The organism is Bradyrhizobium sp. 147 (assembly GCF_023073935.1).
GTDB lineage: Bacteria > Pseudomonadota > Alphaproteobacteria > Rhizobiales > Xanthobacteraceae > Bradyrhizobium.
Genome location: NZ_JADPKL010000011.1, coordinates 1 through 57457, shown reverse-complemented (window position 1 = coordinate 57457; position 57457 = coordinate 1). Strand labels below are relative to the sequence as shown.

The 57457-nt window shown below is 64.2% G+C and carries 46 protein-coding genes and 1 pseudogene (1 of these 47 cut by a window edge); 29 read left to right on the top strand and 18 right to left on the bottom strand.

The window, feature by feature from the left end; translation table 11 throughout:
- The 3 genes from IVA87_RS02850 to IVA87_RS02840 all read left to right on the top strand — a co-directional run.
- On the top strand, positions 1-580 hold the 3' portion of the coding sequence (locus IVA87_RS02850) for a helix-turn-helix domain-containing protein (protein WP_247304456.1). 395 nt of this gene lie to the left of the window's left edge; 580 of the gene's 975 nt are visible here — the last part of the coding sequence; the start codon falls outside the window, past its left edge; its stop codon occupies positions 578-580.
- On the top strand, positions 510-2069 hold the full coding sequence (locus IVA87_RS02845; protein ID WP_247304454.1) for a carboxyl transferase domain-containing protein: 1560 nt from the start codon (positions 510-512) through the stop codon (positions 2067-2069). The genes IVA87_RS02850 and IVA87_RS02845 overlap by 71 nt, the downstream gene beginning before the upstream one ends.
- 482 nt (positions 2070-2551) lie before the next feature.
- The gene (locus IVA87_RS02840; protein WP_247332670.1) at positions 2552-3142 is read left to right on the top strand and encodes a hypothetical protein; all 591 of its coding nucleotides are present in this window, start codon (positions 2552-2554) and stop codon (positions 3140-3142) included.
- Positions 3143-3239: 97 nt separating this feature from the next.
- On the opposite strand, the pseudogene IVA87_RS02835 reads toward IVA87_RS02840, so the two are convergent.
- From IVA87_RS02835 to IVA87_RS02820, 4 genes and pseudogenes are all read right to left on the bottom strand, one after another.
- Positions 3240-4715: pseudogene (locus tag IVA87_RS02835) on the bottom strand (FAD-binding oxidoreductase).
- Between the two features lie 214 nt (positions 4716-4929).
- Complete coding sequence (locus IVA87_RS02830) at positions 4930-6225, bottom strand: MFS transporter (protein ID WP_247304447.1); 1296 nt, start codon at positions 6223-6225, stop codon at positions 4930-4932.
- A gap of 110 nt (positions 6226-6335) precedes the next feature.
- Positions 6336-7532, bottom strand: coding sequence for an acetyl-CoA C-acyltransferase (locus IVA87_RS02825; RefSeq protein ID WP_247332668.1), 1197 nt, complete (start codon positions 7530-7532; stop codon positions 6336-6338).
- 295 nt (positions 7533-7827) lie between these two features.
- Positions 7828-8598 carry an enoyl-CoA hydratase gene (locus tag IVA87_RS02820; RefSeq protein ID WP_247332667.1) on the bottom strand — a complete coding sequence of 257 codons (771 nt, stop codon included), beginning with the start codon at positions 8596-8598 and terminating at the stop codon, positions 7828-7830.
- Between the two features lie 153 nt (positions 8599-8751).
- Here IVA87_RS02820 and IVA87_RS02815 point away from each other — a divergent pair, with 153 nt between their 5' ends.
- Positions 8752-9279 (top strand): PaaI family thioesterase, encoded by a 528-nt coding sequence (locus tag IVA87_RS02815; RefSeq protein ID WP_247332666.1) that lies wholly within the window; start codon positions 8752-8754, stop codon positions 9277-9279.
- A gap of 70 nt (positions 9280-9349) precedes the next feature.
- Positions 9350-9976 (top strand): TetR/AcrR family transcriptional regulator, encoded by a 627-nt coding sequence (locus IVA87_RS02810; RefSeq protein ID WP_247304440.1) that lies wholly within the window; start codon positions 9350-9352, stop codon positions 9974-9976.
- 163 nt (positions 9977-10139) lie between these two features.
- Here IVA87_RS02810 and IVA87_RS02805 read toward each other — a convergent pair whose 3' ends face one another.
- A complete protein-coding gene (locus tag IVA87_RS02805) occupies positions 10140-11048 on the bottom strand; it encodes a LysR family transcriptional regulator (protein ID WP_247304439.1) in 909 nt (302 codons plus the stop codon).
- Between the two features lie 103 nt (positions 11049-11151).
- Between IVA87_RS02805 and IVA87_RS02800 the strand changes: the two genes are divergently transcribed.
- The 8 genes from IVA87_RS02800 to IVA87_RS02765 all read left to right on the top strand — a co-directional run bounded on the left by IVA87_RS02800 (position 11152) and on the right by IVA87_RS02765 (position 20456).
- A complete protein-coding gene (locus IVA87_RS02800; protein ID WP_247332665.1) occupies positions 11152-12648 on the top strand; it encodes a CoA-acylating methylmalonate-semialdehyde dehydrogenase in 1497 nt (498 codons plus the stop codon).
- 118 nt (positions 12649-12766) lie between these two features.
- On the top strand, positions 12767-13912 hold the full coding sequence (locus tag IVA87_RS02795) for an isobutyryl-CoA dehydrogenase (RefSeq protein ID WP_247332664.1): 1146 nt from the start codon (positions 12767-12769) through the stop codon (positions 13910-13912).
- A complete protein-coding gene (locus IVA87_RS02790) occupies positions 13909-14976 on the top strand; it encodes an enoyl-CoA hydratase/isomerase family protein (protein ID WP_247304433.1) in 1068 nt (355 codons plus the stop codon). Before IVA87_RS02795 ends, IVA87_RS02790 begins: the two co-directional genes overlap by 4 nt.
- A gap of 24 nt (positions 14977-15000) precedes the next feature.
- Positions 15001-15891: a 3-hydroxyisobutyrate dehydrogenase gene (gene mmsB / locus IVA87_RS02785; RefSeq protein WP_247304431.1), complete on the top strand. Its 891-nt coding sequence runs from the start codon at positions 15001-15003 to the stop codon at positions 15889-15891.
- Complete coding sequence (locus tag IVA87_RS02780) at positions 15891-17609, top strand: AMP-binding protein (RefSeq protein WP_247304428.1); 1719 nt, start codon at positions 15891-15893, stop codon at positions 17607-17609. The genes mmsB and IVA87_RS02780 overlap by 1 nt, the downstream gene beginning before the upstream one ends.
- A complete protein-coding gene (locus IVA87_RS02775) occupies positions 17610-18089 on the top strand; it encodes a MaoC family dehydratase (RefSeq protein ID WP_247304426.1) in 480 nt (159 codons plus the stop codon).
- A 226-nt stretch (positions 18090-18315) separates the two neighbouring features.
- Positions 18316-19233 (top strand): SDR family NAD(P)-dependent oxidoreductase, encoded by a 918-nt coding sequence (locus IVA87_RS02770; RefSeq protein WP_247304423.1) that lies wholly within the window; start codon positions 18316-18318, stop codon positions 19231-19233.
- Positions 19230-20456, top strand: a complete 1227-nt coding sequence (locus tag IVA87_RS02765; protein ID WP_256466441.1) for a TIGR03862 family flavoprotein — start codon at positions 19230-19232, stop codon at positions 20454-20456. Before IVA87_RS02770 ends, IVA87_RS02765 begins: the two co-directional genes overlap by 4 nt.
- Before the next feature lie 9 nt (positions 20457-20465).
- On the opposite strand, the gene IVA87_RS02760 is transcribed toward IVA87_RS02765, so the two are convergent.
- A complete protein-coding gene (locus IVA87_RS02760; protein WP_247304419.1) occupies positions 20466-21683 on the bottom strand; it encodes an MFS transporter in 1218 nt (405 codons plus the stop codon).
- 91 nt (positions 21684-21774) lie between these two features.
- Between IVA87_RS02760 and IVA87_RS02755 the strand changes: the two genes are divergently transcribed.
- Positions 21775-22677 carry a LysR family transcriptional regulator gene (locus IVA87_RS02755; RefSeq protein WP_247304417.1) on the top strand — a complete coding sequence of 301 codons (903 nt, stop codon included), beginning with the start codon at positions 21775-21777 and terminating at the stop codon, positions 22675-22677.
- Here IVA87_RS02755 and IVA87_RS02750 read toward each other — a convergent pair.
- The 3 genes from IVA87_RS02750 to IVA87_RS02740 all read right to left on the bottom strand — a co-directional run bounded on the left by IVA87_RS02750 (position 22674) and on the right by IVA87_RS02740 (position 26122).
- Positions 22674-23753, bottom strand: coding sequence for a D-TA family PLP-dependent enzyme (locus tag IVA87_RS02750; protein ID WP_247304414.1), 1080 nt, complete (start codon positions 23751-23753; stop codon positions 22674-22676). The two genes, IVA87_RS02755 and IVA87_RS02750, sit on opposite strands and share 4 nt — an antisense overlap.
- A gap of 63 nt (positions 23754-23816) precedes the next feature.
- Positions 23817-25628, bottom strand: coding sequence for an ATP-binding cassette domain-containing protein (locus IVA87_RS02745; protein ID WP_247332663.1), 1812 nt, complete (start codon positions 25626-25628; stop codon positions 23817-23819).
- A 2-nt stretch (positions 25629-25630) separates the two neighbouring features.
- Positions 25631-26122 carry a YaiI/YqxD family protein gene (locus IVA87_RS02740; protein ID WP_247304411.1) on the bottom strand — a complete coding sequence of 164 codons (492 nt, stop codon included), beginning with the start codon at positions 26120-26122 and terminating at the stop codon, positions 25631-25633.
- A 103-nt stretch (positions 26123-26225) separates the two neighbouring features.
- On the opposite strand from IVA87_RS02740, the gene IVA87_RS02735 reads away from it, so the two are divergent.
- Positions 26226-27026, top strand: coding sequence for a hypothetical protein (locus tag IVA87_RS02735; RefSeq protein WP_247304410.1), 801 nt, complete (start codon positions 26226-26228; stop codon positions 27024-27026).
- A gap of 246 nt (positions 27027-27272) precedes the next feature.
- On the opposite strand, the gene IVA87_RS02730 is transcribed toward IVA87_RS02735, so the two are convergent.
- Positions 27273-29645, bottom strand: a complete 2373-nt coding sequence (locus tag IVA87_RS02730; protein WP_247304409.1) for a xanthine dehydrogenase family protein molybdopterin-binding subunit — start codon at positions 29643-29645, stop codon at positions 27273-27275.
- Positions 29646-29851: 206 nt separating this feature from the next.
- On the opposite strand from IVA87_RS02730, the gene IVA87_RS02725 reads away from it, so the two are divergent.
- Complete coding sequence (locus IVA87_RS02725) at positions 29852-30925, top strand: Ppx/GppA phosphatase family protein (RefSeq protein WP_247304408.1); 1074 nt, start codon at positions 29852-29854, stop codon at positions 30923-30925.
- Between the two features lies 1 nt (position 30926).
- On the top strand, positions 30927-31625 hold the full coding sequence (locus IVA87_RS02720) for an RlmE family RNA methyltransferase (RefSeq protein WP_247304407.1): 699 nt from the start codon (positions 30927-30929) through the stop codon (positions 31623-31625).
- A gap of 133 nt (positions 31626-31758) precedes the next feature.
- Here the strand turns inward: IVA87_RS02720 and IVA87_RS02715 are convergent, their stop codons facing one another.
- The gene (locus tag IVA87_RS02715) at positions 31759-33249 is read right to left on the bottom strand and encodes an MFS transporter (protein ID WP_247304406.1); all 1491 of its coding nucleotides are present in this window, start codon (positions 33247-33249) and stop codon (positions 31759-31761) included.
- Positions 33250-33666: 417 nt separating this feature from the next.
- Here IVA87_RS02715 and guaB point away from each other — a divergent pair, with 417 nt between their 5' ends.
- From guaB to IVA87_RS02700, 3 genes are all read left to right on the top strand, one after another.
- The gene (guaB, locus tag IVA87_RS02710; RefSeq protein WP_247304405.1) at positions 33667-35160 is read left to right on the top strand and encodes an IMP dehydrogenase; all 1494 of its coding nucleotides are present in this window, start codon (positions 33667-33669) and stop codon (positions 35158-35160) included.
- Positions 35161-35424: 264 nt separating this feature from the next.
- Positions 35425-36447 carry an NADP-dependent oxidoreductase gene (locus IVA87_RS02705; RefSeq protein WP_247332662.1) on the top strand — a complete coding sequence of 341 codons (1023 nt, stop codon included), beginning with the start codon at positions 35425-35427 and terminating at the stop codon, positions 36445-36447.
- 145 nt (positions 36448-36592) lie between these two features.
- Entirely contained in the window at positions 36593-36925 is a 333-nt protein-coding gene (locus tag IVA87_RS02700; protein WP_247304402.1) for a hypothetical protein, read from the top strand.
- Here IVA87_RS02700 and IVA87_RS02695 read toward each other — a convergent pair.
- The gene (locus tag IVA87_RS02695; protein ID WP_247332660.1) at positions 36905-37747 is read right to left on the bottom strand and encodes a metallophosphoesterase; all 843 of its coding nucleotides are present in this window, start codon (positions 37745-37747) and stop codon (positions 36905-36907) included. The two genes, IVA87_RS02700 and IVA87_RS02695, sit on opposite strands and share 21 nt — an antisense overlap.
- A 304-nt stretch (positions 37748-38051) precedes the next feature.
- On the opposite strand from IVA87_RS02695, the gene IVA87_RS02690 reads away from it, so the two are divergent.
- The gene (locus tag IVA87_RS02690; RefSeq protein WP_128262063.1) at positions 38052-38474 is read left to right on the top strand and encodes an MAPEG family protein; all 423 of its coding nucleotides are present in this window, start codon (positions 38052-38054) and stop codon (positions 38472-38474) included.
- Positions 38475-38509: 35 nt separating this feature from the next.
- Positions 38510-39811: an RsmB/NOP family class I SAM-dependent RNA methyltransferase gene (locus IVA87_RS02685; RefSeq protein ID WP_247304399.1), complete on the top strand. Its 1302-nt coding sequence runs from the start codon at positions 38510-38512 to the stop codon at positions 39809-39811.
- 114 nt (positions 39812-39925) lie between these two features.
- On the opposite strand, the gene IVA87_RS02680 is transcribed toward IVA87_RS02685, so the two are convergent.
- The 3 genes from IVA87_RS02680 to IVA87_RS02670 form a co-directional block, all read right to left on the bottom strand.
- Complete coding sequence (locus IVA87_RS02680; RefSeq protein WP_008141931.1) at positions 39926-40135, bottom strand: cold-shock protein; 210 nt, start codon at positions 40133-40135, stop codon at positions 39926-39928.
- A gap of 267 nt (positions 40136-40402) precedes the next feature.
- Positions 40403-40735, bottom strand: a complete 333-nt coding sequence (locus IVA87_RS02675) for a DHCW motif cupin fold protein (RefSeq protein ID WP_247304397.1) — start codon at positions 40733-40735, stop codon at positions 40403-40405.
- 209 nt (positions 40736-40944) lie between these two features.
- Entirely contained in the window at positions 40945-41316 is a 372-nt protein-coding gene (locus IVA87_RS02670; RefSeq protein ID WP_247304395.1) for a nuclear transport factor 2 family protein, read from the bottom strand.
- Between the two features lie 149 nt (positions 41317-41465).
- Between IVA87_RS02670 and guaA the strand changes: the two genes are divergently transcribed.
- From guaA to IVA87_RS02650, 4 genes are all read left to right on the top strand, one after another.
- Positions 41466-43064, top strand: a complete 1599-nt coding sequence (guaA, locus tag IVA87_RS02665) for a glutamine-hydrolyzing GMP synthase (protein ID WP_247304393.1) — start codon at positions 41466-41468, stop codon at positions 43062-43064.
- Between the two features lie 157 nt (positions 43065-43221).
- The gene (locus IVA87_RS02660; RefSeq protein WP_247332658.1) at positions 43222-45018 is read left to right on the top strand and encodes an AAA family ATPase; all 1797 of its coding nucleotides are present in this window, start codon (positions 43222-43224) and stop codon (positions 45016-45018) included.
- A gap of 11 nt (positions 45019-45029) precedes the next feature.
- The gene (locus IVA87_RS02655; RefSeq protein ID WP_247304390.1) at positions 45030-46853 is read left to right on the top strand and encodes an ATP-dependent helicase; all 1824 of its coding nucleotides are present in this window, start codon (positions 45030-45032) and stop codon (positions 46851-46853) included.
- Between the two features lie 261 nt (positions 46854-47114).
- Positions 47115-48368: a serine hydrolase gene (locus tag IVA87_RS02650; RefSeq protein ID WP_247304388.1), complete on the top strand. Its 1254-nt coding sequence runs from the start codon at positions 47115-47117 to the stop codon at positions 48366-48368.
- 85 nt (positions 48369-48453) lie between these two features.
- Here the strand turns inward: IVA87_RS02650 and IVA87_RS02645 are convergent, their stop codons facing one another.
- Positions 48454-48954: a peptide deformylase gene (locus IVA87_RS02645; RefSeq protein ID WP_247304386.1), complete on the bottom strand. Its 501-nt coding sequence runs from the start codon at positions 48952-48954 to the stop codon at positions 48454-48456.
- A 224-nt stretch (positions 48955-49178) separates the two neighbouring features.
- On the opposite strand from IVA87_RS02645, the gene IVA87_RS02640 reads away from it, so the two are divergent.
- Both IVA87_RS02640 and IVA87_RS02635 read left to right on the top strand, forming a co-directional pair.
- Entirely contained in the window at positions 49179-52421 is a 3243-nt protein-coding gene (locus tag IVA87_RS02640) for a DEAD/DEAH box helicase (RefSeq protein ID WP_247332698.1), read from the top strand.
- Positions 52422-52691: 270 nt separating this feature from the next.
- Positions 52692-53909 (top strand): MFS transporter, encoded by a 1218-nt coding sequence (locus IVA87_RS02635; protein ID WP_247304380.1) that lies wholly within the window; start codon positions 52692-52694, stop codon positions 53907-53909.
- A gap of 20 nt (positions 53910-53929) precedes the next feature.
- Here IVA87_RS02635 and IVA87_RS02630 read toward each other — a convergent pair whose 3' ends face one another.
- Together IVA87_RS02630 and IVA87_RS02625 are read right to left on the bottom strand one after the other, a co-directional pair.
- Positions 53930-54316: an ester cyclase gene (locus tag IVA87_RS02630; protein WP_247304378.1), complete on the bottom strand. Its 387-nt coding sequence runs from the start codon at positions 54314-54316 to the stop codon at positions 53930-53932.
- Positions 54317-54373: 57 nt separating this feature from the next.
- Positions 54374-55246: a bifunctional helix-turn-helix transcriptional regulator/GNAT family N-acetyltransferase gene (locus IVA87_RS02625; protein WP_247332655.1), complete on the bottom strand. Its 873-nt coding sequence runs from the start codon at positions 55244-55246 to the stop codon at positions 54374-54376.
- A gap of 380 nt (positions 55247-55626) precedes the next feature.
- Here IVA87_RS02625 and IVA87_RS02620 point away from each other — a divergent pair, with 380 nt between their 5' ends.
- Positions 55627-57291 carry an acetolactate synthase large subunit gene (locus tag IVA87_RS02620; RefSeq protein WP_247304374.1) on the top strand — a complete coding sequence of 555 codons (1665 nt, stop codon included), beginning with the start codon at positions 55627-55629 and terminating at the stop codon, positions 57289-57291.
- The last annotated feature ends 166 nt before the right edge of the window (positions 57292-57457 follow it).

Here is a 57457-nt window from a genome sequence, read left to right as displayed (position 1 = left end):
TCTTCAGTTCGCGCGCTCAGCGACCGCACTCGGCCTGCACGAGGGCACCGGCAGCCGCATCTCGATGGCTTCGACCGCCGCGGGCGCGGCCTACACCGCGGCGCTGGCGCCCGAGATGGGCGACGCCTTCATTGCGGACATGGAGCGGGAAGCGCCCGAGGCTGCGAAGATTCTCAAACCCCGCATCGAGGCCAACCGGCAATCGCTGCGCGAGCGCGGCTATGTCGTGGCCTGCGGCCTCTGGAGCCCGCACATCAACGGACTCGCTGTGCCGATCTGGTCGCCGCAGTATCAGACCTTCGTGGTCGTCACGATCGGTCTTTTGGCCGCAATGTATGACGAGCAGCGGCTTCATGACGAAGTCGCCCCGTTGATGCTCGCGCTCGGCCGCTCGCTCGGCAGCCTGATGGAGGGCGCGGAGGGCGACGCCTTTAACAACCGTATCTCGCGTAGACCGGTCGCCATGGCCGTGCATAACAACAACAAGCCGATCAACTCGGAGGGAGTGAATGAACTGGAAGCCGGAACTCGACGAGCTAGCCCGGCGCGAAGCCTTCGCGCGGGAGATGGGCGGCGTTGACAAGGTCAAGCGACAGCATGACCAGGGCCGGCTGACTGTTCGGGAGCGAATCGGCGGACTGATCGACAAAGGCAGCTTTCACGAAATCGGTGCGGTCTCCGGCATCGGTGAGTACGATTCCAGCGGCGAGTTGCAGAAGCTGACGCCGGCGAACTGCGTGTTCGGTCGCGCACGCGTCGACGGCCGCACCGTGGTCGTGGTCGGCGACGATTTCACGGTGCGCGGCGGCTCGGCGGACGCGTCGATCTCGGCCAAGCCGCTGATGGCGGAGGAAATGGCGCACGACTTCCGGCTGCCCATCATCCGCATCATCGAAGGCTCCGGCGGCGGCGGCTCGGTCAAGACCATCGAGACCAAGGGCGCGGCCAATCTGCCGGGCGGCATCGGTGGCACGCGGTGGTATCGCTTCACGACGGAGAATTTGTCGCGCGTACCGGTCGTCGCGCTCGGCCTCGGGTCGGTCGCGGGGCTCGGTGCTGCGCGTCTTGCCGCCAGCCACTATTCCATCATGACCCGAAAGTCCGCGATGTTCGTTGCGGGCCCACCGGTGGTGAAGGCGCTGGGGCAGGACCTCTCGAAGGAAGAACTTGGCGGCGCCGACATCCAGACCCGCGCCGGTGCGGTCGATCATGCGGTCGAGACCGAGGAGGAGGCGTTTGCCTGCGCGCGGCGTTTCCTGTCCTATCTGCCGTCCTCGGTGTACGAACTGCCGCCGACCTTGCCGTGCACCGACGATCCGGAACGCGCCGAGGAAGCGCTGCTGAGCGCGGTGCCGCGCAACCGCAAGCAGGTCTATAAGATGCGCCCGATCATCGACGCCGTGGTCGACAAGGGCTCGTTCTTCGAGGTCGCAAAGAATTTCGGTAAGCCTGTTATCGTCGGTCTTGCCCGGCTCGAGGGCAGGGCGGTGCTGCTGCTCGCCAGCGACAGTTTTCACTATGGCGGCTCCTGGACGGCGGATGCCTGCCAGAAGGTGGCGCGCTGGGTCGACTTCGCCGAGACCTTCCACCTGCCGATCGTCTATCTCATGGACTGCCCGGGCTTCATGATCGGCCTCGACGCCGAGAAGGCGGCCACCATCCGCCACGGCGTCCGCGCCATGGCCGCAGTCAACCAGACCACCGTGCCCTGGTGCACAATGATCCTGCGCAACGCCTTCGGCGTGGCCGGCGTCGTGCATCAGCCCGCCGATCGTTTCTCGATCCGCTACGCCTGGCCGTCCGCCTATTGGGGTTCGCTCCCGCTCGAGGGCGGCATCGAAGCCGCCTACCGCGCCGATATCGACGCGGCCGAGGACCAGGCCGGGAAGCTGAAGGAGATCGAGGCGCGCCTCAACAAACTGCGTTCGCCGTTCCGCTCTGCCGAAAAATTCTGGGTCGAGGAGATCATCGATCCCAGAAAGACGCGGTCGCTGCTGTGCGAGTTCGCGCGCCTCGCCGAGCCGCTGCGCAAGCCAGGGCCGCCGGAGAACTTTTCGATCAGGCCGTGATGTTCAGCCATCATCGCGAGTGCGCGACAACCTTGTCGCGGCAGCCATGGCGTGACCTCAAAACAAGACGCGCTACGCTTCCGGGCAAGAACGAGAGGACGCGCCAATCGTGTATGACTTCATTATGGGGCGCGGCGGCTCGGCGGGGTCCGTGCTGGCCCACCGGCTCTCTGCCGCGTCAAGGGTGTGCAGGGCAGCTATGATGCAGTGAGCGGCAGGGTGCGCACCGGATGTTGGCCAATCAAGTGCCTCCGCAACGCTCCAGTTCCGGACTGCACTTGGTTGCATGCCGTAAGCTTGACCTGCTGAGCGGGCATTCGTGCGCTGCGAGTTAATTATCTCAGTCGCTACGTTTAGGCGACGACGATTGCAGGTTGTGTCGCGCAATGCGGCCGTTTTTAGCCGCTCTTTTGGCCCATTTCAGCCAAACTGTTATTGGTTTCTCGTTGTCCGGGGCAGGGTCTCTCATTTGGAGTCCTGCAATGTTCAAGCGAGTATTTTCTGCGTGCGTCTTCCTTGTTCTAGGTTCTGTCGCTTCGGAAGCCCGGCCTTATCGCATTCATCAAGCCGCTGAATGCAATGTCACCATGCCCTGCGACTTCTCGTATTCGAGAACGCGAAACGAGCGGACTTCCAGGTCCTCACTGACTTCCAGATCTTCACTCATTTCCAGGTCTTCTCTACAAGCCTACCGCTCGACGCAACTGACAGTGACTGATGCAGAGGGTGCCGCCACGGCGACCGTCTCCGGTGTATCCGGCGCGCACATTATCGGTGGCCGTCCGGTCGGTTGCCCTTCGTCCTTCTGCGGCTGCGGCGCGGCTCTGCGCGTGTTCGGCCGTATCGTGCCGGAATTGAATCTTGCGGCCAATTGGCTGCGCTTTCCGCGGACATCGCCCGCACCAGGAATGGTTGCTGCACGACGAGGACACGTTTTCGTTCTGGAGCAGCACCTCGGGGGCGACGTCTGGATGGCCTATGACGCCAACTCGGGCGGGCACGCGACGCGGATCCATGCGCGTTCATTGCGAGGGTACACGATCGTCAACCCGCGCGGCGGTTCGATGGCTTGAGGACGCGCACACTACACTCACAAGATCGTGGACGGGGCGCGCCACCTTTGCGACCCGCCCATGCTGGACCAATGATTGGCGCCGGGCGCAGCGTCGATCACAGCCGCAACACCTTGCCGGGATTCATGATGTTCTGCGGATCGAGCGCGCGCTTGATAGTGCGCATGATGTCGAGCTCGGTCTTCGAGCGATAGTGACTGAGCTCGTCGAGCTTGTCGACGCCGATGCCGTGCTCCGCCGAGATCGAACCGCCCATGGAGGTGATGAGATCGTTCACGGCCCGCGTGATGGCGCCCTTGTATTGGGTCAGCGTCTGCTGATCCATGCCGAGCGGACCCATAAATGAAAAATGTAGATTGCCATCGCCGATGTGTCCGAGCGGATAGGGGCGGATGGTCGGGAGAATGCCGAGCACGGCCTTGAGCCCCAGATCGATGAACTCGGGAATTCTGGAGATCGCAACGGACACGTCCTAACTCAGTCCCGGTCCCTCGGCCCGGGAGGCCTCGGCGACACCCTCGCGGATGCGCCACATGTTGCGCGATTGGCTGATCGTGTGCGCGATCGCTGCATCGCGCACGCGACCGACCTCGAGCTGATCGGCGAGAAACTGCTCCATCTTCTCGGACATGCCCTCGGTCCCGTCCCGGCGTGGGCGCGCGGATGACCATTCGATCAGGAGGTACCATGACGTATCTGCCTTGAGCGGATCCTGAGTGCCGGGGATATGGCGCAGCACCATGTCTATGGCGGCGCGGCTCATCAACTCGCAGGAGCCGACATTGTCCTCGGACGCCGCGTGCGCTTCGGATAGGATTTCCAGGGCCGCGCGCGGATCGCGGATCGCCAGCCACGCGGTGCAGACGTCCTTCGGGGCGGGCCATAGCTTGAGCACGGCCTTGGTGATGATCCCCAGCGTGCCTTCGGCGCCCATGAACAGATGCTTGAGGTCGTAACCCGTGTTGTCCTTCTTGAGCGCACGCAGTCCGTCCCAGACCTCGCCATTGGCCAGCACGACTTCGAGCCCCAGCACGAGATTGCGGGCGTTGCCATAGCGCAGCACCTGCACGCCGCCGGCATTGGTCGACAGATTGCCGCCGATCATGCACGAGCCCTGGGCACCGAGGCTGAGCGGCAGGAACCTGTCGTGTGCGCTTGCTGTCTCCTGAAGCGTCTGCAGCACGCAGCCGGCCTCGACAGTCATCGAATAGCCGACGGAATCGACCTCCAGAATGCGGTTCATGCGGCCGAGCGACAACACGATGCCGGTGTGCATCGGCCAGGGCGTGGCCCCGCCCATTAGGCCGGAGTTGCCGCCTTGCGGCACGATCGCGACGCCGTGCTCGTGGCAAAGCCGGACCACCCTGGAGACTTCCTCGGTGCTGCCGGGACGAACGATGGCACCGGCACCGCCGACCAGCAATCCCCGCCAATCCGTCACGAACGGCTGCATGCCGTGCTCGTCCTCGATCAGGCCCTTCTCGCCGACGATCACGCGCAACGCATCGCGCATCTCGGTGGTCAAAGGAGTGGCTGGAATCACGGGTGGGGACGACGGGAAGGCAGCCGGCATGTGTTCCTCTGGTGCATCTTTGGTGTGCACTGTGCACGTGACGTGCTGGGGTATTGTCCACGTTTGTGCCCGGGAGTCTAATGGGAATATGGCTCAAAGTCCGCGGGAGGCTTGGCGTCACTGCCAGCGCAGCGAAGCCGCGAGATCGCCTGTTACCGCGCGGCGTGTCGCCTCGGCACTGCCGCGGTGTTCGGCGTCACCACCCGATCAGGTACTAGGCCATCGCCGCTTGCGGCCTCGGCTTGGGCTGCCGCGACAGCGCCAACACCATCAGGGCAGCGAACACGCAGAGCGCGCCGGCGATGAAGAACGCAGGCAAATAGCTCTGGTACACCGTCCGCGAGAAACCGGCGCCGAAGGCAGCGGTGCCGGCGCCGAGTTGATGGCCGGCAAAGATCCAGCCGAACACGAGGTTGGCGCGCTCGGGCCCGAACTTCTGCGCGGTGAGCCGTACGGTCGGCGGAACCGTGGCGATCCAGTCGAGCCCGTAGAACATCGCGAAAATCGACAAGCCGTAGAACGAGAAATCGCTAAAGGGCAGGAAGATCAGCGACAGCCCGCGCAGGCCGTAATACCAGAACAAGAGCCAGCGATTGTCGTAGCGGTCCGACAGCCAGCCCGACATGATGGTGCCGAAGAAATCGAAGATGCCCATTGCCGCAAGCAGGCTTGCCGCCTGCACCTGCGGGATGCCGAAATCGAGGCACATCGGGATCAGGTGCACCTGGACGAGGCCATTGGTTGAGGCGCCGCAGACGAAGAAGGTCGCAAACAGGATCCAGAACGCAGTCGACTTCGAGGCGTCGCGCAGCGTGCCGAGCGCAACGCCGGTGATCGAGCCGTGACTGGCCGGCGGAGCGGGCAGCGGCGCGGTCTCTTCGTCGCCGAACGGGCGCAGGCCGACATCGCTCGGCCGGTCACGCATCGCGAGCAGGACTGCCAGCGCCGAGACGCCGAGCATGATGCAGACGAAGCCGAGTGCGAGACGCCAGCCGAACCGTTCGGTGAGGCTTGCGAGCAGCGGCAGGAATACGAGCTGACCCGTGGCGACGCTCGCCGTCATGATGCCGACGACGAGGCCGCGTCTTGCTGCGAACCAGCGCGTGGCGATGGTGGCGCCTAACACCAAGGCGGTCATGCCGGTGCCGATGCCGATCACCACGCCCCAGAGGGCGACGAGCTGCCAGACCTCGGTCATGCCGAGCGAGAGCACGAGCGCCGAAACGACGATCAGCTGCGCGGCGAGCGTGACGTTGCGCAGGCCGTAGCGGTTGAGCAGGGCAGCGGCGAATGGTGCCATCAGCCCGAACAGGATGAAACGGATCGACAGCGCGGAGGAGATCTCGGCCGTGCTCCAGCCGAACTCCTTTTGCAGGGGAACGATGAAAACGCCGGGTGCACCGACCGTGCCGGCGCTGATCAGCGCGGCGAGGAAGGTCACGCCGACCATCACCCAGCCGTAGTGAATGTTGCGGCGGGAAAGTGCTGCCGCGAGCCAGTTCGAGATCATTGGGCCTCAACGTTGACGGGCGGTCGCAAGAGACCGGCGTCAGTTCGAGGATGGCACGGACGGCTTCTGTCGCAAATGACAGAGTTCCCTCGTTTTCAGACTTTCTTGCGTCAGTGCGCCAGCCGCTCTACCGCAATCGCCGTGGCCTCGCCGCCGCCGATGCAGAGCGCCGCGACGCCACGCTTGAGGTTCTGCGCCTCCAGCGCATGAAGCAGCGTCACGATCAGCCGCGCGCCGGTCGCGCCGATGGGATGGCCAAGCGCGCAGGCGCCGCCATTGATGTTGAGCTTGTCGCGTGGAATGCCGAGATCGCGCTGCGCTGCCATCGCCACCACGGCGAAGGCCTCATTGATCTCGAACAGATCGACATCGCTTGCGCTCCAACCGACCTTGTCGAGCAACTTGCGGATCGCCGGGATCGGCGCCGTGGTGAACCATTGCGGCTCCTGGCTGTGGGTGGCATGGCCCTTGATCTCGGCCAGAACCGGCAGGCCGCTCCGATCGGCGAGCGAGCGCTTGGTCAGCACGAGCGCGGCAGCGCCGTCGGCGTTCGCGGAGGAGGCCGCCGGCGTGATGGTGCCGTTGGCGCGGAACGCCGGCTTCAAGCCGGGGATTTTGGCGGGATCGACCTTCAGCGGATGCTCGTCGTTGGCGATGACGCGGGGACCCGCTTTCTCGGTGAGCGTGACCGGCGCGATCTCGGCCTTGAACGCGCCGCCTTCGACCGCCTTGCGCGCGCGACTTAGTGTCTCCATCGCATAGGCGTCCTGGTCCTTGCGCGTGAACTGATAGGCTTCCGCGGTCGCCTCGCCGAAATCGCCCATGGAGCGGCCGGTCTCGTAGGCGTCCTCCAGCCCGTCCATCATCATGTGGTCGATGATGCGGTCATGGCCGGCGCGGTAGCCGCCGCGCGCCTTGGCCAAAAGATACGGCGCGTTGCTCATGCTCTCCATGCCGCCGGAGACCACGATCTCGGCCGAGCCGGCGCGGATGATGTCGTGCGCCAGCATGGTCGCCTTCATGCCGGAGCCGCAGACCTTGTTGATAGTGGTCGCACCCGTGGCGTCGGGGAGACCTGCTGCACGCGCGGCCTGGCGCGCCGGAGCCTGGCCCTGACCGGCTGGCAGCACGCAGCCCATGAACACCTCGTCGACTTTCTCCGGCGCGAGTTTTGCGCGCTCCAACGCCGCGCCGATTACGTGCGATCCGAGCTTGTGCGCGGGGAGCGGCGACAATTCGCCCATGAAGCGGCCGAGCGGGGTGCGGGCGGCGGAGACGATGACGACGGGATCGGCAGCTTCGGCCATGACAAACTCCCTGTGGGGATAAGTAAGATTATGCTCATCATATGATGCGGCGCAAAAAAAGCAACCGCGCCAGGGATGAGAAAATGTCGTCGTTCGGATGAGATTTAGTCGTTCGATTCGAGGAGGTGCTTCTTCGAGGCACATTGTCATCACCCGCGAAGGCGGGTGATCCAGTATTCCAGAGGCCGTCGTGGGATACGGAGAGGCCTCGGCGTCCTGGATGCCCCTCAAGCCGAGGCATGACATGTTCAGCGTGGCGGCGACTTACTAATCAGAGACGAGTGCGGCGACAGCCCTATCGCTTCCAGTTCACGAACGCCTGCATCAGCCGCCTCGGCTCGTCGGTCAGGAACGACTCGCCGAACACCTCGACACTGAGATTGACCGACTCCGTCAGCGGCAATTCCTCCCATTGCCGCAGCAGCGCCTTCTGCGATCGCAGCGCCTCGGGGCCGCATTCGAGCAACGCCTGCACGACGCGCTCGACCTCGGCATCCAACCCGCCTTGCGGCGCGACCTTGTCGACCAATCCCCACGCGAGCGCCGTCGGAGCGTCGATGTTCTCCGCCGTCATCACCAGCCAGCGCGCGCGGGCCCAGCCGACCAGGCGCGGCAGCAGCGCGGCATGGATCACCGAGGGGATACCGACGCGCACCTCCGGCATGCCGAAATGCGCATCATGGGCGGCGATGCGGAAGTCGCAGGCGGCGGCAACCTCGAGGCCGCCGCCGAGGCACCAGCCGGGCATGCGCGCGATCACGGGAGCCGGGAAGGCGCGCACCGCTTCGCAGAGATCGCGCAGGCGGCTGATGAAGGCTTCGGCCGATCTTTGATCGAGTTTCGCCATCTCCTTGATGTCGGCGCCGCCGATCATGCTCTTTTGGCTCTGGCCGCGCAGCACCACGACGCGGATCGCGTGGTCGGTGGCAAGCCGCTGCAAGCCTTCGCGCACGGCGTCGGTCACGGGCGAGCCGAGGATGTTGAGCGGGCCGGCGTTGCAGATCGCGACATGAACGACGCCGCGCGCATCACGCGTCACGCCGCAATGGTGGTTGAGCATTTCCATGTGGCATCTCGAAGATTTGGTGGACAGGCGCAGGGCGCACCGGGTCGAGGTCACTTCCGGGCCGAAACGCCCGGCTTGTCAAGCGGGTGGTGGGCGGAGTTGCCAGCGCGAAGTCCGCCACATAGTATGATGTAAATCATACAAGAGTTGGTCATGACCCAATCCGATCATCTTGACCTGTTTTCGCCCGACCAGCGGCGCGAGCGCGTGGTGGATTGGCAGATGCCTGCACAGGTTGCGAAGGTGACGATGGGTCTGTCGGGCATGGACGCCATGCTGGGCATTCGCGACGGCCGCCTGCCGCCGCCGCCCTTCGCAAAACTCATCGGCTTCACCATAGCGGTGGTCGAGCCGGGCCGGATCGTCATGGAATTGGAGCCGCGTGAAGATCTCGAAAATACTGTCGGCCTCTTGCACGGCGCAACCGCCGCGGCGCTGCTGGATACAGCCATGGGGAGCGCGATCTCGACCCGGTTGGAGGCCGGGCAGGGCTCCGTGACCCTCGATCTGAAGCTGACCTTCTTGCGTCCGCTCTCGGTCCGTTCAGGCCTGATCTCGGCCGAAGGCAAGGTGATCAAGCTGGGGCGCCAGACCAGCTACGCTGAAGGTTTCGTTCGTGACGGCAAGGGCGCGCTGGCGGTGCATGCAACCGCAACCTTTTCCATGATCGGCAACAACTAACTGCGATTTAATGCGCCGTTCGCGACGTTTGCGTGTTATGAGATGATTTCCGACATTCAATGAGATCCGCATGCGTTATTCCCGGGAACACAAGCAGGAAACCCACGACCGCATCGTGAAGAAGGCCTCGGTGCGGCTGCGCGAAAAAGGTGCCCACGGCATCGGCGTCGCCGATCTCATGAAGGAGGCAGGCCTGACCCACGGCGGCTTCTACGCGCATTTCGACTCCCGCGAGGCGCTGGTGATCGAGGCCTTCGCCTACGCCATGGATCGCTCGATCGAGCATTGGCGCAAGCTCACGAGCGAGGCTGCGCCGGAGAAGCGTTTGGCACTGATCGCGGATAGCTATCTCTGCGCGCTGCATCGCGACAATCCAGGCCATGGCTGCTCGATCCCCTCACTCGGCGCCGAGATCGCCCGCGAGAGCCCGAAGACGCGGAAGGCCTTTGCCGGCAAGCTCGACGAGATGATCGAGATGATGACCGATTATATCCCGAACATGCCGCGCAAGGCCGCACGAAAACAGGCGATTGCGACGCTCGCCACAATGGCCGGCACCATGCTGCTGGCGCGCATCGCCGGCTCTAGCGAATTGTCCGACGAGGTGCTGAAGGCGGGCCGGGACAGCGCGCTCGAGGGCGCGCGGCGTGAGCCGAAGGCCGCGGCCGCGAAGAAGGCGCGCGAGAAGCAGAACTAGTGCCAGCTACGCCCCCTCGGGACCTCATCCTGAGGAGACCGCCAAGCGGTCGTCTCGAAGCATGGCCGCGGGTGAGATACGGGCCTGCATGGTTCGAGACGGCGCTTCGCGCCTCCTCACCATGAGGAACTGGCAGTTGTGCTTCGGGCCCTACTAATCGACGTTATCGCCCAGCAAACAGCGCTCGCTCGCGCTCCACGATCTCGCTGATGTAATCTGCGACGGCCCTGATCCGCGCGAGGTCCTTGCTGTCGGCGTGCATCAACATCCAGAACGTCCGCGTGATCGAGATTTCTTCGGGCAGTACGGCTTCGAGCTGCGGGTAGTCGCTTGCCATGAAGTGCGGCAGCACCGCGATTCCGAAGCCTGAGAGCGTTGCATTGAGCTGCGCGATCAGATTGGCGCTGCGGAAACGTGCGGAGATCTTCGGCGACACCTGCGGCAGATAGTCGAGTTCCGGCGTGAACAGCAACTCTTCGATGTACCCGACGAAACGGTGCTGCGGCAGGTCCTGGCGCGACGTGATCTCTGGGAAACGTTCGAGATAGCCGGGCGCGGCATAGAGCCCGAGGCGGTAGTCGAGGAGCTTGCGGCCGACGATGCGGCCTTCCTTCGGCATGGTCAGGCTGATGGCGATGTCGGCCTCGCGTTTGGAGAGGCTGAACAGCCGAGCGGTGGCCACAAGTTGCAGGTCCAGATCGGGGTAACGGTCCGCAAAGGGCGCCAGCCGCGGTGCCAGAAAGGCAGTGCCAAAACCATCGGGCGCGCCGATCCGCACGGTGCCGGTCAGCCGTGCGACCGAGCCGCCGACCTGCTCCTGATTGGCGACGATGGTCGATTCCATCGCTTCCGCACTGTCGGCGACGCGCTGGCCGGCCTCGGTGAGGAGATAGCCGGTCTTGCGCCGGTCAAACAGTTTTGCCGAGAGATGCCTCTCCAGCCGGTCGACGCGGCGAATCACCGTGGCATGATCGACCCCGAGCTGTTTTGCCGCAGCCGACACCGAGCCGCCCCGCACGATGGCCAGCACGAAGCGAAAGTCGTCCCAATCGATAGCGCCTTGATCCAGCATTTTCGCACATCTATGGTGCAATATCTCAGACTTGAATCCTATAAAATGCAGGTCAATAGGATTTGTCAAAGCGATCAGGCTCGACTTCCAAGGAGATCATTCCATGCGTTCAATCGGACATTTCATCGGCGGCAAGGAGGTCAAGGGCACCTCGGGCCGCACCGCCGACGTTTTCGAGCCGATGACCGGTGACGTCCAGGCCAAGGTCGCGTTGGCGTCCAAGGCCGAGGTTCGCGCCGCCGTCGAGAACGCGCGCGCCGCACAGCCGGAGTGGGCCGCGACAAACCCCCAGCGCCGCGGCCGCGTCATGATGAAATTCCTGGAGCTGATCCAGCGCGACTACGACAAGCTCGCCGAGCTGCTCGCGCGCGAGCACGGCAAGACCGTGCCCGACGCCAAGGGCGACATCCAGCGCGGCCTCGAGGTCGTCGAGTTCGCTTGCGGCATCCCGCATTTGATGAAGGGCGAATACACCGAAGGCGCCGGCCCCGGCATCGACATTTATTCGATGCGCCAGCCACTCGGTGTCGTCGCCGGCATCACCCCGTTCAACTTCCCGGCGATGATTCCGATGTGGAAGTTCGCCCCCGCGATCGCCTGCGGCAACGCCTTCATCCTCAAGCCGTCGGAGCGCGATCCCGGCGTGCCGATGAAGCTTGCCGAGCTCATGATCGAGGCGGGCCTGCCGGCCGGTATCCTCAACGTCGTCAACGGCGACAAGGAAGCGGTCGACGCCATCCTCGACGACCCCGGCATTAAGGCCATCGGCTTCGTCGGTTCGACGCCGATCGCGCAGTACATCTACGAGCGCGCCGCGCAGACCGGGAAACGTTGCCAATGCTTCGGCGGCGCCAAGAACCACGCCATCGTGATGCCCGATGCCGACATGGACCAGGCCGTCGACGCGCTGATCGGCGCCGGCTACGGCTCGGCCGGCGAGCGCTGCATGGCCGTCTCCGTCGCGGTCCCGGTCGGCAAGTCCACTGCCGACCGCCTGATGGAGAAGCTGATCCCGCGCGTCGAGAGCCTCAAGATCGGCACCTCGATCGATCCCTCGGCCGATTACGGTCCGCTGGTCACGCGCGAGGCGGTCGAGAAGGTCAAGAGCTACATCGACATCGGCATCAAGGAAGGTGCGACGCTCGCCGTCGACGGCCGCGGCTTCAAGATGCAGGGCTACGAGAACGGCTTCTATCTCGGCGGTTCGCTGTTCGACAACGTCACCAAGGATATGCGGATCTACAAGGAAGAGATCTTCGGCCCGGTGCTCTCGGTCGTGCGCGCGCACGACTACAAGGAAGCGCTGGCGTTGCCCTCGGACCACGACTACGGCAACGGCGTTGCCATCTTCACCCGCGACGGCGACGCCGCGCGCGACTTCGCGGCCAAGGTCAATGTCGGCATGGTCGGCATCAACGTGCCGATCCCGGTGCCGATCGCCTATTACACCTTCGGCGGCTGGAAGAAGTCGGGCTTCGGCGATCTCAACCAGCACGGCCCGGATTCGGTCCGCTTCTACACCAAGACCAAGACGGTAACCTCGCGCTGGCCGTCCGGCGTCAAGGAAGGTGCGGAGTTCTCGATCCCGCTGATGAAGTAGGGCTGTAGCCCAGTCGTCATTGCGAGCGCAGCGAAGCAATCCATATCGCCCCGAAAGAAGGAATGGATTGCTTCGTCGCTCCGCTCCTCGCAATGACGAGAAAAATGAGCAGCTAGGCATGCAGTTCGCTCTGAACGAGGATCAGATCGCAATTCGCGACATGGCGTTGGCGTTTGCGGCGGAGAAGATCGCGCCGCAGGCGCTGCGCTGGGACGAGGAGAAGCATTTCCCCGTCGACGTGATGCGCGAGGCCGCCACGCTCGGCATGGGCGGCATCTACATCCGTGACGATGTCGGCGGCTCCGCCATGACGCGGTTCGATGCAGCGCTGATCTTCGAGGCGCTGGCGACGGGCTGCCCGACCACGTCGGCCTTCATCTCGATCCACAACATGGCGTCCTGGATGATCGATGCCTATGGCAGCGACACCCAGCGCCACACATGGCTGCCAAAACTCTGCACCATGGAGCTGATCGCGAGCTATTGCCTGACCGAGCCGGGCGCCGGCTCGGACGCAGCGGCGCTGCGCACCCGTGCCGTGCGCGACGGCGACCACTACGTGCTCAACGGCCAGAAGCAGTTCATCTCCGGCGCCGGCGGCACCGACCTCCTGGTCGCGATGGTCAGGACCGGTGGCGATGGTCCCGGCGGCATCTCGACCCTCGTCATCGACGGCAAGACGCCGGGCGTCTCGTTTGGCGCCAATGAGCGCAAGATGGGCTGGAACGCGCAGCCGACCCGCGCCGTGATGTTCGAGAATGCCCGCGTGCCGGTCGCCAACCGCCTCAGCGAGGAGGGCGCCGGCTTCAAGATCGCGATGGCCGGCCTCGATGGTGGCCGCCTCAACATCACCGCGTGCTCGCTCGGTGGTGCGCAAGTAGCGCTCGAAAAGGCGCGCAGCTACATGAAGGAGCGCAAGGCCTTTGGAAAACGCCTCGACGAATTCCAGGCCTTGCAATTCCGCCTCGCCGACATGGCGATCGAGCTCGAGGCCGCCCGCACCTTTTTGTGGCGCGCAGCCGCGGCGCTGGATCGCAAGGATCCTGATGCCACCATGCTCTGCGCAATGGCAAAACGCTTCGGCACCGACGTCGGCTTCGAGGTCGCCAACCATGCGCTCCAGCTTCACGGCGGCTATGGCTACTTAAGCGAATACGGCATCGAGAAGATCGTGCGCGATCTGCGCGTGCACCAGATCCTCGAAGGCACCAATGAAATCATGCGGCTCATCGTGGCGCGCAAGCTGATCGAGGGCGCACGATGAGTGGCGTGGAAGAGGGCGACCTGATCGCCCGTGTCGAGGGCGCAGTCGGCGTGATCCGCCTCAACCGCCCGAAGGCGCTCAATGCCGTGACGCTGGAGATGTTTCGCGACATCGACAAGGCGCTCGACCGCTTCGAGGCCGATGCGGCCGTCGCTGTGATCCTGCTGGAAGGCGCCGGCGAGCGCGGGCTCTGCGCTGGCGGCGACATCCGCACACTCTGGGAAAGCTCGAAGGTCAACGGTGACCTCGGCAAGATCCTGTGGCGCGAGGAGTACATCCTCAATGCCCGGATCAAGAAGTTCCCGAAGCCGTATGTCGCCTTCATGGACGGCATCGTGATGGGGGGCGGCGTCGGTTTGTCAGCCCATGCCAGCCATCGTGTCGTGACGGATCGCACGAAGCTGGCAATGCCGGAAGTCGGTCTCGGCTTCTTCCCCGATGTCGGCGGTACCTATCTGTTGTCGCATTCGCCGGGCGAGATCGGCACCTATTTCGGGCTGACCGGCCAGACCATGAACGGGCCGGACGCGATCCATGCGAAGTTCGCCGATTGGGTCGTGCCGGCGGTGAAGTTGCCGGAGCTGCGCAACGCCCTGACGAAGCTGCGCTCCGATGCGACCGCGGCCGAGGTCAGCAAGATCATCAACGGCTTTGCGACCGGCGAGACAGCAGGACCAGTATCTGCGAAGGAGCCGATCATCGACGCGCTGTTCGGCTTCGACCGTATGGAAGATATTGTTGCGGCGCTCAAGCGCGACGGCTCAGAGTTTGCGCTCGCCACGTTGAAGACGCTCGGCGAAAAATCGCCACGCGGCATGGTGGTGACGCTGAAGCTCTTGCGGCTCGCACGCACGACGTCCAGTCTTGAAGAGTGTCTCGTGCGCGAATATCGCGCCGCGCTGGAGGTATTTCGCAGCGACGATTTCCGCGAGGGCGTGCGCGCCGCCGTGATCGACAAGGACCGCAATCCGACCTGGTCGCCGCCGCGGATCGAGGATGTGACGCCGCAGATGCTGGCACCATATTTCGCCGAGATCGGCGCCGACGAGCTAAAGTTCAACTAGAATATTGAAGCGGAGGAAACGACAATGGCCACGATCGCATTCATCGGTCTCGGCAATATGGGCGGCCCGATGGCCGCCAATCTGGTCAAGGTCGGCCACAAGGTGGTGGCGTTTGATCTTGTCGAGGCCTCGCGCAACCAGGCCAAGGCCGACGGCGCCGGCATTGCCGACAGCGCAGCGGGCGCGGTGAAAGGCGCGGATGTGGTCGTCACCATGTTGCCGGCCGGCAAGCACGTGCTCTCCGTCTGGAACGAGGTCGTTCCCGCGATGGCCAAGGGCACGCTGATCATCGACAGCTCGACCATCGACGTCGAGAGCGCAAGGCAGGCGCATGCGCTCGCCGCCAAGCACGGCGTGCTCTCCGTCGACGCGCCGGTCTCCGGCGGCACGGGCGGGGCCAAGGGTGCCACGCTGACCTTCATGTGCGGCGGCGAGGAGGGTGCGTTTGCGGCGGCCAAGCCCGTGCTGGAGAACATGGGCAAGAAGATCGTCCATTGCGGCGGCGCCGGCGCCGGCCAGGCCGCGAAGATCTGCAACAACATGATCCTCGGCATTTCCATGATCGCGGTGAGCGAGGCATTTGCGCTAGCTGAGAAGCTCGGGCTCTCGCATCAGGCGCTGTTCGACGTCGCCTCGACCTCGTCGGGGCAGTGCTGGTCGCTAACGACTTATTGTCCGGTGCCGGGCCCGGTGCCGACCTCGCCGGCCAACAACGATTACAAGCCGGGCTTTGCCTCAGCGCTGATGGTGAAGGATCTGACGCTGGCGCAGGACGCCGCGAAGGCCGCAGGTGCGGTGACGCCGCTCGGCAAGCATGCGCAGGAGATCTATCAGTCCTTCGATGCCGCCGGGCAGGGCGGGGTGGATTTTTCCGGAATTATCAAGCACGTTAGGGGGCTGGCCGGGAACACTTGATGACGACATTTCAGGAAGCGCGCGCGTTTCTGCTCAATCACCGCACGGATTACGACACAGCGGTCAAAGGCTTCCGCTGGCCCGATCCGGTTCCCTTCAATTGGGCGCTCGACTGGTTCGACGCCGAGCTGGCGGCGAATGCGGACAGCAAGGACCGTCCGGCGCTCTGGATCGTCGATGCCGCGCACGATCGGCAGACCAAGCTCTCCTTCGCGGCGCTCTCAAAGCGTTCCAACCAGGTCGCGAACTTCCTTCGCGCGCAGGGCTTGAAGCGCGGCGACCACCTTTTGCTGCTGCTCGGCAATGTAGTTCCGCTCTGGGAGACGATGCTGGCGGCGATGAAGCTCGGCGTCGTCGTGATTCCCGCGACCACGCTGCTCACTGCCGACGAGCTGCGCGACCGGCTCGATCGCGGCAAGGCGAAGGCGGTGATTGCTGCCGAGGATCAGGTCGCGAAATTCGCAAGCCTCGGTGCCGAGAGTATCGTCCGCATCGTGGTCGGCGCGGCCTCCAGCGGCTGGCTGGCCTATGACGAGGCGGCGCATGCTTCGGAGAGTTTTGCGCCTGACGGACCGACCAATGCCGATGACCCGATGCTGCTCTATTTCACCTCAGGCACGACCGCAAAACCAAAACTGGTGCGGCACAGTCAGCGCAGTTATCCGGTCGGCCATCTCTCGACCATGTATTGGATCGGGCTGCAGCCCGGCGACGTCCATCTCAACATCTCGTCGCCCGGCTGGGCCAAGCACGCCTGGAGCTGCTTTTTCGCGCCGTGGAATGCGGGCGCCACCGTGTTCGTGGTCAACCAGCCGCGCTTCGACGCAAAAGGCCTGCTCGCCACCATCGGCCGCTGTGGCGTCACAACGTTATGCGCGCCGCCGACGGTATGGCGGCTGTTCATCCAGGAGAACCTTGCCTCCTTCAAGGTGTCGCTTCGCGAGGTCTGCGGTGCCGGCGAGCCGCTCAATCCTGAAGTGATCGACCAGGTGCAGGCGGCCTGGGGCCTCACCATCCGCGACGGCTACGGTCAGACTGAAACGACAGCACTCGCCGGCAATTCGCCGGGCCAGCCAATCAAGGTCGGATCGATGGGTCGGCCGCTGCCGGGCTATCGCGTGCAGATCAGCGATGCCGACGGCAACCCGGCGAAGGAGGGCGAGGTGACGCTGGTGCTCGGCGTGAACCGTCCCGCCGGATTGATGCAGGGCTATCAGAGTGATGACGGCAAGCTCTCCGGTGCGGAAGGCGAGCTCTATCGCAGCGGCGACGTCGTGTTCGCGGACGAGGACGGCTATCTCACATTCGTCGGCCGCTCCGACGACGTGTTCAAATCGTCCGACTACCGCATCAGCCCGTTTGAGCTGGAGAGCGTGCTCTTGGAGCACGAGCTCGTCGCCGAGGCCGCCGTGGTGCCGAGCCCAGATCCGATCCGGCTCGCGGTTCCCAAGGCCTTCGTGTTGCTGACGTCGGGCGCCGAGCGCTCGCCGGAAACCGCGCTCTCGATCTTCAAGCACCTGCACGCGCGCCTTGCGCCGTTCAAGCGCATCCGCCGTCTCGAAATCGTCACCGAGCTGCCGAAGACCATTTCTGGAAAAATCCGTCGCGTGCACCTACGGCGGCTGGAGCGCGATGACGACCGCAACGATCCCCTGCGTGGCCGCGAATTCCGCGAGGAGGATTTTCCGGAGCTGGCAAAAACACGGAGTGAGACCTAAGTGAACGAAGCCTGGAAGAAGCCGCCGATTACGCTGGACGCCTATCAGGCCATGGTCGGCAAAGAGATCGGCGTGTCGTCTTGGCACCTGATCGACCAGCCCCGCATCGACGCCTATGCCGACGTGATCGAGGATCACCAGTTTATCCATGTCGATCCGGAGCGCGCCAAGAAGGAGACCGCGTTCGGCACCACCATCGCACACGGCTTCCTCACGATGTCGCTGATGTCGATCATGTCCTATGAGGTGATGCCTGTGATCGCGGGCACCACGATGGGCGTGAATTACGGGTTCGACAAGCTCCGCTTCATTTCGCCGGTGCGCTCGGGCAAGCGCGTCCGCGGCCGCTTCGTGCTGACGGAGGCCAAGCTACGCAAGGCAGGCGAATTGCAGTCCCGCACCAACGTGACCGTGGAGATCGAAGGCGAGGACAAGCCCGCGCTGGTCGCGGATTGGCTCGGGTTGATCTATTTCGCCTGATCCCGCCAGTCGTTGCCGGGCTTGACCCGGCAATCCATCGCTGCTCAAAAAGGCACCCCAGAGCGGGGTTTCCCCCTCTCCCCTTGTGGGAGAGGGTGCCTCGCGAACGCGAGGCGGGTGAGGGGTCTCTCTCCGCGAGCGCATCTTTGCCGAGAGAGACCCTCATCCGGCGCTTCGCGCCACCTTCTCCCACAAGGGGAGAAGGGAAGAACAGAGACTCCTACTCATGGCAATCAGGTTCGACGGACGCGTCGCCATCGTCACCGGCGCGGGCAATGGTCTGGGGCGGGCGCATGCACTGGGATTGGCCAGCCGCGGCGCCAAGGTCGTCGTCAACGACTTCGGCGGTGCGCGCGACGGCACCGGCGGCTCGCTGTCGCCGGCCGAATCCGTGGTCGAGGAGATCCGCAAAGCGGGCGGCTCCGCGATGGCCGACGGCGCCGATGTCTCGAATTTCGAGCAGGTCACAGCCATGGTCGAGCGCGCCACCAGGGAGTGGGGCAGCGTCGATCTCCTGTGCGCCAATGCCGGCATCCTGCGCGACAAGTCGTTCGGCAAGATGGAGGCGGCCGATTTCCAGAAGGTGCTCGACGTGCATCTCGTCGGCACCTTCTATTGCTGCAAGGCGGTCTGGGCCGGCATGCGCGACCGCAACTACGGCCGCATCGTGCTGACGACGTCGTCCTCCGGCCTCTACGGCAATTTCGGACAGGCCAACTACGGCGCGGCGAAATCGGGCATGGTCGGCCTGATGAACGTGCTCGCGGAAGAGGGCCGCAAGAACAACATCCGCGTCAACATTATCTCGCCGACGGCGGCAACCCGCATGACCGAAGAGCTGCTGCCGCCGCAGGCCCTGCAACTGATGAAGCCGAACGCGATCACGCCCGCGGTCGAGTACATGCTCAGCGAGGACGCGCCGACCCGCACCATCATGGGGGCCGGCGCCGGCTCCTTCGCAGTGATCAAGATCTTGGAGAGCGAAGGCATCAACCTGCCGGAATCCGAATGGACCCCGGACGCGGTCGCCGCGCATTTCGCCGAGATCAGCGACATGTCGAAGGCCAAGGCGCTGACGGGTGCGTTCGAGCAGACGCAGAAATACGTCGCGCAGGCCGCGGCGCGGGCTGGGGTAAAACTCTGACAGCGGTCGCCGTCATCGGCGGCGGTCCCGCCGGGCTGATGGCGGCGGAGGTGCTGGCACAGGGCGGCCTGCGCGTCACCGTCTACGACGCCATGCCGTCCGCTGGCCGAAAATTCCTCATGGCCGGCCGCGGCGGTCTCAATCTCACCCACAACGAGCTGCTGCCGCAATTCATGGCGCGCTACCGCGCGGCGGCGCCGAAACTGAAGGGTGCCATCGACGCGTTTCCGCCCGACGCGCTGCGCGCCTGGAGCGAGGCGCTGGGCGAGCCGACTTTCGTCGGTACCAGCGGGCGGATATTTCCGAAGGCATTCAAGGCCTCGCCCTTGCTGCGCGCCTGGTTGCGGCGCCTCGATGCGAGCGGTGTCCGCTTCGCCTTTCGCCATCGATGGACTGGCTGGGACAACGGGGGACGGCTGCAATTCCAAACACCCGATGGAACGGCTGAAATCGCTGCCAAAGCGACGGTGCTGGCACTCGGCGGCGCAAGCTGGCCGCGGCTCGGCTCAGACGGCAGCTGGGCGACAATTCTGGCGGACAAGGGCATTGCGATATCGCCGCTGCGGCCTGCCAATTGCGGCTTCGCCGTTGCCTGGTCCGATGTGTTTCGCACGCGTTTCGAAGGCCAGCCGCTCAAGGGAATTGCGCTCACCTTCGGTCCGCATGTCCTGCGCGGCGAGGCCATCATCACGCGGGCCGGCATCGAGGGCGGGGCGATCTACGCGTTGTCGGCCGAACTGCGCGAGGCGATTGCGGCGAACGGCGAGGCGGTGCTGCGCGTCGCCTTGCGCCCGGACGTTGATGACGCCGAACTCGTTAAGCGCCTGTCTGCCCCGCGCGGCAAACAATCGCTCTCCAACTTCCTGCGCAAGGCCGCGCAGCTTTCGCCCATATCCGCCGGGTTGCTGCAGGAGGCGGCAATCGGCGCGGGCCAGTCGCTGTCGGCAATGCCGCCCGAGCGATTGGCGGAGCTCATCAACGCCGTGCCGATCAAGCTAACTGGCGTAGCGCCAATTGCGCGTGCCATCTCCAGCGCCGGTGGCATCTTATTCGATGAACTCACAGCGGATTACATGATCCGCAAGCTGCCCGGCGTATTTGCCGCCGGCGAGATGCTGGACTGGGAGGCGTCGACCGGCGGCTATCTGTTGCAGGCCTCGTTTGCGACCGGCGCCGCCGCGGGCAGGGGCGTGCTGAAACGGCTCGCCCAATTGTCGTCCTGATCTTCCCGATCATAACGTGCCGGTCCTAGAGACGAGATTGGTGAGGAGGCCCAACACGCCGAAGCTTGCTGCGACGGCGCAAACCATGGTCCAGCCGCCATAGCTCCAGGCCAGGGAAGCCGCCGCGGCGCCGACGCCGCCACCGAAGAAGAACAGCGCGACAAACAGGCCGTTCAGTCGGCCGCGTGCTTCCGGTCGCAGCAGGTTGATGGCGCGGCGGCCGAGCGTCTGGTCGGTGGTGATGCCGACGTCGAGCAGGATCGTGCCAAGGCTCAACAGCAGCAGTGCGGTGATGCGGGATTCCAGCATGCCCGCCCAGGCACAAAGCGCGAGTGAGCCGATGATGAGCAGATGGGCCGCAAGGAACATCGGCCGCGCCCTGCCTTTGTCGCCCCAGCGGCCGGCGATCGGTGTTGCCGCAGCGCCAGCCACGCCAATCAGCGCGAACGCAGCAATTCCCTTGGCGTCGAGGCCGAATGGAGCATCGGGCAGCCGCAGTGCGACCGCCGACCAGAACGCGGTGAAGGAAGCCATGACAAGCGATGCGGTCCAGGCGCGCACCCGCAGCACGGGCTCATCCCGCAGCAGCCTTGGAAAGGATAGGAGCAATTCGCCGTAGCTCGCGTGTGCTGTCGGTTGAAGCGTTGGAAGGTAGCGGCCAAGCGCGCCGGAAAGCAGCGCCATCAGCGCGGCGGAGACGACGTAATAGGCGCGCCAATTCCAGAGATCCGCGATCAGGCTCGCCGCGGGCCGTGATAAGAGGATACCGATCATCAATCCGCCCATCACCTCGCCGATGGCCTGACCGCGACGGTCCGGCGGCACCATGGATGCGACCAGCGGAACCATCATCTGGATCGCCGCGCAGGACGCGCCGAGGATGAAGGTGGCGAGCAGCAGGAACGAGGGCGTCGGCGCAAGTGCCGTTGCAAGCGCGGCGAGGATGGCACAGCCGAGCGTCCGCAGGATGAGTCGCCGGTTCTCGACGAGATCGACCAGAGGCACGAGCAGCAGCAGGCCGAGGGCATAACCGAGCAATGTCAGCGTGCTGATCAGGCCGGCCTGCCACGCAGTCATGGACAGTGACCGGCCAATCAGTCCGAGCAGGATCTGCGGCGCGAACAGATCGGTGACGACGACACCGGCGGTGATGGCGCCGAGCCAGATCAGGGGCCGCTCGGCGAGTTGGCTTCGAGACGCCGGCTTGGTTGCTTCGGAAATGGTCATGGATCCTCGCAGCTCTGGTGCGGGACCCTTTAAGCGGAAGCATCATTATGCTACAATTCAAATAAGACTATAAAGAATATGCGAGTTGCTCATGAACACCCATGACCTTGTCGCGTTCGTCGCGGTGGTCGAGACCGGATCGATCGTCGCGGCCTCGGCACGTCTCAATCTCACGCAGCCCGGCGTGACGCGTCGTATCCAGAATCTCGAGGAGATGCTGGGGGCACAGCTCCTGGATCGACTGTCGAAGCCGCTGAAACCGACGGCGGCGGGCCACGAGGCCTATGAGCAGGGCCGGCGCCTGCTCAGGATGCTGGACGACCTCAAGTCGGGTGTTGCCGATGACGGCATGGTGCGTGGCGAGTTCAGGCTCGGTCTGACGCCGTTCCTCTCGGAGGCAGGGTTGACCGGACCGCTCGATGCTGTGCGCGCCGAATTTCCCTTACTTGCCGTGCGTGTTGTCTCGGGTTGGTCGCCAAACCAGCTCGAACGTGTCTGTCGCAACGAACTCGATGCCGCCGCGATCTGTCTGCCTGACGGAGCCGTGCCGCCTGCCGATCTCGTTGCCGATGATCTCGGGGCGCAGCCGGTTGTGTTTGTCGTCGCGCGCGACATGAAGATTCCGCGCATCGTCGACCTGGAACGACTGTCGCAGCTATCCTGGGTGATCAACCAGGACGGTTGCGGGTTTCGCGATACGCTGAAACGAAAGTTCGATGCCGCGCATCTGCCGTTCAATATCGCGGTAGAGGCGTTGGACAGCGAACTGCGCCTCTCGCTGGTGTCGCGCGGCCTCGGCGTCGGGCTGGTCACTCCGATCGCGCTGAAGCACAGCGCGTTTCGTGACAAGCTCAAGGCCGTCGCTGCGCGCGACTTCAAACCCGCCGTGCGCGCATGGATGATCCATCGCGCGCCCGCCGGCCGTCTGGAGCGGCCGATCAAGCTCTTCCGCGACGGGCTGGACAGAGAGCTCCAGGCCCTGATCGGCCGCTAGCGCAGCTTCCCCCGCGCCGCGACCGGCAGTGTGCCGATGATCTCCTCGCCGCGCACCATCACGACCTCATCCATCATGTTGACGACGACGCAGACATGGTTCGGCACGATGCGGACGACATCGCCGACGTTGGGCCGCGTGTTGCTGCGGGAGAGGTCGAGGAAGCCGTGCTCCTCGGCAAAGCGCGCGATGTTCGCCTCGGGATGCTCCAGGATCAGGCCGTGACCGTCGAGGCCGCCGGTGTCCGTGGTCAGCGTCTTCGAACCGGCATCGAGAATGCCGCGCTCGGGCGCAGCGCGGCTCACCACCGTCGAATAGATGTGCAGTGCGCAGTCGTCCCAACTGGCGACGCCGGCGGCGACCTGCATACGGTCGTTGTAGATATAGGTGCCGAAGCGGTGCTCGGTGCCGCCCTTGAGCTTGCCGAGGTTCTTCAGGTTCGGCGTACCGCCAGTGGAGACGATCTTCGCGTCCAGCGCGTGCGCGCGCACGCCAGCTAGCGCCTCGTCGTAGAATTTTTGCGCCTCCGCCCAGCCGGTCTCGGTCGGATACATCAGGAAGCCGGCGAACTGCAGTCCTTTGGACGCGGCAATCTCCCGCGCCAAAGCGATTGCTTCGGCCGGCGTCTCGACACCGGCGCGCTTGCGGCCCGTGTCGCATTCGACCACGACCGAGAGCGGGCGGCCTGATGCGGCGGCTGCCTTGGGGAGCCCTGCGACGACCGTCGAATTGTCGGCGGCCACGGTCATGTTGGCCTTCGCCTGGAGCGCTCCGAGCCGCGCCATCTTCTCCTCGCCCAGGAGATTGTAGCTGATCAGGATATCGTCGATGCCGGCATTGGCCATGATCTCGGCTTCGCCGAGCTTCTGGCAGGTGATCCCCTTGGCGCCGGCCGCAACCTGCATTTTTGCAATCGTCGGGTTCTTGTGTGTCTTGATGTGGGGACGATTGGCGATCCCGGCATCATCGCAGGCCTTCTGGATGCGCGCGATGTTGCGCTCGACCCTGTCCATGTCGATGACAGCGCAGGGCGTGCCGTATTCGCGGGCGATTTTTGCGGCGAGGGGGGTGGTCATGGAAGTCCTTTCGTTGGCGCGTGTTCCAATCGCAAACCGGTGCCCACTTTTGCGGAATACGCGCTATGCCTGTTCAATCTCTTCGCGGAGCATTTCAAGTTCGAGCCAGCGCTCTTCGGCAGCAGACAATTCTTCATGCGCCTTGGCGATGGCGGCGGAGGTGTCGTCGAACTTCTTACGATCCTTGGTGTAGAGGTTGGGATCGTCGAGCACGCGTTGCAGCTTGGCGATATCGGCCTGCAACGCTTCCATCTTCTTCGGCAGCGTTTCCAGCGCGTGCTTCTCGTTGAAGCTCAGGCGCCGCTTTGGTGCGGCAGCGGGAGCAGCTGGCCGTTCCTCTTTCTTCTCCGCCGAGGCCTGCACCTTTGCCGTATCACGTTTGAGGTCCGCGCCGCGCTGCGCCAGCATGTCGCTGTAGCCGCCGGCATATTCGATCCATTTGCCGTTACCCTCGGGCGCGATCACGGAGGTGACGACGCGATCGAGGAAATCGCGGTCGTGGCTGATCAGGATTACCGTGCCCTCGTAATCGCCGAGCATCTCCTGGAGCACGTCGAGGGTGTCGAGATCGAGATCGTTGGTCGGCTCGTCCAGCACCAGGAGGTTCGAGGGCTTTGCCAGCGCGCGGGCCAGCATCAGCCGGCCACGCTCGCCGCCGGAGAGCACCTCAAGCGGCGTGCCGCGCTGTTCCTGTGCGAACAGAAAGTCCTTCATGTAGCCGACGACATGCTTCGGCTTGCCGCCGACCATGATGTGATCGCCGCGGCCACCGGTCAGCGCTTCAGCCAGCGTCGACTTCGGATCGAGGCTTTCACGGTGCTGGTCGAGCGTTGCCATCTCGAGATTGGCCCCGAGCCGCACAATGCCGGAATCCGGCTGCGTGCCGCCGGTGAGCAGGTTGACCAGGGTGGTCTTGCCGGCGCCGTTCGGCCCGATGATGCCGAGCCGATCGCCGCGCTGAATGCGGGTGGAGAAGTTTTCGACGATCTTGCGCTCGCCATAGGCCTTGGTGATGCCCTTGGCCTCGATCACCAGCTTGCCGGACTGCTCGGCTTCCGCGGCTGCCAGATTGGCGCTGCCGGCGCTGCCGCGATAATTGCGACGCTGGTCGCGCAGCGCATGCAGATTGGCGAGGCGCTTGACGTTGCGCTTGCGCCGGCCGGAGACGCCGTGGCGCAGCCAGTGCTCCTCGTCGACGATCTTGCGGTCGAGCTTGTGCTGGTCGCGCTCTTCCTCCGCCAGCACCTCGTCGCGCCAAGCCTCGAACGAGGCAAAGCCGCGGTCGATCTGCTTGATTTTGCCGCGGTCGAGCCAGGCGGTGGAGCGCGACAGGTTGGTGAGGAAGCGGCGGTCGTGGCTGATCAGCACCAGCGCACTGCGCCGGCTGTCGAGCTCCTTTTCCAGCCACTCGATGGTGGAGAGATCGAGATGGTTGGTCGGCTCGTCAAGCAGCAAGATGTCGGGCGAGGGCGCCAGCACGCGGGCGAGCGCGGCACGACGGGCCTCGCCGCCAGAGAGGTTATGCGGGTTCTCCTCGCCGGTGAGACCGAGCTGTTCCAAGAGATAACGCGCCTGGTGCAGGTCGTCGCCGGGCGCGAGGCCTGCCTCGACATAAGCGAGCGTGGTCTTGTGCTCGCCGAAGTCCGGCTCCTGCGGCAGATAGCGCACGGTAGCGCCAGGCTGCACGAAGCGCGTGCCGCCATCGGGTTCGACCAGCCCGGCGGCGATCCTGAGCAGCGTCGACTTGCCGGAGCCGTTACGGCCGATCAGGCAGACGCGCTCGCTTGGCGCGACATTGAGCTCGACGCCGCTCAAAAGCGGCGTGCCGCCAAACGTCAGCCTGATGTCTTTCAGTTGGATCAGCGGCGGCGCCATGGTCAGCTCTGACTGGTTGCGGCCGCATCAGCGCGGCGGCGCTGAATCCGGCGCAGCGTCTGGTCCAGCGCCGAGAGGAATGCGGAACGGTCGCGCGGCGCGAACGAGCGCGGGCCGCCGGTGACTTCGCCGGCCGAACGCAGATCCGTCATGAGGTTGCGCACCGCCAACGTCATGCCGATCGATTCCTCCGTGAACGGCTTGCCGTTTGGTGCGATCACGTCGGCGCCCGCCTTGACGCAACGGCTGGCCAGCGGAATGTCTGATGTCACGACAACATCGCCGGGCTTGGCGCGCTCCGCGATCCAGTCGTCGGCCGCGTCCATGCCCGGACCGGCGGCGATGCGCTCGATCAGGGGATCTTGGGGCACGCGGATGAAATTGCCGGCAACCACGCTCACGGGCACGCCGTGGCGGAGCGCGACGCGGTAGATCTCGTCCTTCACCGGACAGGCGTCGGCATCGATATAGATGCGAGTGGGGGTGTCAGTCATTGGCCGCGTGGTACCCCATTCGGGCCGCAAAGGCGAGGGGATTGACCGGTGTTCCCTGGGCTCTACGATCAGCTCCGAAACAACAAGAACGGGAACGCCAGCCATGCCGGACCGGCTCGAAACCTATCGCGTCCAGGCCTACAACACTGCAAAGCAGTCCGAGAACAAGATGCACGACGACACGGTGGCGCGCCGTTTCGGCTTTTCCGGCGGGCTGGTGCCGGGCGTCGATGTCTTCGCCTACATGATGCACGTGCCGATTGCCCGCTGGGGCCGCGATTTCCTCACCCGTGGACTGGTCGAGGCGCGCTTCATCAAGCCGGTCTATGACGGCGAGACCGCCGATGTCGATGCCACCGAGCACAATGGCCTGCTGACGATCGAGGTGTTCAGTCGCACCGAGCTTTGTGCGACGGGCACGGCCACGCTGCCAGCGGCGGCGCCGACGATTTCGCTGAGCGACTATGTCGAGGTGCCTGTTGTTGGCGAGCGCACGCCAGTCAGTCCGGCGACGTTCGAAACGGGGAAATGGCTGGGCACGCTTCCGCGCCGCTGGGCTGAACAGGATGCGGCCGACTATCTCGCCGATATCAGGGAGACCGATCCGATCTTCGCACGCGAGAGGCTCGGCCATCCCGGCCTGATCCAGCGCGTCATCAACCGCGTGCTGGTCGACAACACCATTCTGGGTCCGTGGATTCACGTCGGTAGCCGTATGCAATTGCTGGCGGCCGCGCGCGCTGGCGACGAGATCACCGCGCGGGCAAAAGTCACCGCGAATTACGAGAAGAAGGGCCACCGCTTCGTCGAGCTCGACGCGCTGGTTGTTGCCAACGGCACCACGCCGCTGGCGCATTGCCAGCACACCGCGATCTATCAGCCACGCGAGCAGGCTGCGGCGTAGGGAAGGCGCACGGCGCGTCCTCACATTCGCTGTCATTCCCCGCGAAGGCGGGGAACCCAGTACGCCGCGGCCATCAAGAAAACCACAACCGTCTCGGAGTACTGGATCGCCCGGTCCCGGCTCCGCCAAGGCTACGCCGAGGCCCACAGGAGTGCTCGGCCCGCCGAAGCCTTGGCGAAGGCGGCAAGCCGGGCGATGACAGTTTGCGCGTGGAAACGGCAGGTGATCGGTCTGCGAGAGAGGCCCTTACGCCGCCTTGGCCTTCGCCTCTTGGATCGCCCGCCACACCCGCTCCGGCGTGAGCGGCATGTCGATGTGGTTGATGCCGTACTCTGAAAGCGCGTCAAGTACCGCGTTCACCACCGTCGACAGGCTGCCGGCGCAGCCGGCTTCGCCGCAGCCCTTGCTGCCGAGCGGATTGGTCGTGGCCGGCACCGGATGATCGCCGACCGTCATGTTCGGCACGTCCTCGGCGCGCGGCAGCGCGTAGTCCATCAGTGAGCCCGTGATCGGCTGGCCGCTGTCGTCGTAGCGGATCTGCTCCATCAGCGCCTGACCGATGCCCTGGACGACGCCGCCATGGAGCTGGCCCGCGACCAGCATCGGATTGATCACCGTGCCGAAATCGTTGACCGCGCTGTAGCGCACGATCTGCACCACGCCGGTCTCCGGATCGATCTCGACCTCGGCGACGTGGCAGCCGTTCGGGAAGGCCGACGGCACCGGCTCGCTGGTGTGGTCGACGTCGAGGCTGTCAGGCACGCCCTCCGGCACCTTGCCACCATGCAGGCGCTGCGCCAGCTCCATGATATCGATGCTGCGATCGGTGCCAGCGATGGTGAAGCGGCCGCCTTCGAACTCGATGTCGGCCTCGGACGCCTCCAGCATGTGCGCGGCGGCGCGCTTGCCCTTTTCGATCACGAGCTTGGCGGCTCCCACGATCGCCATGCCGCTCGCGGTGATCGAGCGCGAACCGCCGGTGCCGTTGCCGGTGTGCACGATGTCGCTGTCGCCCTGGACGAGCTTGACGCGCTCGAAGGGCACCCCGAGCTGCTCGCTCAAAACTTGCGCAAACGGCGTCGCATGGCCCTGGCCGTAATCGAGCGTGCCGGTGACGAGCTGCACGGTGCCGTCAGGGTCGAACACGATCTTGCCGAGCTCGGGGCTCGGCGGCGCCGTGACCTCCAGATAGGAGCCGACCGCGATGCCGCGCAGCTTGCCGGCCTTTTTGCTCTCCTTCTTGCGCTTCGCAAAATTATCGTAGTCGGAGATTTCGAGCGCCTTGTTGAACACGGCCTGGAAGTCGCCGCTGTCATACGTGACGCCGGAGGAGGCCGCGAACGGCATCTGGTCCGGCTTGATGAAGTTGCGCTTGCGCAAGGTCAGCCGGTTGATGCCCATCTCGTCGGCGGCGCGGTCGATCAGCCGCTCCATGTAATAGTTCGCCTCGGGCCGACCGGCGCCGCGATAGGCGCCCATCAGCGTGGTGTTGGTCAAAACCGTCTTGATGTCGACCGCCATCAGCGGCGTGCGATAGACGCTGGAAAAATTCTTGCCGGTATTGAGCGAGAGCGGCCCCGGCGCAACGCCGGTTATATAGGCGCCAAGATTGCCGTAGCCGGAGAGCTTGGCCGCGAGGAAATGCCCCTCGGCATCGAGTGCGAGCTCGGCATGGATTTTTTGTGCACGGCCGTGGCTGTCGGAGAGAAAGCTGGTGGAGCGCTCGTCCAGCCATTTCACCGGCCGCTCCAGCGCCTTCGCCGCGTACAGGATGCACATGTACTCGGGATAGTTGATGTTCTTCATGCCGAAGGAGCCGCCGACATTGGCGGTGAGGATGCGTACCTTCTCGTTCGGCACTTTCAGGTTCTTGGCGAGATTGGCCCGGTTGCCGGCGACACCCTGCGTCGGCACCTGAAGCGTGTAGCGCTCGGTCTTCTTGTCGTAGGAGGCAAGCCCCACGCGCGGCTCCATCGAGACCACGGCGACGCGGGTATTCTCGATGTCGAGCTTGGTGACGTGGGCGGCGCTGGCAAACGCCGCGTTCACCTTCTCCATGTCGCCATAGTGGTAGTCGAGCGCGACGTTGTTCGGGATATGGTCGTAGAGCTGCGGCGCGCCGGGCTTGGCCGCTTCCTCGGGGTCCGTCACTGCCGGCAGCGGCTCGATGTCGAGCTCGACGGCGTCGGCCGCATCGCGCGCCTGGGCCAGCGTCTCTGCCACCACGAAGGCGACGGGATCGCCGACGAAGCGGACCTTGTCGGTCGCCAGCGGCTGACGGTTAGTCTGAAGCAGGGGCGAGCCGTCGCGGCTCTTCAGCGGCAGGCCGCAGGTGAAGGGGCCGTAGCCGGCTGCATCGAGATCGGTGCCGGTCCACACCCCCAGTACGCCCGGCATCGCCTTGGCGGCATCAATGCCGATGCGGCGGATGATGCCATGGGCGTGGGTGGAGCGGACGACAACGGCATAGGCCTGGCCGGGCAGGTTGAAATCGTCGGTATAGCGGCCTTTGCCGCGCACCAGCGTGTCGTCCTCCTTACGTCGGACGGGCTGCCCGACGCCATATTTTTGCAGTGCAATAGCGTTTTCGAGCGCGGACGATTTGGTATGTTCTTGCATGGAGTGACCTGAAAACCGGTATTTGCGCATTTTCGCGGCAGCGGGAGACCGGACCTCACTGAAATACCCCACGGCCCCGTTCACGACAACGCACGAATGGGCATGGTCCCATGTGATGCGATGTTGCGCAGACCTGCTGCGCTGCTAATGTTTCAGGCGAAAAGCAATTCCAGATCGGCCCGATGGGTCGCGGAAAGACAGTTTGTATGAATGACCACACGCGGCTCCGCGATGGCCTTGGGCTGCACGGTGAGCTGGAGGGGTCGATGGCGGCGGTGGCGTTGGCCACTGTACCGGCCGTCGGCGCGCAGGCGCCGGGAACCGGCGTCTATGCGGCGCTGGACCTCGGCACCAACAATTGCCGACTCCTGATCGCCTGTCCGACCCAGGACGGCTTTCGCGTAGTCGATTCCTTCTCGCGCATCATCCGGCTCGGCGAGGGCGTCTCGGCAACGGGATGCATCAGCGAGGCGGCGATCGAGCGCGCCATCGCGGCGCTCAGCATCTGCCGCGACAAGATCAATTTGCGCAAGGCGCGGCGGCTGCGCCTGATCGCGACCGAGGCCTGCCGCGCAGCCTCGAATGCGCAAGGTTTCCGCAGCCGTGTCGCGGCCGAGACCGGCATCGAGCTGGAGGTGATCGACCGCGAGACGGAGGCGGCGCTCGCCGTGCTCGGCTGTTCGCCGCTGGTGGACCCCAGAGGACGCGGTGCGATCCTGTTCGATATCGGCGGCGGCTCGACCGAACTGGTGCGGATCGAGCGCGATCCGGAAAATCCCGAGCCGCGCATAAAAGCCTGGATGTCGATCCCGCTTGGCGTCGTCACCCTCGCCGAGCAGTTCGGCGGCCGCGACGTGACGTCGGAGATCTATGCCGCGATGGAGCAGGAGGTTGCGAGCCACGTCGCGCCGTTTGCGGGGCAGCATGGCGGCGATCTCGCCGACATGCATCTTTTGGGCACCTCCGGCACGGTAACCACGCTCGCCGGCATCCATCTCAACCTCGCGCGCTACGACCGCCGTCGCATCGACAGCATCTGGATGAACGATTCCGACATCACCGCGACCATCAACAAGCTGCTCGGCATGAGCTACGAGGAGCGTGCCGGCAACAGCTGCATCAGCATCGAGCGTGCCGATCTCGTGCTCGCCGGCTGCGCCATTCTCGATGCTATTAGGCGCGCCTTTCCGCTGCCGCGTCTGCGCGTCGCCGATCGGGGCTTACGCGAAGGCATGCTGGTCGAGATGATGCGCGAGGACGGCGCCCTCAGGAGCTGGTGAGATGGCCAAGGACACCACCGGCCGCTTGCACGTCCAAGTCAAGACCAAGGTCAAGACCGGCGGCAAGCGCAAGCTCTCGTCGAAGCTGTGGCTGGAGCGGCAGCTCAACGATCCCTATGTCGCGAAAGCCAAGGCGGCGGGCTATCGCTCGCGCGCGGCGTTCAAGCTCTTGGAGATCGACGACAAGTTCCGTCTTCTCAAGCCAGGCATGGCTGTGGTGGACCTCGGTGCAGCGCCCGGCGGCTGGAGCCAGATTGCCGCCAAGCGCGTCGGCTCCACGGAAGGCAAGGGCAAAGTCGTCGCGATCGACCTGCTGGAGATGCCTGAGATCCCGGGCGTCGATTTCGCGCAGCTCGACTTCATGGACAATGACGCCCCCGAAAAGCTCACCGCGATGCTGGGCGGCGGCGCCGACGTCGTGATGTCGGACATGGCGGCCAACACCACCGGCCATCGCAAGACCGACCAGCTCCGCATCGTCGGTCTCATCGAGACCGCGGCGGCCTTTGCCTGCGACGTGCTCAAGCCCGGCGGCACGTTCCTGGCAAAGACTTTCCAGAGCGGTGCCGACGCCGATCTGCTCGCCCAGCTCAAGCGCGATTTCACCGCCGTGCGTCACGTCAAGCCGGCCGCGAGCCGCCAGGATTCCTCGGAACGCTACGTGCTGGCGACGGGCTTTCGGGGCGAGGCGAAGGCGTAACCACAAGCGCTGTCATTCCGGGGCGCCTCGAAGAGGCGAGCCGGGAATCCATTTCTCCTCGCGCTCCGCGGCACAATAGATTCCGGAGATTCCAGGCTCGATGCTCCGCATCGCCCCGAATGACCGAAGGAACTCACCCCAGCCGCTGATCCCGCACGTCCTGGGTATCCTCGCTCGCTGCCTTGAGCGCTGCCTTCTCTGCGCCCTTGCCGGCACCTTTGCGGCTTGCGATCTCCGCCGCCTTGCGGCCGGAGATCTCGTGACCGGCGTCAGCGGGCATCTGCCAGAAGAACCAGCTAGAGGCCGCCGAGGTCAGCGCGACCACGACAAAGGCCGGCGCGAACACGGTGGCGTCGAGCTCGCTGACATGACTGAACCACATGGTCGTCTCGACGCAGGCCGCGCCGACGGCGACGCCGGCGGAGACCGCGAGCTGCTGGTTGACGCTGACCAGCGTGGTGGCCCGGCTCATCTGGGCGGTCTCGACATCGGCATAGGCGACTGTGTTAATGGCGGTGAACTCCAGCGAGCGGAAGAAGCCGCCGACCACCAGGATCACCATGATGATGAGCAGCGGCGTCGTCACCGTGAACAGCGCGCAGACGCCGAGGAAGAATGCGCTGATGATCGCGTTCACCGTCATCAGATTGCGGAAGCCAAAGGCGCGGATGATGCGCGCCGCCAGCGTCTTCATGCCCATGGCGCCGAGCGAGGAGGCAAAGGTGACGAGGCCGGAGTGGAACGGCGACAGGCCGAAGCCGATCTGCATCAGGAGCGGCAGCAGGAAGGGCAGCGCGCCGATGCCGAGCCGGAACATGAAGCCGCCGAGCACGGCCGCGCGTAGCGTCGGCAGCTTCAGCAGCGAAAAATCCAGCACCGGCGATCCCGTCCGCCTTGCGTGGATGACGTAGAGCGCCATCGAGATCGCGCCGCCCACCACCAGCGCGGCAACCGTGCTCCAGGGCAGCAGGTTGAGCCCGGCGACGGAGAGACCAAACGCGATGCCGGCCAGTCCGATGCCCGCCAGCATCATGCCGTAGAGGTCGAATGGTTCCTGAGTCTCGCTCTTGATGGGATCGATGAAGCGCAGCGCCATGAAGATGCCGAGCAGCCCGATCGGGATGTTGATCAGGAAGATCCAGTGCCAGGAGGCGTAGGTGGTGATGAAGCCGCCGAGCGGCGGGCCGATCACCGGGCCGATCAGGGCAGGGACCGTCACCCAGGCCATCGCGTTGACCAGCGCGCTCTTGTCGACCGAACGCAGCAGCACGAGACGCCCAACAGGCGTCATCATGGCCCCGCCCATTCCTTGCAGGATGCGCGCGAACACGAAATCGGTGACCGAGGTCGAGAGCGCGCAGCCGACCGAACCGACCATGAACACGCCGACCGCGATTGCGAACACCATGCGCGCGCCGAAGCGGTCGGCGGTCCAGCCGCTCGCCGGGATGAACACGGCCAGCGACAGCAGATAGGAGGTGATCGCGAGCTTCAGCGTCAGGGGACTGGTGCCGATGTCGGCCGCGATCGCCGGCAGCGAGGTGGCGATCACCGTCGAGTCCATGTTCTCCATGAAGAGAGCAGTGGCCACGATCAGCGGAATGACGCGTTGCTTGTCGACCATGACGGAATGGTAATGAAAATCGGAAGGAAGAGTGGACTTGCGGCTTATCACCCCCGTCAGGCCGGGACCATTGCGCAACAACGCATAGCACCTAAATGCCGCGTAACGGTGTGACCCGCTTCAACGGTTGCACCCCGGGGAGTCTCGCTCCCTCGTCATTGCCGGGCGCCCCTTCTGGCGCCAGCCCGGAATGACGGTGGGTGGGGGCGCGCACAGGCTATCCCCGCTGAATCTGCCCAAAAAGCCTGTGCATGGCTGTCCGGCGGTCCGAATTGCTTTGATTCGTCACGCGGCCGTGCTATCGACCCGCGTCAACCCCACCGATGGGCTCCGATTCTCCGGCGATGCCGCAAGGCACGCCGAGGGCGGCGCTCATCCATAGCTATTTGCGGCAGGGCCGCAGGAAGGAGTTGGCAGATGGCCACGGTGCAACTTCAAGGCATTCGCGAAGCCTTCACGTTCGACGACGTGCTGTTGAAGCCTGGCCTGTCGGACGTCATGCCGGGCGAGGTCGACATCCGTTCCCGCGTCACCCGCGCCATTCCGCTCAACATCCCGATCATGGCCTCCGCCATGGACACCGTCACGGAGGCGCGTATGGCGATCGCCATGGCGCAGGCCGGCGGCCTCGGCGTCATCCATCGCAATTTCGACCCCGACGGGCAGGCTGCCCAGGTGCGGCAGGTCAAGCGCTACGAGTCGGGTATGGTGGTGAACCCGCTCACCATCAGCCCCGAGGCGACGCTCGACGACGCACTCAAGCTGATGAGCGATCACGGCATCTCCGGCATTCCCGTCGTCACCGGCGCCGGCAAGTCCACGCCGGGCAAGCTGGTCGGCATTCTCACCAACCGCGACGTGCGGTTTGCGACCAACCGGCAGCAGAAAATCTCCGAGCTGATGACGCACGAAAATCTCGTCACGGTGCGCGAGAATGTCAGCCAGGACGAGGCGCGGCGGATGCTGCACCAGCATCGCATCGAGAAGCTGCTGGTGGTCGACGAGCAATATCGCTGCGTCGGCCTCATCACCGTAAAGGACATGGAAAAGGCGGTCGCCCATCCGCTCGCCTGCAAGGATGCGCAGGGCCGCCTGCGCGTTGCTGCTGCCACCACTGTCGGCGACACCGGCTTCGAGCGCACCGAGCGCCTGATCGATGCCGGCGTCGACCTCGTCGTCGTCGACACCGCGCACGGCCATTCGCGCCACGTGCTGCACGCCGTCAACCGCATCAAGCGTCTCTCCAATTCCGTGCAGGTCGTTGCCGGCAACATTGCCACCACCGAAGGCGCGCAGGCACTGATCGACGCGGGTGCGGATTGCATCAAGGTCGGCATCGGCCCGGGCTCGATCTGCACCACGCGCATCGTCGCCGGCGTCGGCGTGCCGCAGCTCACCGCGATCATGGATGCGGTGGAAGCCGCGAAGAAGTCCGACGTTCCAGTGATCGCCGACGGTGGCATCAAGTTCTCCGGCGATCTCGCCAAGGCGCTTGCCGCCGGCGCCGACATCGCCATGGTCGGCTCGCTGCTCGCCGGCACCGACGAGACGCCGGGCGAAGTGTTTTTGTGGCAGGGCCGCTCCTACAAGGCCTATCGCGGCATGGGCTCGGTCGGCGCGATGGCGCGCGGCTCGGCCGATCGCTACTTCCAGCAGGACATCAAGGACGCGCTCAAGCTCGTGCCTGAGGGCATCGAGGGCCAGGTACCCTACAAGGGCCCGGTCGGTAACGTCATGCACCAGCTCGCCGGCGGCTTGCGCGCCGCGATGGGCTATGTCGGTGCGCGCGACATGAAGGAGCTGCACCAGAAGGCCCAGTTCGTCCGCATCACCGGCGCGGGCCTGCGCGAAAGCCACGTCCACGACGTCACCATTACGCGCGAAGCGCCGAACTATCCGGGCGGCGGTTAGTCGTTTTCGCTCTCGTGCCCCGGACGCAGCGCAGCGCTCTTTCAGCGGGTGCGCTGCAGAGCCGGGGCCCAGCGTTCTTCCATACTGGGCAATCATCCGTGCTGCGTGGGTCCCGGCTCTGCGCAGCAGCGCAAGAGCGCTGCGGCGCGTCCGGGACACGAGAACGGCGCATGCCTCCCCGACTACCCTCTCCACTGCTTTTGTATTGACGCGCCTCGCTCCCTCCGCTTCGCTTGCAACGAAGAAACTCCGGAGGAAGCCATCATGTCCCAAGGCAAACGCATCGTTCTCGCCGCGCGTCCCGTCGGCGAACCCAAGCCGTCTGATTTTCGTCTGGAGGAATTCGCGGTGCCGACGCCAGCGGCAGGCGAGGTCCTGTTGCGCACGATTTGGCTGTCGCTAGATCCCTATATGCGCGGGCGCATGAGCGAGGGGCCATCCTACGCCGCACCGGTGCCGATTGGCGGCGTGATGGAAGGCGAGGCGGTCAGCGAGGTCGCGGCGTCCAACAATCCTGATTTCGCGGTCGGCGATATCGTGCGCATCCGCTCCGGCTGGCAGACCCACGCGATCTCGAACGGCAAAGGATTGATCAAGGTCGATCCCAAGCTCGGCCCGATCTCGACCTCGATCGGCGTGCTCGGCATGCCCGGCATGACGGCCTATACGGGCCTGCTCGACATCGGCAAGCCGCAACCGGGCGAGACCGTCGTCGTCGCCGGCGCCTCCGGTGCGGTCGGTTCGGCCGTCGGCCAGATCGCGCAGATCAAGGGCGCGCGCGCGGTCGGCATCGCTGGCGGCAAGGACAAGTGTGATTACGTCGTCAAGGAACTCGGCTTCGATGCCTGCATCGATCACCGCAGCCCCGATCTCGCGGCAAAGCTCAAGGATGCCTGCCCTGGTGGCATCGACGTCTATTTCGAGAATGTCGGCGGCGCGGTGTTCGAGGCGGTGTTCCCGCTGCTCAACCCCTTCGCGCGCGTGCCGGTCTGCGGCCTGATCGCGCATTACAACGACACCGAGGCCAAGCCGCCGAAATGGGCCGCATCCTTGATGCGCAACATCCTCACCAAGCGTCTGACCTTCCGCGGCTTTATCGTCTCCGACTTCGCCGCGCGCCATGGCGATTTCTTGCGCGACATATCGGCCTGGGTCCGGGAGGGCAAGGTGAAATACAAGGAGTTCGTCACCGAGGGCCTGGAGAGCGCGCCCGGCGCCTTCATGGGCCTCTTGAAGGGCGCCAATTTCGGCAAGCAGCTGGTGCGGGTCGGACCTGACAAAGTCTAGCTGCGCCGGGGCCACACGCCGGCGGGTATGGTTAAGAAAGAGTCACCAAATGGTCACACCTTGAGGCAAAAGCCGCAGGTGTGACCCGTGTTCATTGACCCCGAGGTGAAGGCATTGAATCATCGCGCATATTTTAGGTGCTGCGATGTTAGAGATTGGTATTTTCTGCGTAATGCTGCTGGCAGCCGGCTATTGGGCGACCATGTTCGTCATGGGCCGGCGTAACGACGTCATCCATGGCAAGTTCGTGCATGTCGACGAGGAGGGCGATGTCGTTGGTCCCTCGATGCCGCCGCCGCCGCCATTCCCGAAGCGTCCGGTCCAAGCCGCCCAGCCGGCCAAGGTCCAGCCTACCAAGGATCCCACGGCCAAGCCGGTCAACAGCGAGGCGCTGCAATCCTTGCTGGCTGCGATCCAGCAGGATCTCAAGAGCGTCGCCCGAGCCGTCAAGCAGGCATTAGTGCTCGTCGCCCATTAGGGCAAGGAGCTCTTCGATGTCGACATCGACCTGGCCCGCGGCCCTGATGTGGCGGACCTCAAAACTGTCGGGCTGGAAACGATACTCGACGAGCCCGACTTCCTTGATCGCGATCCGGTCCTGGCGCGCATCGTTGATGACGAAGCCGGCCGACGGCGCCCAGACATGGCGGGTGAGGCGATAGGTGAACTCGCGCCGCTGGTGCACATGACCGCTGGCGATGAGCCGGAGATCGACGCGCTCGAACATCTCGATCAGTCGCGCCCGGGCCGGCTGCGGCACGTAGCGGATCGCGGTTTCCGGCGTTTCGGGATCGTCCGGCAGGTTGAGAAACAGCGGCTTGTGCAGGAACAGCGCGACCGGCTTTCCCGTGGTGCGCGCGATCTCGCGGGCCAGCCAGTCGAATTGTTCGGCCTCGAAGGCGAGCCCTGCATTCATGACAAGTGAATCGAGGCCGATGAAGCACCAGCCGGCAGCCTCGAACGCCCAATGGTCCTCGCCGATGATGTCGCAGAATTGTCGGCGGTGCGCCTCGCTGACCGGCGGCTTCGGCGCCGGTCCAATCATGGTTGGATTGTCGCCGATGTCGTGATTGCCGGGGAGATAGCGGCAGGCGATGGGCAGGGCATCGTGCAGGCTTTTCGCGAATGCGACGTCATCCACGCTGGTCGGGCCGTCGAACGAGACATCGCCGGTATTGATGACGAGATCGGGCCTGTTGGCGTCGATGTGCTCGCTGAGGCGGTGGAAGTTGGCGATCAGGCCGGGAAAGCGCCGGCCGAGATGGGTGTCGGAAATCTGCGTGAGGCGAAATTCGGACATGCGTTCATCATACCCGTTGTCACGCGTCGGAACGATGACGGTGCGGGCATGCGTCGCACGAACAAAGTTTAAAGCGCGCGATAGCGGATCGTATAGCCGTCCTGCGGGCGAGGGCGCCGGCGAGCGGCGAGGCGATGCGGTCGGCATGGCGGTCTCTCGCCTCGCGGCCCGCGGGGGCCGAAATCGCTTTAACGATCGACCTTTGATCGCGAGAGCGGGAACGCCGGTTCAAGTCGTTCATTGTCAGCGCCAAAAGTCGCAGCTAATGACGGTCGGCGGCATTTCGCCTCCCGGGAAAGTTCCGATGTCCGTTCAAATGGTCCTGCTGCCGGTCTTCGTGCAGGTCGCTCTCACCTTCGCGCTCCTGATCGGCATGGTTGTCGCGCGCCGCAAGACGCTGGTCTCGGGCGAGACCAAGATCCGCGACATTGCGCTGGGCGAGCCGAACTGGCCCAAGGGCGCCACACAAATCGCCAATTGCTACCGCAACCAGTTCGAGCTGCCGGTGCTGTTCTACGTCCTGATCGCACTGGCGCTGCCGCTGCGCCGTGCCGATCTCTTCATCGTGCTGATGTCCTGGGTGTTCGTGGTGACGCGCTTTGCCCATGCCGGCGTTTTCGTCTCCTCCAACGATCTCGGCCGGCGCTCCACGGTCTGGCTCGCCGGCGTGCTGGTGCTGTTGGCGATGTGGATCTATTTCGCGCTGAAGCTGCTCTTGCTGATCTAGGCGCTTGTGCGCCAATCTTTTTTGAAAGATTTGAAATGACGCCCGCTGCCCGGCTGTCCGCAGCCATCGAACTGATCGACACCATCGAGAAGGACCGCGTGCCTGCGGCCAAGGCGCTGAAGGAGTGGGGCACCGCGCACCGCTTCGCCGGTTCCGGCGACCGCGCCGCCATCGCCGGCCTGGTCTGGGACGTGCTGCGCCGTTACGCCTCGAGCGCGTACCTGATGGATGCCGATACCGCGCGGGCGCGGCTGATCGGCATGCTCCGCCTCGAGCGAAACATGGATACGGCCACCATGGCCGCGATGTTCGACGGCAGCCGGTTTGCGCCAGAGCCGCTGACGGAAGCCGAGCAGGCCGCGCTCGCCTCGCGTTCCCTGAAAGATGCGCCCGCCGCCGTGGCCGGCGACTATCCAGACTGGCTTGATCCCCACCTTGGAAAAGTGTTCGGCGAGGACCGTGCCGCCGAGGCCGCGGCGATGGCGAGCCGGGCCCCGCTCGACCTGCGCGTCAACACGCTAAAATCCAATCGGGACAAGGTGCTGCGTGCACTTGCTCATCTTCATGCAAAACCGACGCCTTGGTCCGCAACCGGCCTCCGCATCGAGCTTTCGGCCGATGCGCGCAACCCGGGCATCCAGGCCGAGGAGGATTTCATCAAGGGCGCCATTGAGGTGCAGGATGAGGGATCGCAGCTTGCAGCCCAATTCACTGCGGCAAAACCCGGCGAGCAGGTGATCGACCTCTGCGCCGGCGCCGGCGGCAAGACGCTGGCGCTCGCCGCCCTGATGCAGGGCAAGGGCCGGCTGATCGCCACCGACCGTGACAAGCGCCAGCTCGCCCCGATCCACGAGCGGCTGTCGCGCGCCGGTGTCCACAATGCCGATGTCCGCACGCCCAAGGGCGACGCCGATCCGCTTGCCGACATCCGCAGCACCGCCGATCTGGTCGTGATCGACGCACCCTGCACGGGAACCGGTACTTGGCGCCGCAACCCTGACGCCAAATGGCGCATGCGGCCGGGCGCGCTGGAGATTCGCCTGCGCGACCAGGCCGAGGTGCTGGAGCGCGCGGTTCCGCTGGTGAAGCCGGGTGGCCGCATCGCCTACATCACCTGCTCGGTGCTGCCGGAAGAGAACGGTGAGCAGGTCAGGGCGTTCGTCGCCCGCCATCCCGAGTTCACGGTCGTCCCGCCTGAGCAAACCGCGAGCGTGCTCTGGGACAAGGCGGAGGCTTTTGGCGAGGCCGCACTGCAATCGGATGAAGGCTGGCTGATGACGCCGCGGCGGACCGGGACGGACGGGTTCTTCGTTTCGGTGCTGAGGAAATCGGGCTGACCGCGCCAGCGGCGCCCAAAACAAAGCCCCGCGAACCGAATCCGGTCGCGGGGCCTGTGTTCGCTAACCGCTTCTGACCGGTACGTCGGTGGTCAGAAGCGCCTTGCGCCGGCGTTAGCCGACGCGGAGATTGTCAGCCGAGGACTTGCCGCTGCGGCGGTCGGCGACGATGTCGAACGAGACCTTCTGGCCCTCGTTGAGGGAGGAGAGGCCAGCGCGCTCGACGGCGCTGATGTGCACGAATACGTCCTTTTGGCCGTCGTCCGGCTGAATGAAACCATAACCCTTTTGGGTGTTGAACCACTTCACGGTGCCCATAGCCATGGGATTGTCCTTTAGTTAGTTAGAGAGGATACGCACGCAGACCGGTACGCAGCATTGCGCCCATAGTCCCTGATGAGTCGATGTTTGGAGAATTCATCTGAAGCGTGCGCGCCCGTCAGCAACGAAGCGAAGCGGCCCAGTCGTTCGGCCAAGTATCGATGATCACAATATAGCGAGAATTTGGGGCCAGTTCAAGGCACCACCCGTGGCTCGGCATGTCGCGCGCGCTTGCTATTTTGCGGTGCAAATTGGCCGCCCTCGCGCCTCTCAATCGACGATGAAGAGCGTCGCACCCACCGCCGTCGAGGACCGGTGCGCGGCGTCGCCGAAATCCGAGACCTGGTAGCTCATCCCCGCCGTCAGCTTGAACTTGCGCCCGTCGCGCAGCTCCGAGTCGAGCTCGCCCTTCAGCACGTAGAGCACGTGACCGCGATCGCACCAATGATCGGCGAGGTAGCCCGGCGAATACTCGACCATCCGCACCCGGAGTTCGCCGATGTTGAGCGTCCGCCACTTGGCCTCGCCGGTCTCGCCGGGATGCGTGGTGGGCTCGACCTGGCTCCAGTCGGTGACGGTGAACGGGGATGCCGGGAGTTTCATGGCGGAGGTCCAATCGGTGTCGGCAGTGTTGTTAGCGTACACCGCGTTCTCCGTCACTGCGTGTGGGGGTCACGAACCTTCCTCGTTCACGCTGTCATCGCCCGCCTTGTGCGCACTTGCGCACTGGGGCGGGCGATCCAGTATTCCAGAGGCGGCAATGATCGAGCCGAGAAGCCGCGGCGAGGGTGGGGCGGCCTTCCGGAACCGGCCTATGCCGCCAAATGATTCGCCGACCCCTGCACGATCAGCCCTTCGGCGTTCACCCGCAGATATTCGCAGATTCGCTTGCCCCGCTCGTTCTCGTAGAACACAACCACGCTGTCCGGGCTGACGAACACATCGATCAACGAAAAATGCAGGTTCGGCAAAAGCCCGAGCGCCTTGCCCCAATAGGCGCGGAGCGCGTCCTTGCCGCGCACGGTGCCGCTGGCATCGAACCCCATGACGGGGATGCGGTCCGACGTCATCACGGCCGCCTCGTCATAGAGCGTGAGCACGCGTTCGAGGTCGCGCGCATTCCAGGCCTCGACCCAGGTCCGGCCGAGCGCGGCGAGCGTTGATGGCTGATGGTGCTGTGACATGGCGTTCTCCCTGTTCGGCCCCCTGTTTGAGAGGAGGACATAATAGGTCAATATTGCTGACCTATATGGTTTTGTCCATGCCCAAAGAAGGATGTGGGGCGCGCGCCCGCGCGGTTGCGGGCAGCTCCCGTGTCGCGTATCTGCTGGCCATGACAGCAGCACAAAACGACCGCTCCGCGTCGACGCCCTCGGTGGCCTCGGCGCACGACAAGATTCTCATCGTCGACTTCGGCAGCCAGGTGACGCAACTGATCGCGCGCCGCGTGCGCGAGGATGGCGTCTATTGCGAGATCGTTCCGTTCAACAAGGCCGAAGCTGCCTTCAACGAGATGAAGCCGAAGGCGGTGATCCTCTCCGGCGGGCCTGAGTCGGTGCATGAGGCCGGCTCGCCCCGCGCCCCGCAAGCGATCTTCGATTCCGGCGTGCCGGTAATGGGCATCTGCTACGGCCAGATGACCATGGCAGCCCAACTCGGCGGCGAGGTCGAGGGCGGCCATCACCGCGAATTCGGCCGCGCCGATGTCGAGGTGAAGGCGCCGAGCAAGCTGTTCGAGGACGTCTGGTCACCAGGCGGCAGGAATCAGGTCTGGATGAGCCATGGCGATCGCATCACCAGGATGCCGCCGGGCTTCTCGGTGGCCGGCACCTCGCCGAACGCGCCCTTCGCGATCATCCAGGACGAGACGCGCAAATATTACGGCCTGATGTTCCACCCGGAAGTGGTGCACACGCCCGACGGCGCCAAACTGATCCGCAACTTCGTGCGCAAGATCGCCGGCCTTTCCGGCGACTGGACCATGCGCGCCTTCCGCGAGGAGGAGATCCAAAAAATCCGCCAGCAGGTCGGCAAAGGCAAGGTGATCTGCGGCCTTTCCGGCGGCGTCGATTCAGCGGTCGCGGCCGTGCTGATTCACGAGGCGATCGGCGACCAGCTCACCTGCGTGTTCGTCGATCATGGCCTTTTGCGTCTCGACGAAGCCAAGACCGTGGTCGACCTGTTCCGCCACCACTACAACATCCCGCTCGTGCACGTGGATGCCTCAAAACAGTTTTTGGGCGAGCTCGAAGGCGTTACCGATCCGGAGACCAAGCGCAAGACCATCGGCCGCCTCTTCATCGAGGTGTTCGAAGAGGAAGCCAAGAAGATCGGCGGCGCCGACTTCCTCGCGCAAGGCACGCTCTACCCTGATGTGATCGAGAGCGTCTCCTTCACCGGCGGCCCTTCGGTGACGATCAAGTCGCACCACAATGTCGGTGGCCTCCCTGAGCGCATGAACATGAAGCTCGTCGAGCCGCTGCGCGAGCTGTTCAAGGACGAGGTGCGCAAGCTCGGGCGCGAGCTCGGCCTGCCCGAAATCTTCGTTGGCCGACACCCGTTCCCGGGCCCGGGCCTCGCCATCCGCTGCCCCGGCGAAATCACCAAAGACAAGCTCGACATCCTGCGCAAGGCCGACGCCGTCTACATCGATCAGATCAGGAAGCACGGCCTCTACGACGTGATCTGGCAGGCCTTTGCCGTGCTGCTCCCCGTCAAGACCGTCGGCGTCATGGGCGACGGCCGCACCTACGACTACGTCGTCGGCCTGCGCGCCGTCACCTCCACCGACGGCATGACCGCCGACTTTTACCCGTTCGACATGAAGTTCTTGGGCGAGACCGCCACGCGCATCATTAACGAGGTGAAGGGCGTGAACCGGGTGGTGTACGACGTGACCAGTAAGCCGCCGGGGACGATCGAGTGGGAGTGATTTTCACCCATTCATACCGGCAGCACCCCAATGGTGGGGATCTGTTGCGGCGCGATCGGCTTCGAAGCACGTCCGCCGTTTAAGACGAGTGTTTTGTGCCGACTCAACTTATGAGATAACGCAGGCTCAATAAGGCCGCGTGGCTCTGGGGGGAGTCGTGAAGATATTTTCCGTTGAGATAGAAAATTTTCGAGGCATTCGCTCCGCAAAGCTCGTGCTGCCTGATCATGCCGTCCTGATCGGCGACAATAACACCGGCAAATCGTCGGTACTTGAGGCGATCGATCTCGCATTGGGGCCTGACCGGCTCAGTCGACGGCCGCCCGTTGATGAGCACGATTTCTATGAGGGCAACTATCTTCCTCTCGCGAACCCCAGGGCCCCCGAAGGGGCGGAGCTTGTCCCGGCCCCGAAGATCAAGGTCGAGGTCACGATCACCAACTTGTCGTCAGAACAGGAGGCGCGCTTCGGCGCCGCCGTCGAGTGGCTGAATACAAGCACCGGCGAGTTCTATCAGGAGGCTAGTCTAGCGGGTGTCGATGTTGCTGAGATCAAGGCGGCGCTCCGGGTCACATTCATCGGCGAATATGACCCTGACGAAGACGACTTCGTCGGCAATACCTACTTCACACGCAGCCTGTCGGAGGACGAGACCCCGACCTCCTTTTCTAAGAAGGATAAGCAGCACTGCGGCTTTCTCTTCTTGCGATCGTTGAGGACCGGATCTCGCGCGCTCAGTCTCGAACACGGCAGCCTGCTGGACATTATCCTGCGGCTCAAGGAGATCCGGCCTCAGATGTGGGAAGGGACGATCGGAACGCTTGCCGGTTTCGACGTTGCGAGCGATCCTGTCCTTGGCATCTCGGGCGTGCTCGAAAGCATCGACAAGTCGCTGAAGAATTACGTGCCGCGCGAGTGGGGAGTGAAGCCGCACCTTAAAGTGTCAAACCTGACACGTGAGCATCTCCGAAAGGTGGTTACTGCGTTCATAGCCACCGGCACGGGCGACCATGCGGCGCCCTTCTTCCGGCAGGGAACGGGGACAATCAATATGCTGGTACTCGCGATGCTGTCGCAGATCGCCGAGGATAAGCAGAACGTCATTTTTGCCATGGAAGAAGCCGAAACGGCGATCCCGCCATATGCGCAAAAGCGAATTGTCCACGAATTACGCAAGCTTTCGGCTCAGTCGCTCTTTACATCGCACTCGCCGTACATCCTCGAGGAGTTCAGCCTCGATGAGACCGTCACCCTTTCGCGAACGGGCAATGGCAAACTGGCCCAGGCAAAGATCGAGCTGCCGGAAAGCGTCAAGCATAAGCGTTATCGCCAGGAGTTTCGGACTCGGTTTTGCGAGGGGCTGCTCTCACGTCGCGTCCTGATCGCCGAGGGCGCAACGGAGGCGACGTCTTTCCCAGTCGCCGCGCGCCGCTTGTCGGAGTTGAACCCGACGATATACGCGTCTTTGGAGGCCCTGGGCGTGTGCGTCATCGACGCAGGGACTGAAACCCAAATCGCCGATCTCGGCGCTCTGTATAAAAGCTTGGGAAAGCGAACCTTCGCCCTATGCGACAAGCAAACCGGTCCGGCCAAGGCGACTATCGAAGCTCAGGTTGAGCGGCTGTTCATGCATGAGGAGAAGGGCATCGAGGATCTGATCCTCAAGAATACGACCCAGGCTGCGCTCGAACGGTTTGCGGACTTGCTGGATTGGCCGCCCCACCTGCAGACTAAATACCCGAACCCAAAGATACAGGTGGTAGTGGCGCTCAAGGACTATTTCAGCTGGTCGAAAGGAAACTGGGGGATCGCAGAATTCCTAGCGCAGTGCTGCGAGGCCGAGATCCCGCAGTGGTTGCGTGAGGCTTGCATCACCCTGAAAGCGCTCTGCGATGTACCGCCACCGCCGGCTGGCGAAGGTGACGAAGAAGACGCTGTCGACCCTCTCAGCTAGGTGGATGTGTCATGGTCGAGCTGACCGAGGCTCAAAAGAAAGTCATTCGGACCGTCGGGCATCACCTCGTGACCGGTGGGCCCGGCTCTGGAAAAACAACCGTCTCGATTCTCAAGGCCGCGAAAATTGCATGTGAGGCGCTGAAGCCCGGCCAGCGCATCCTTTTCCTCAGTTTCGCCCGCGCGACCGTTTCGCGCGTGCTGGAGGCGATCGACGAGGAGGCTGCGATCGCACGTGAGGAGCGACGGAGGATCGAGGTCGATACCTATCATTCGTTCTTCTGGCGCATTCTGAAAGCCCACGGTTACCTGATCGGCTTTCCGCGGCGGATAACGATCCTAACGCCATCAAACGAGGCAATCGCTCTGTCCGCCGTACGGAGTGGCTATAAAGCGGCTTCGAAACTGTCGAATGAGGAGAAAGCGCAGAAGCGCGCACGTGAGGACGCAGAGCGGGCTCGACTCGCAACCGAAGAGGGAAAGGTTTGCTTCGAGCTGTTCGCAGACCGCGTGGCAATCTTGCTTCACGGCTCTAACAAGATCCGGTCGCTTATCTCGACGATGTACCCCTACATCATTCTCGATGAATTTCAGGACACGAGCGCCGACCAATGGCGAGCGGTACAGGCCTTAGGCGTGAGTAGCACGCTGATAGCTCTAGCCGACCCAGAGCAGCGAATCTTCGATTTCATCGGGGCTGATCCGGAGAGGCTTAACCACTTCACAGCCGCTTTCGCACCATCAGTCCACGATCTCGCCGCGGACAATCATAGAAGCAAAGGCACTGATATCACATTGTTTGGCAACGACATTCTGACCGGAAAATTCCGTCAGAACGAATACAAAGGAATCGCCTACGCGCCCTTCGAATCCAACCCCAATCAAGCCTACACGTCACTCGTTGGACAGGTCCTGCAAGCCCGCAAGCGTTTGATTGAAGCGGGTCGACGGGACTGGTCGCTTGCGGTACTCGTGCCGACCAAAAGGATGACTCGCCTCGTATCTGACGTGCTGCGCGAACCGTTCGGAAACGTCCCGCCTATTGCGCACACGGCAGCTGTCGATATGGAGGGGCCGATCCTCGCCGCTGAGATTGTCGCCTTCTTGTTGCAGCAGCGCGGCCATGCCGGATGCTTTGACAAACTTGTCGAGCTACTTTGCAGCTATTTTCACGGCCGCGGCGGTGCGACGCCCACTAAGGGCGACATGGACGAGGCTAAGCGATTTCGAGCGGCGTTGGCGAAATGGAATGAGTGCGTTGCAAAAGGCCGCCCGATGCCGGGCAACAGTGTATTAAAAGGCACGTTTGCCGCTCACCAAGCTTCAGCGGCTCTGGCGCTCACGGGGGACCCCGACGCAGATTGGGTGGCAATGCGGGCTGTGCTGGGCGCCGGAGCTTGCCCGCGATTGAACCATGTCGCGAGGGAGGTGCGCAATGTCCGACTTCTTGAGCGAGGGACCCTGCTTCGCCAGGGATTAGCGCAGGACTGGCGCGATGGGGGCGGATATCGGAATGCCCTTGAGATCACCCGCCAAGCCTTCGTTCATGAGCATTTCGCGACAGCACACAAGCCGGAAGCGGGTGTCGTCGTGATGAACATGCACAAGGCGAAGGGGAAACAGTTCGACGAGGTCATCATTTTCGAAGGCTGGCCAAAGCGGGTGAAACGCGAGATCGTAGCTAATCCTGATCGAATTGTGTCCGGCAATTTTCACGATGGATCGATGACGCAAGCGCGTCAAAACTTCCGTGTCAGCATCACCCGAGCGAAAGTGCGGACGACAATCATGACGCCAAGTGACGATGTTTGCGTCTTGTTGAAGCCAACTCCGTAGCGAGTTGATCGCTCCGTTCGCACGGCATTGAATTTTCCGCAAATAGGCATCGGCCCATAAATGCTCGATCGCATGATCGGCGTTGCCCCGTCGTTGTGACCTGGAGTGTGTTTTGGTTCGGGAGTCGGATATCGATCGCTCTATTTATTCTACGAATGGGCGCCCAGCTTCCGCCGCCGACCACCCCAGCGCTGGCGTTGGGTGTACGTCTAGCGTGCTCATGATACGATTCCGGCGTTGCCAGCCCCGGAGCTTACGTTCATGTCTATCGTCGCCCCTCAATCTCTCGCCGCCGCCACGGAGACCGATCCCGAACAGTTAGGCTGGATGCGCGGCTTCCCGCCGTCAGCCGACCGCATCATCACCTTCCAGGACGGCTCGTTCCGCAGCTTCCCCGAACTGCGCTGGGCCTGGAGCAACATCCGCCAGTTGGTGCCGACGGTGAACGTCTGGCGCGGGGCGGGGCCGGCGTCGGTGCTGCCGCGGGAGGAGCATGACATCGGCGCGGTCGCCTCGACCACGATGGACGGTCGCCCGATGACGTTCGCAAAAATGCTGGAGGAGACCTACACCGACGGCATCGCGGTGCTGCATCGGGGCAAGCTGATCTATGAGCGCTATTTCGGCGCCTTGAAGCCGCACAAGCCGCATCTCGCGATGTCGGTGACGAAGTCGTTCACCGGGGTGCTCGCAGGCATGCTGGTCGCCGAGGGCAGGATCGATCCGCAGGCGCCCGTCACGGATTATGTGCCGGAGCTGAAGGCGAGCGCGTTTGGGGACGCGCGCGTGCACGAGGTCATGGATATGACCACGGGGCTCGCATACACCGAAGTCTACACCGACAAGAATTCGGATGTGTGGGGATTGCGACGTGCGAACGGCATGGCCCCGATCCCGCCGGGCTATGACGGCGCGACCACGATCTTCGATTTCCTCATCGCGCAGAAGAAGCAGGGCGAGCACGGCAAGGCCTTTGCCTACAAGACCGTCAACACCGACGTGCTGGCCTGGATTTGCCGCCGCGTCAGCGGCATGACCCTGTCCGATCTTCTCTCCGAGCGCATCTGGCAGCCGATGGGTGCAGAGGAGGACGCGCATTATCACGTTGACCGCATCGGCACCGAGAGCGGCGGTGGCGGTCTCTCCACGACACTGCGCGATCTCGCCCGCTTCGGTGAGACCATGCGCAATCACGGCCGCTTCAACGGCCGCCAGATCGTGCCTTCGTCTGTGGTCGAGGACATCGCGCGCGGCGGCGATCCCCACAAATTCAAGCCGGCCGGCTACACCACGCTGCCGGGCGCGTCCTACCGCAATCAATGGTGGGTCAGCCACAATGCCCACGGCGCCTATATGGCGCGCGGCGTCCACGGCCAGGGCATCTACATCGATCCCAAAGCCGAGATGGTGATCGCCCGCTATGCCTCGCATCCCATGGCGGGCAACGCCGCCAACGATCCCGTGACACTGCCGGCCTACATGGCGCTGGCGAAGGAGCTGATGGCGGTCGGGTAGGCCGCGCGTCGCACGCTCGCGCCCCGCACGCGCTGTCATGCCGCGGCTTGACCGCAGTGGCCCTACACAAGCGGGAGTGAATGCATCACGGACCCCGCAACGTCTTCTCGTACTTTTTCACCAGCCGCTCCCGCTTCAGCCGCGACAGCCGCTGGATCCAGAACACGCCGTCGAGCTGGTCGATCTCATGCTGGTGGCAGACGGCCCGCAGGCCGTCCGATTCTTCGCTATGCATGTTGCCGTCGAGATCCTGATAGCTGATCCGCACCCGCGCGTGGCGTTGCACCTCGTCGTTGACCCCAGGCATCGAGACGCTGCCCTCGCGGTGCAGGATCATCTCGGGTGAGGCCCATTCAACGACCGGATTGACGTAGGTGAGGGGACCGTCCCTGGCGTCGAGCTCGAGCACGACGAGCCGCAAGGGCACACCGACATGCGGCGCGGTGATGCCGATCCCGGGTGCCGCCCGCATCGTCTCCAACAGGTCCGCCGCCAGTTTGCGCAAGCCGTCGTCGAATGCGCTGACGGCTCGTGCAGGCATCGCGAGCCGGCGGTCGGGGTAGCGGACGATGGAACGGATGGTCATGCCGGGTTCTTACCATTCATGCATGGTTGAAGCACTCCGTTGTTGCGCCGCCTCGATCGGTCAGGGCCCGAGGCGTCAGGTTCCTGTTCGCAAGCGGGAGGAGTCGGCTACAACGATCGGGGCGGAGGGGCTATCCTGAAAGCTCAAAGACCACGGAATTTCTGCAAGTGCTCTCGGACGTTCTCAAGCGCAAGTCGATCTACAGTTACTTCAGCCGATCGGCGATGGAGAAGGCGGTTTCCTATCAGGCGCAGGGCCGTGTCTCGAACCTCAAGGTCAGCGATGACCTGAAACATGTCAGCGCGCAGGTGCGCGGCAGCGGAGCAAACAGGTATGAGGTCGATATCGTCTTGGTGTTCAGCGGTGACGAACTTGTCGACCTCGATGGCGATTGCAGTTGTCCGATGGAGTACAATTGCAAGCATGTCGCTGCAACGCTGCTGGAGGTGCTGAGTGGGAGGGAGGTCCCGGCAGCGGGCACGCAGGCTGCCAGCAACGCACCCATGGCGCCTCCGGTTCTTTCGTCCGAGCTCACCAGCTGGATCGACAGCGTTGGCCGGACGGTGCGGGGTGACGGGGCTGGCGCGGATCAGAATCAGTGCCTGCTGTACTGCCTGGAGCCATCGGACCACGCGATGCCGCGGCTTGAATTGTCCCTGCGGTCCGTCCGTGTGCTGAAGGGCGGCGGCTTCGCTGACAATTATACCAGCCCCAGCCTCTACGAGTTCAAGGCTGAGCGGGCGCCGAAATACTTCCGCGATGTCGACATCGACATCATGACGCAAGTGGCGACCGGCACCCGCAGCTATTACGAGCAGGGACCCTATTCGGAGGAACTGCTGAAGCGGATTGTCGCGACTGGCAGGGCCTTTTGGCTTGACCACAAGCGGAGCCCGCTGACGTGGGCAGACGCGCGCTCGGGCCGGATCGAGTGGCGATCGACGGGAAAGAGCGGTCTCACGCCTCATCTCCTTGTCCCCGGGGCGGTCGCGCTCAACGCCGAGCCGCCGGTGTACGTTGACGAGGCCGCCGGCCTGATCGGGCCGGTACAATCGGGCCTGCCCCCACGGTTGGCCTTCAAAATCCTCTCGGCTCCCGCCATTCCGCGCGCGCAGGTGGAGGAGGTCTCGCGCCGCCTCAGTCAGAAGCTGCCTGAATCTCACCACGGCCTCTTGCCTGCGCCGCCGACCGTCGCTGTGTCAATCGAAGAGGATCCTCATCCGGTGCTGCGGCTGCGGCTGGGTCACGTCGCGAGCTACTATTCCTACTCCCGCGGCGGGAACCAGGAGCACGGGCCGGCGGCGGTCGCTACCCTCGGATTCCGCTATGGCGGCTTCGATATTGGTCCAACCCAGCGAGCGAGCCGGGTGGAGCTGTTTCAGGCCGGCAAGCTGTTTTCGATCACGCGGCGACAAAGTAAGGAGAAGCAAGCGCGCAAGCGTCTGGCGGATATTGGTCTTCGTGACGCGAGGACGGCACTGCCGGCGCTCGACTTCCGTCATGCCAACGATCTCACGCTGAGCAACCAGGGCGGCTGGTTCGATTTTCTCGCCCAGCATGCCGAGCGATTGCGCTCCGAAGGCTTCGAGATTCTGGTCGACGAGGACTTTCCGTTTCGGCTCGCGGACTCCTCCGGCGACTTCGATGCCGCGCTGGAATCGAGCGGTATCGACTGGTTCGAACTGGCGCTCGGCATCGACATCGACGGCGAGCGCCACGATCTTGCCCCGCACGTCGCCGCGCTGGTATCGGCGCCCGACTTCAGGCCAGAACGGTTGCGGCGACTCGCAGAAAAGGGCGACCGGTTTTATCTCCCGCTCGCCGACGGCCGCCAACTGGCGCTGGCCGCCGATCGCTTTTTGCCTTTGGTGCTGGCGCTGCACAGCCTGCACATGAACGGCACTCTCGCCGATGGGTCGAAGAAGATCAGGCTGTCGCAGGCCGACGTCGTTCCGCTGCTGGGCCTGGAGAACGAGAATTTTGTTTTTCGCGGGGCCGACAATCTCCGTCGTCTCGCTGGCCTGCTTCAGACGCGAGGGCTGACTGCGCCCGACCTTCCGCCGACCTTTCGGGCGACGCTTCGACCCTATCAAGCCCAGGGTGTGGCCTGGCTCGACCTGCTTCGCGAGAGCGGCTTGGGCGGCGTCCTCGCCGATGACATGGGGCTTGGCAAGACAATTCAGATCCTGGCGTTGATCGCGCTGGAAAAGCAGCGGGGACGGCTCACCAATCCTGTGCTGGTTGTCGCGCCGACGAGCCTGATGACCAATTGGTCAGCCGAAGCGCAGAAGTTCGCCCCGGACGTGAAGGTCCTCGTCCTTCAGGGGCCAGAGCGCAAGGAGAAGTTCCCGGCGATTGGCGAGCATGATCTCGTGCTGACCACGTATCCCTTGATCGCGCGAGACCGGGAGGTGCTTCTGGCGCGGGAATGGCACATCGCCGTGCTGGATGAAGCCCAGACCGTCAAGAATCCAGACGCCGCCACCACTCGCTGGTTGCGGGATGTCAAGGCAGCGCACCGCTTCTGTTTGACGGGCACGCCGATGGAAAATCATCTCGGCGAACTCTGGTCGATCATGAGTTTCGCAAATCCAGGCTATCTCGGGGACAAGGCGGCGTTCTCGCGCCAATGGCGCTCGCCGATCGAGAAACGGGGTGACAAGGTCCGCACTGAAGCGTTAGCGCAGCGGGTTAAGCCCTTCCTGCTGCGTCGGACCAAGGCCGAAGTCGCCACGGAACTGCCGGCCAAGAGCGAGATATTGGAAACGATCGTGCTCGAAGGTCCGCAGCGCGATCTCTATGATTCCATAAGGTTGTCGATGTCGCGCAAGGTCCGCGAGGCCATCGCGGCCCGTGGTTTCGCGAAGAGCCACATCGTCGTTCTGGAAGCCTTGCTGAGAATGCGGCAGGCATGTTGCGATCCGGCGCTGCTGAAGTTGCGGGATGGCGTGGAGCGGCCGTCGGCCAAACTCGAACGTCTGATGGAGATGGTATCGGAGCTGTTGAGCGAGGGCCGGAAGATCATCGTCTTCTCTCAGTTCACCTCCATGCTCGATCTGATCCGGCGGCGCCTCGATGCCAATGGCCTGCGATACAGCCTTCTTACTGGTGACACCAAGGACCGCAAGGCGGCGATCGAAACCTTCCAGAACGGTTCGGCGGAGCTTTTCCTGATCAGCCTGAAGGCGGGTGGGGTGGGCCTCAATCTGACCACGGCGGACACGGTGATCATCTTCGATCCCTGGTGGAATCCTGCGGTCGAGGAACAGGCGATCGATCGTGCCCATCGGATCGGACAACACAAGGCAGTGTTTGTTTACAGACTCGTGGCCGCCGGCACCATCGAGGAGAAGATGGACGAGCTCAAGGCCAGAAAACGGGCGCTGGCCGGCAGTCTATTCGAGCGCGATGGACAGATTGCTTCGGCGCTCACCGAGGACGACGTGAAGGCCCTGTTCGAGGCTTGACCGCGCACGGCGCTCCGGCAGGCAGGTTGGCATGGCCTCTGGCGAACCGGCGCAGGGGGCCATTGTGCCGGTGTTTTGCCTGACTGAGTCAAACCGCCGTCGCAATTGCCGTAAGTCATTGATCTTGCAGCACCCGGCTACTGTGCATGGGGTTGTTTTCGCAATTTATTGGCAGGTTGCAAAAACGTGCGGCAAAAATGACGTGGCACTGTCGGTCGGCGCTGTTCCCAATCGTCTTCCACGCGAGACAGACCTGAACAGGAGACCAAAATGACCCAATCCCCCTATCGCTGGGTGATCGTCGCCGCCGGCGGCCTGCTCGGCTGCGTTGCGATCGGCGGCATGTTTTCGCTGCCGGTGTTCCTGCAGCCGATCGCCAAGGACACCGGCTGGTCGGTGACCGGCATCTCCAGCGCGATGACGATCGGCTTTCTGGCCATGGCCTTCACCAGCATGGCCTGGGGCACGCTGACGGATCGATTCGGGCCGCGGCCGGTGGTGCTGACGGGATCGACCGTGCTGGCGCTGAGCCTGTTCGCCGCGAGCCATGCGACCTCCCTGATCGTTTTCCAGTTCGTGTTCGGCCTTCTGGTCGGGGCGGCCTGCGCGGCGATCTTCGCGCCGATGATGGCGACCGTGACCGGCTGGTTCGAGACCCATCGCAGCCTCGCCGTGTCGCTGGTGTCCGCCGGCATGGGCATGGCGCCGATGACGATGGCGCCGTTCGCGGCCTGGCTCGTTTCCGGCCATGATTGGCGGACCTCGATGCAGATTGTCGCCCTGGTGGTCGGCGCCATCATGATCCCGGTCTCGTTCCTGGTGCGCCGTCCGCCGGCGCTCGCGCACGCGGCCGCCGCACCAACGGGCGCGGCCGGGCAGGGCGAGATGTCGATGGGCGAGGCATTGCGCTCGCCGCAATTTTTGATCCTGCTCGCCACCAACTTCTTCTGCTGCGCCACCCACTCCGGTCCGATCATCCACACCGTCAGCTATGCCGTGAGCTGCGGCATTCCGCTGGTCGCGGCAGTGACGATCTACAGCATCGAAGGTTTTGCCGGCCTGGGCGGCCGCATCGCCTTCGGCGTGCTCGGCGACCGCTTTGGCGCCAAGCGCGTGCTGGTCTCGGGCCTCCTGCTCCAGGCGTTCGGTGCGCTCGCCTACGTCTTCGCGCATCAGCTCACGACGTTCTACGCGGTCGGCGCCGTCTTCGGCTTCATCTATGCCGGCACCATGCCGCTCTACGCCGTCCTCATCCGCGAGAACTTTCCGCTCAAGATGATGGGCACGGTGATCGGCGGCACGGCGATGGCCGGCAGCCTCGGCATGGCAACCGGTCCGCTCGCCGGCGGCCTGATCTACGACGCGTTCTCGAGCTATGCCTGGCTCTATATCGCCTCCTGGGCGATGGGTCTCGGGGCGTTCCTGATGGCAATGACGTTCCGCCCGTTCGCAAAGCCGCAAGGCGAGGTGGCAGCGGCGCCGGCATAGTTCGTGATCGAGGCGCAGCATCAGAGCTGCGCCTCGATCGCCGCCTTGTCGATCACCGACCAGACCTGCCGGATCTTTCCATTGTGAAACGTGTAGAAGACGTGCTCGCAAAAGGACACGCGCCTGCCGTTCACCTCGAGCCCCAGGAATTGTCCGACCGGCGTGCAGTCGAATGCCAGCCGGCAGGCGATGGTGGGTGGATCTGAGGTGAGCAGCGCGATGTTGAAACGCAGATCCGGGATATCGCGAAAGTCCTGCTCCAACATCGCACGATAGCCAGATAGGCCGAGCGGGCGGCCATTGTGGACGACATCGTCATGCACGAACTGGCCGAGGCCCGGCCAGTCCTGCCGGTTCAGGCAGGCGATGTAGTTGCGATAGCGGTCGGCGAGGTCGGCGCTGTTCATCGTGAAGCTCCCATGCTGCAACGATAACGCAGCAGGAGGCGAATTCGCCTCGCGGCGTCACAGCCGCTTTTCAAAGAACAGATCGGGATAGGGATCGTCGTTGAAGCGAGGAATCTCGCGCCAGCCGGTGCTGCGGTAGAGCTGGCCGGCCTCGGGCAGCGCGCTGTTGGTGTCCAGCCGCAGCAGCGTGATGCCGAGCTCGCGCGCAGCATCCTCGGTCGCATCCATCAGGCGGCGGCCGAGCCGCAATCCACGCGCGGCGGGCGCAACCCACAGCCGCTTGATCTCGGCATAGCCGTGATCGGTGCCCTTCAGCCCGACGCAGCCAATCGGCAGCGTGTCCGAGATCGCAACGATGAATGTGCCGCGCGGCCGGCGCATGTCCTTGGCATCGGGATCACGCGAGCGCGACACGTCGAAGCCCTGCTTGAAGCGCCGGCCGAGCTCGGCATAATACTCGCCGAGGCAATAGCGGGCCTCCGCGCTTTGCGGGTCCATCTCGTCCAGCCTGACACGCTCGCGCGTCAGCGCGGAGGCGATCAGGTCCATCGCTGCCAGCAGCGCCTCGGCTTGCGAGTGTTGCGCGAGGATGCCGCCCGCCTGCGCGTTCGACAGCGCCTCATAGGCTGCGAACTCGCGCCGGCCCGCGCGCGTGAGCTTTGCCATGCGCCGGCGCGCATCGTCCTCGCGTGCGTTGGTCTCGATCAGCCCTTCGTCCTCGAGGCTGCGAAGCAGCCGGCTCATCAGCCCGGAATCAAGACCGAGATAGTCGCGGATCTCCGCCACGTCCGAGCGGCCGTGGCCTATCGCGTTGAGCACCCGCGCCGCGCCAAGCGGCCGGCCGCGGCCCAGGAACCAGGTATCCAGCGCACCGACAGCGGATGTGACGGCGCGGTTGAAGCGGCGGACGCGGGAGACGGGGTCGAGCATGATGTCTGACTTTAGTCAGGTATCTCCTGCTGTCAATCGCTTTGGGCAGGTCAAGAGGTCCTCGCATGGCGCAGATCGCAACCGCTTCCGTTGCGCCAGCCGACGGGAGATCGCCGCGGCGATGCCGCGCGAGCCGCCGGTCACGCGTGCCACACCGCGGCCGGGACACGCGAGAGGTTGAGGCTGTCGCTCCACACGCTCTCAGTGCGAGCGCAGCGAAGCAGTGCAGAAATGGATCCGGGAAAGACTCCGGCTTGCTTCGCTGCGCGCAATGACGAGACTGGAGCTCTCGCGCGCCTCTTTGTGAGTTGTGCCCGTGCCGTGAGCCGCTACCATGCGGCCGCTCCCGGAGCGTGGGACGTACAGGAAGCGGAGACCACATGAGCGGCCAGGACCACAAAGTCAAAGGATCGGACTTGTTTGTCGCCGCGCTGGAAAACGAGGGCGTCGACCGCATCTTCGGTGTCCCCGGTGAGGAGAATCTCGATCTCGTCGAATCGCTCCGCACCTCAAGGATCGAGCTGATCCTGACGCGCCACGAGCAGGCCGCCGCCTTCATGGCTGCCACGCATGGGCGGCTGACCGGCAGGCCCGGCGTGTGTCTGTCGACGCTTGGACCCGGCGCACTCAATCTATCCACCGGCGCGGCCTATGCGCATCTCGGTGCGATGCCGATGATCCTGATCACCGGTCAGAAGCCGATCATGAGCAGCCGGCAGGCGCGCTTCCAGATCGTCGACGTGGTCGCGACCATGAAGCCGCTGACGAAGCTGTCGCGACAGATCGTCAGCGCCTCCAGCATCCCGACCGTGGTGCGCGACGCCTTTCGCGTCGCGATGGAAGAACGGCCCGGGCCGGTTCATCTCGAATTGCCAGAAGATATCGCGGGCGACGAAGTATCCGCCGTCCCGGTGATCCCTGTCCATCCGATCGAAATTCCGGTCGCGCATCGTGCCGCGCTCGACCGTGCCGCCAAGATGATCCTGGCTGCAAAGCGTCCGCTGGTGATGATGGGCGCTGCGACCAGCCGGCCGCGGTCGACGCATGGCATCGCAAGCTTCGTGCGGCGGACCGGCATTCCCTTCTTCACCACGCAGATGGGCAAGGGCACCGTGCCCGGCGGCACCAACCTCTATATGGGGACCGCCGCGCTGTCCGAACGCGACTACGTTCATGACGCGATCGATGCCGCCGACCTGATCGTCGCGATCGGCCACGACCCCATCGAGAAGCCACCCTTCATCATGGGGCCGGCGGGGCCGAAGGTGATTCACGTGAGCTATACACCGGCGAGCGTGGAGCTGGTCTATTTTCCCGACGCCGAGGTCGTCGGCGACGTCGGCCCGAGCCTGGAGCTGCTCGCCGATCGGCTCGAAGGCAAGCTGCCGCAGGCGGCGGCGCTTTTGCCGCTGCGCGAAGAGATTCTCAGGCACATCGCCGATCGCGCCACCGAGCCGCGCTGGCCGCCGACACCGCAGCGGATCGTGCACGACATCCGCCAGGTGATCCCGGAGAACGGCATCGTCGCGCTCGATAACGGCATGTACAAGATCTGGTTCGCGCGCAACTACCGCACCCGCGTTGCCAACACGCTGCTGCTCGACAATGCGCTGGCGACGATGGGTGCGGGCCTGCCGTCGGCGATGATGGCCGCGATGCTCCATCCGGACCGCCGTGTGCTCGCGGTCGCCGGCGATGGCGGCTTCATGATGAACAGCCAGGAGCTGGAGACTGCCGTCCGTCTCAAGCTCAATATCGTCGTGCTGGTGCTCGAGGACAACGCCTACGGCATGATCCGCTGGAAGCAGGCGGTCGATCATTTCGCCGATTACGGCATGACCTTTGGAAACCCGGACTTTGTCGTCTATGCCAACGCCTACGGCGCTAAGGGACATCGCATCGCGAGCATCGACAGCTTCGGCCCGACGCTGGAGGCGGCCTTCAAGGAGGGCGGCGTGCACCTCGTCTCGATTCCGATCGATTATTCGGAGAACGTGCGGGTGCTGGTCGACGAGCTGCGGGCGCATGAAAAATCGAAGGCGTAAGTGTGTTCGACACTTCGCCACACCCGTCATTGCGAGCCAACGGGTCCGCGCGAAGCGCGGCCCGATGACAGGCTCCGCGAAGATTCCATGGGGGTGGATAGCGACCAAGTCTGAGGCCAGACTGAGGTTGCATCCATTCAACCTGGAGACGACGATGTTGCTCGAT

What these genes read in the sequence shown, in the direction of transcription:
- IVA87_RS02845 (WP_247304454.1), top strand. Translation starts at nt 510, where the DNA reads ATGAACTGGAAGCCGGAACTCGACGAGCTAGCCCGGCGCGAAGCCTTC.
- IVA87_RS02840 (WP_247332670.1), top strand. Translation starts at nt 2,552, where the DNA reads ATGTTCAAGCGAGTATTTTCTGCGTGCGTCTTCCTTGTTCTAGGTTCT.
- IVA87_RS02830 (WP_247304447.1), bottom strand. Translation starts at nt 6,225, where the DNA reads ATGATCTCGAACTGGCTCGCGGCAGCACTTTCCCGCCGCAACATTCAC.
- IVA87_RS02825 (WP_247332668.1), bottom strand. Translation starts at nt 7,532, where the DNA reads ATGGCCGAAGCTGCCGATCCCGTCGTCATCGTCTCCGCCGCCCGCACC.
- IVA87_RS02820 (WP_247332667.1), bottom strand. Translation starts at nt 8,598, where the DNA reads ATGGAAATGCTCAACCACCATTGCGGCGTGACGCGTGATGCGCGCGGC.
- IVA87_RS02815 (WP_247332666.1), top strand. Translation starts at nt 8,752, where the DNA reads ATGACCCAATCCGATCATCTTGACCTGTTTTCGCCCGACCAGCGGCGC.
- IVA87_RS02810 (WP_247304440.1), top strand. Translation starts at nt 9,350, where the DNA reads ATGCGTTATTCCCGGGAACACAAGCAGGAAACCCACGACCGCATCGTG.
- IVA87_RS02805 (WP_247304439.1), bottom strand. Translation starts at nt 11,048, where the DNA reads ATGCTGGATCAAGGCGCTATCGATTGGGACGACTTTCGCTTCGTGCTG.
- IVA87_RS02800 (WP_247332665.1), top strand. Translation starts at nt 11,152, where the DNA reads ATGCGTTCAATCGGACATTTCATCGGCGGCAAGGAGGTCAAGGGCACC.
- IVA87_RS02795 (WP_247332664.1), top strand. Translation starts at nt 12,767, where the DNA reads ATGCAGTTCGCTCTGAACGAGGATCAGATCGCAATTCGCGACATGGCG.
- IVA87_RS02790 (WP_247304433.1), top strand. Translation starts at nt 13,909, where the DNA reads ATGAGTGGCGTGGAAGAGGGCGACCTGATCGCCCGTGTCGAGGGCGCA.
- mmsB (WP_247304431.1), top strand. Translation starts at nt 15,001, where the DNA reads ATGGCCACGATCGCATTCATCGGTCTCGGCAATATGGGCGGCCCGATG.
- IVA87_RS02780 (WP_247304428.1), top strand. Translation starts at nt 15,891, where the DNA reads ATGACGACATTTCAGGAAGCGCGCGCGTTTCTGCTCAATCACCGCACG.
- IVA87_RS02770 (WP_247304423.1), top strand. Translation starts at nt 18,316, where the DNA reads ATGGCAATCAGGTTCGACGGACGCGTCGCCATCGTCACCGGCGCGGGC.
- IVA87_RS02760 (WP_247304419.1), bottom strand. Translation starts at nt 21,683, where the DNA reads ATGACCATTTCCGAAGCAACCAAGCCGGCGTCTCGAAGCCAACTCGCC.
- IVA87_RS02755 (WP_247304417.1), top strand. Translation starts at nt 21,775, where the DNA reads ATGAACACCCATGACCTTGTCGCGTTCGTCGCGGTGGTCGAGACCGGA.
- IVA87_RS02750 (WP_247304414.1), bottom strand. Translation starts at nt 23,753, where the DNA reads ATGACCACCCCCCTCGCCGCAAAAATCGCCCGCGAATACGGCACGCCC.
- IVA87_RS02745 (WP_247332663.1), bottom strand. Translation starts at nt 25,628, where the DNA reads ATGGCGCCGCCGCTGATCCAACTGAAAGACATCAGGCTGACGTTTGGC.
- IVA87_RS02740 (WP_247304411.1), bottom strand. Translation starts at nt 26,122, where the DNA reads ATGACTGACACCCCCACTCGCATCTATATCGATGCCGACGCCTGTCCG.
- IVA87_RS02735 (WP_247304410.1), top strand. Translation starts at nt 26,226, where the DNA reads ATGCCGGACCGGCTCGAAACCTATCGCGTCCAGGCCTACAACACTGCA.
- IVA87_RS02730 (WP_247304409.1), bottom strand. Translation starts at nt 29,645, where the DNA reads ATGCAAGAACATACCAAATCGTCCGCGCTCGAAAACGCTATTGCACTG.
- IVA87_RS02725 (WP_247304408.1), top strand. Translation starts at nt 29,852, where the DNA reads ATGAATGACCACACGCGGCTCCGCGATGGCCTTGGGCTGCACGGTGAG.
- IVA87_RS02720 (WP_247304407.1), top strand. Translation starts at nt 30,927, where the DNA reads ATGGCCAAGGACACCACCGGCCGCTTGCACGTCCAAGTCAAGACCAAG.
- IVA87_RS02715 (WP_247304406.1), bottom strand. Translation starts at nt 33,249, where the DNA reads ATGGTCGACAAGCAACGCGTCATTCCGCTGATCGTGGCCACTGCTCTC.
- guaB (WP_247304405.1), top strand. Translation starts at nt 33,667, where the DNA reads ATGGCCACGGTGCAACTTCAAGGCATTCGCGAAGCCTTCACGTTCGAC.
- IVA87_RS02705 (WP_247332662.1), top strand. Translation starts at nt 35,425, where the DNA reads ATGTCCCAAGGCAAACGCATCGTTCTCGCCGCGCGTCCCGTCGGCGAA.
- IVA87_RS02700 (WP_247304402.1), top strand. Translation starts at nt 36,593, where the DNA reads ATGTTAGAGATTGGTATTTTCTGCGTAATGCTGCTGGCAGCCGGCTAT.
- IVA87_RS02695 (WP_247332660.1), bottom strand. Translation starts at nt 37,747, where the DNA reads ATGTCCGAATTTCGCCTCACGCAGATTTCCGACACCCATCTCGGCCGG.
- IVA87_RS02690 (WP_128262063.1), top strand. Translation starts at nt 38,052, where the DNA reads ATGTCCGTTCAAATGGTCCTGCTGCCGGTCTTCGTGCAGGTCGCTCTC.
- IVA87_RS02685 (WP_247304399.1), top strand. Translation starts at nt 38,510, where the DNA reads ATGACGCCCGCTGCCCGGCTGTCCGCAGCCATCGAACTGATCGACACC.
- IVA87_RS02680 (WP_008141931.1), bottom strand. Translation starts at nt 40,135, where the DNA reads ATGGCTATGGGCACCGTGAAGTGGTTCAACACCCAAAAGGGTTATGGT.
- IVA87_RS02675 (WP_247304397.1), bottom strand. Translation starts at nt 40,735, where the DNA reads ATGAAACTCCCGGCATCCCCGTTCACCGTCACCGACTGGAGCCAGGTC.
- IVA87_RS02670 (WP_247304395.1), bottom strand. Translation starts at nt 41,316, where the DNA reads ATGTCACAGCACCATCAGCCATCAACGCTCGCCGCGCTCGGCCGGACC.
- guaA (WP_247304393.1), top strand. Translation starts at nt 41,466, where the DNA reads ATGACAGCAGCACAAAACGACCGCTCCGCGTCGACGCCCTCGGTGGCC.
- IVA87_RS02655 (WP_247304390.1), top strand. Translation starts at nt 45,030, where the DNA reads ATGGTCGAGCTGACCGAGGCTCAAAAGAAAGTCATTCGGACCGTCGGG.
- IVA87_RS02650 (WP_247304388.1), top strand. Translation starts at nt 47,115, where the DNA reads ATGTCTATCGTCGCCCCTCAATCTCTCGCCGCCGCCACGGAGACCGAT.
- IVA87_RS02645 (WP_247304386.1), bottom strand. Translation starts at nt 48,954, where the DNA reads ATGACCATCCGTTCCATCGTCCGCTACCCCGACCGCCGGCTCGCGATG.
- IVA87_RS02640 (WP_247332698.1), top strand. Translation starts at nt 49,179, where the DNA reads ATGGAGAAGGCGGTTTCCTATCAGGCGCAGGGCCGTGTCTCGAACCTC.
- IVA87_RS02635 (WP_247304380.1), top strand. Translation starts at nt 52,692, where the DNA reads ATGACCCAATCCCCCTATCGCTGGGTGATCGTCGCCGCCGGCGGCCTG.
- IVA87_RS02630 (WP_247304378.1), bottom strand. Translation starts at nt 54,316, where the DNA reads ATGAACAGCGCCGACCTCGCCGACCGCTATCGCAACTACATCGCCTGC.
- IVA87_RS02625 (WP_247332655.1), bottom strand. Translation starts at nt 55,246, where the DNA reads ATGCTCGACCCCGTCTCCCGCGTCCGCCGCTTCAACCGCGCCGTCACA.
- IVA87_RS02620 (WP_247304374.1), top strand. Translation starts at nt 55,627, where the DNA reads ATGAGCGGCCAGGACCACAAAGTCAAAGGATCGGACTTGTTTGTCGCC.